The organism is Shewanella sp. AC91-MNA-CIBAN-0169, assembly GCF_040310165.1.
In the GTDB taxonomy this organism is placed as follows: Bacteria; Pseudomonadota; Gammaproteobacteria; order Enterobacterales; family Shewanellaceae; genus Shewanella.
Map to the genome: position 1 here is coordinate 1 of NZ_JBEOPM010000007.1, position 57671 is coordinate 57671.

At 40.1% G+C, this 57671-nt stretch carries 53 protein-coding genes and 2 pseudogenes (1 of these 55 running past the window's edge); 36 read left to right on the top strand and 19 right to left on the bottom strand.

The window, feature by feature from the left end; genetic code table 11:
• Positions 1–62: 62 nt before the first annotated feature.
• Positions 63–1140: pseudogene (locus tag AAEY98_RS08045) on the top strand (ISAs1 family transposase).
• Between the two features lie 146 nt (positions 1141–1286).
• Here AAEY98_RS08045 and AAEY98_RS08050 read toward each other — a convergent pair.
• A pseudogene (locus AAEY98_RS08050) lies at positions 1287–2259 on the bottom strand (IS3 family transposase).
• 397 nt (positions 2260–2656) lie between these two features.
• On the opposite strand from AAEY98_RS08050, the gene AAEY98_RS08055 reads away from it, so the two are divergent.
• From AAEY98_RS08055 to AAEY98_RS08090, 8 genes are all read left to right on the top strand, one after another.
• Entirely contained in the window at positions 2657–3142 is a 486-nt protein-coding gene (locus tag AAEY98_RS08055) for a hypothetical protein (RefSeq protein WP_350999115.1), read from the top strand.
• A 34-nt stretch (positions 3143–3176) separates the two neighbouring features.
• Positions 3177–3944, top strand: a complete 768-nt coding sequence (locus AAEY98_RS08060; RefSeq protein WP_350999118.1) for a hypothetical protein — start codon at positions 3177–3179, stop codon at positions 3942–3944.
• A gap of 23 nt (positions 3945–3967) precedes the next feature.
• Positions 3968–4627: a hypothetical protein gene (locus tag AAEY98_RS08065; protein WP_350999120.1), complete on the top strand. Its 660-nt coding sequence runs from the start codon at positions 3968–3970 to the stop codon at positions 4625–4627.
• Between the two features lie 36 nt (positions 4628–4663).
• Positions 4664–5074: a hypothetical protein gene (locus AAEY98_RS08070; protein WP_342859085.1), complete on the top strand. Its 411-nt coding sequence runs from the start codon at positions 4664–4666 to the stop codon at positions 5072–5074.
• A 472-nt stretch (positions 5075–5546) separates the two neighbouring features.
• Positions 5547–7640, top strand: coding sequence for a glycoside hydrolase family 97 protein (locus AAEY98_RS08075; RefSeq protein ID WP_351016228.1), 2094 nt, complete (start codon positions 5547–5549; stop codon positions 7638–7640).
• A gap of 397 nt (positions 7641–8037) precedes the next feature.
• Positions 8038–9597: an MFS transporter gene (locus tag AAEY98_RS08080; protein WP_182750789.1), complete on the top strand. Its 1560-nt coding sequence runs from the start codon at positions 8038–8040 to the stop codon at positions 9595–9597.
• 337 nt (positions 9598–9934) lie between these two features.
• Positions 9935–12397: a glucan 1,4-alpha-glucosidase gene (locus AAEY98_RS08085; protein WP_351016232.1), complete on the top strand. Its 2463-nt coding sequence runs from the start codon at positions 9935–9937 to the stop codon at positions 12395–12397.
• Positions 12398–12569: 172 nt separating this feature from the next.
• A complete protein-coding gene (locus AAEY98_RS08090; RefSeq protein WP_101087613.1) occupies positions 12570–12965 on the top strand; it encodes a DUF805 domain-containing protein in 396 nt (131 codons plus the stop codon).
• 122 nt (positions 12966–13087) lie between these two features.
• Here AAEY98_RS08090 and AAEY98_RS08095 read toward each other — a convergent pair whose 3' ends face one another.
• The 3 genes from AAEY98_RS08095 to AAEY98_RS08105 form a co-directional block, all read right to left on the bottom strand.
• Positions 13088–14020, bottom strand: a complete 933-nt coding sequence (locus AAEY98_RS08095) for a DUF808 domain-containing protein (protein ID WP_101087612.1) — start codon at positions 14018–14020, stop codon at positions 13088–13090.
• A gap of 190 nt (positions 14021–14210) precedes the next feature.
• A complete protein-coding gene (locus AAEY98_RS08100) occupies positions 14211–15248 on the bottom strand; it encodes a LacI family DNA-binding transcriptional regulator (protein WP_351016235.1) in 1038 nt (345 codons plus the stop codon).
• Between the two features lie 88 nt (positions 15249–15336).
• Positions 15337–16047, bottom strand: coding sequence for a DUF3334 family protein (locus AAEY98_RS08105; RefSeq protein WP_101087609.1), 711 nt, complete (start codon positions 16045–16047; stop codon positions 15337–15339).
• A 275-nt stretch (positions 16048–16322) separates the two neighbouring features.
• Between AAEY98_RS08105 and AAEY98_RS08110 the strand changes: the two genes are divergently transcribed.
• From AAEY98_RS08110 to AAEY98_RS08170, 13 genes are all read left to right on the top strand, one after another.
• Positions 16323–17939 carry a methyl-accepting chemotaxis protein gene (locus AAEY98_RS08110; protein ID WP_351016374.1) on the top strand — a complete coding sequence of 539 codons (1617 nt, stop codon included), beginning with the start codon at positions 16323–16325 and terminating at the stop codon, positions 17937–17939.
• Between the two features lie 334 nt (positions 17940–18273).
• Positions 18274–18531, top strand: coding sequence for an HPr family phosphocarrier protein (locus tag AAEY98_RS08115; protein WP_041413537.1), 258 nt, complete (start codon positions 18274–18276; stop codon positions 18529–18531).
• Positions 18532–18543: 12 nt separating this feature from the next.
• Positions 18544–20265 carry a phosphoenolpyruvate--protein phosphotransferase gene (ptsP, locus tag AAEY98_RS08120; protein WP_101087607.1) on the top strand — a complete coding sequence of 574 codons (1722 nt, stop codon included), beginning with the start codon at positions 18544–18546 and terminating at the stop codon, positions 20263–20265.
• Positions 20266–20346: 81 nt separating this feature from the next.
• Positions 20347–20856 carry a PTS glucose transporter subunit IIA gene (crr, locus tag AAEY98_RS08125; protein ID WP_101087606.1) on the top strand — a complete coding sequence of 170 codons (510 nt, stop codon included), beginning with the start codon at positions 20347–20349 and terminating at the stop codon, positions 20854–20856.
• A 275-nt stretch (positions 20857–21131) separates the two neighbouring features.
• Positions 21132–21473, top strand: coding sequence for an ArsC family reductase (locus AAEY98_RS08130; RefSeq protein ID WP_101087605.1), 342 nt, complete (start codon positions 21132–21134; stop codon positions 21471–21473).
• Positions 21473–22606, top strand: a complete 1134-nt coding sequence (gene dapE / locus AAEY98_RS08135; RefSeq protein ID WP_194956173.1) for a succinyl-diaminopimelate desuccinylase — start codon at positions 21473–21475, stop codon at positions 22604–22606. Before AAEY98_RS08130 ends, dapE begins: the two co-directional genes overlap by 1 nt.
• Entirely contained in the window at positions 22597–23307 is a 711-nt protein-coding gene (locus tag AAEY98_RS08140) for a D-alanyl-D-alanine carboxypeptidase family protein (protein ID WP_192116076.1), read from the top strand. The genes dapE and AAEY98_RS08140 overlap by 10 nt, the downstream gene beginning before the upstream one ends.
• A gap of 35 nt (positions 23308–23342) precedes the next feature.
• Complete coding sequence (locus AAEY98_RS08145) at positions 23343–24191, top strand: alpha/beta fold hydrolase (RefSeq protein ID WP_182743663.1); 849 nt, start codon at positions 23343–23345, stop codon at positions 24189–24191.
• A 109-nt stretch (positions 24192–24300) separates the two neighbouring features.
• Positions 24301–24915, top strand: a complete 615-nt coding sequence (gene can / locus AAEY98_RS08150) for a carbonate dehydratase (RefSeq protein ID WP_101087601.1) — start codon at positions 24301–24303, stop codon at positions 24913–24915.
• Between the two features lie 169 nt (positions 24916–25084).
• Complete coding sequence (kdnA, locus tag AAEY98_RS08155; RefSeq protein ID WP_011637227.1) at positions 25085–26269, top strand: 8-amino-3,8-dideoxy-alpha-D-manno-octulosonate transaminase KdnA; 1185 nt, start codon at positions 25085–25087, stop codon at positions 26267–26269.
• A gap of 71 nt (positions 26270–26340) precedes the next feature.
• Positions 26341–27411 (top strand): 3-deoxy-alpha-D-manno-octulosonate 8-oxidase KdnB, encoded by a 1071-nt coding sequence (kdnB, locus tag AAEY98_RS08160; RefSeq protein WP_101087600.1) that lies wholly within the window; start codon positions 26341–26343, stop codon positions 27409–27411.
• A gap of 88 nt (positions 27412–27499) precedes the next feature.
• The gene (gene kdsB, locus AAEY98_RS08165) at positions 27500–28237 is read left to right on the top strand and encodes an 8-amino-3,8-dideoxy-manno-octulosonate cytidylyltransferase KdsB (RefSeq protein WP_101087599.1); all 738 of its coding nucleotides are present in this window, start codon (positions 27500–27502) and stop codon (positions 28235–28237) included.
• A gap of 75 nt (positions 28238–28312) precedes the next feature.
• The gene (locus AAEY98_RS08170) at positions 28313–28555 is read left to right on the top strand and encodes a DUF2897 family protein (RefSeq protein WP_182743665.1); all 243 of its coding nucleotides are present in this window, start codon (positions 28313–28315) and stop codon (positions 28553–28555) included.
• Positions 28556–28814: 259 nt separating this feature from the next.
• Here the strand turns inward: AAEY98_RS08170 and AAEY98_RS08175 are convergent, their stop codons facing one another.
• Together AAEY98_RS08175 and AAEY98_RS08180 are read right to left on the bottom strand one after the other, a co-directional pair.
• On the bottom strand, positions 28815–29897 hold the full coding sequence (locus tag AAEY98_RS08175) for an AI-2E family transporter (protein WP_101087597.1): 1083 nt from the start codon (positions 29895–29897) through the stop codon (positions 28815–28817).
• A 25-nt stretch (positions 29898–29922) separates the two neighbouring features.
• On the bottom strand, positions 29923–30144 hold the full coding sequence (locus tag AAEY98_RS08180; protein ID WP_162022940.1) for a sulfurtransferase TusA family protein: 222 nt from the start codon (positions 30142–30144) through the stop codon (positions 29923–29925).
• Between the two features lie 163 nt (positions 30145–30307).
• Between AAEY98_RS08180 and bepA the strand changes: the two genes are divergently transcribed.
• From bepA to AAEY98_RS08200, 4 genes are all read left to right on the top strand, one after another.
• Positions 30308–31741 carry a beta-barrel assembly-enhancing protease gene (bepA, locus tag AAEY98_RS08185; protein ID WP_242445180.1) on the top strand — a complete coding sequence of 478 codons (1434 nt, stop codon included), beginning with the start codon at positions 30308–30310 and terminating at the stop codon, positions 31739–31741.
• Between the two features lie 97 nt (positions 31742–31838).
• A complete protein-coding gene (gene arsC, locus AAEY98_RS08190; protein ID WP_351016238.1) occupies positions 31839–32195 on the top strand; it encodes an arsenate reductase (glutaredoxin) in 357 nt (118 codons plus the stop codon).
• A gap of 11 nt (positions 32196–32206) precedes the next feature.
• The gene (locus AAEY98_RS08195; RefSeq protein WP_011637219.1) at positions 32207–32584 is read left to right on the top strand and encodes a DUF2069 domain-containing protein; all 378 of its coding nucleotides are present in this window, start codon (positions 32207–32209) and stop codon (positions 32582–32584) included.
• Positions 32585–32734: 150 nt separating this feature from the next.
• A complete protein-coding gene (locus tag AAEY98_RS08200; RefSeq protein WP_351016241.1) occupies positions 32735–34684 on the top strand; it encodes a hypothetical protein in 1950 nt (649 codons plus the stop codon).
• A 113-nt stretch (positions 34685–34797) separates the two neighbouring features.
• Here the strand turns inward: AAEY98_RS08200 and hda are convergent, their stop codons facing one another.
• Positions 34798–35508, bottom strand: coding sequence for a DnaA inactivator Hda (hda, locus tag AAEY98_RS08205; protein ID WP_059745344.1), 711 nt, complete (start codon positions 35506–35508; stop codon positions 34798–34800).
• Between the two features lie 154 nt (positions 35509–35662).
• Positions 35663–36760, bottom strand: coding sequence for a DUF2066 domain-containing protein (locus AAEY98_RS08210; RefSeq protein ID WP_335692172.1), 1098 nt, complete (start codon positions 36758–36760; stop codon positions 35663–35665).
• A 238-nt stretch (positions 36761–36998) separates the two neighbouring features.
• Between AAEY98_RS08210 and AAEY98_RS08215 the strand changes: the two genes are divergently transcribed.
• Complete coding sequence (locus tag AAEY98_RS08215; protein WP_351016245.1) at positions 36999–38228, top strand: uracil-xanthine permease family protein; 1230 nt, start codon at positions 36999–37001, stop codon at positions 38226–38228.
• Between the two features lie 123 nt (positions 38229–38351).
• Here AAEY98_RS08215 and grxD read toward each other — a convergent pair whose 3' ends face one another.
• Positions 38352–38693 (bottom strand): Grx4 family monothiol glutaredoxin, encoded by a 342-nt coding sequence (gene grxD / locus AAEY98_RS08220; protein WP_101087590.1) that lies wholly within the window; start codon positions 38691–38693, stop codon positions 38352–38354.
• Between the two features lie 234 nt (positions 38694–38927).
• Between grxD and sodB the strand changes: the two genes are divergently transcribed.
• From sodB to AAEY98_RS08240, 4 genes are all read left to right on the top strand, one after another.
• On the top strand, positions 38928–39512 hold the full coding sequence (sodB, locus tag AAEY98_RS08225) for a superoxide dismutase [Fe] (RefSeq protein ID WP_011637213.1): 585 nt from the start codon (positions 38928–38930) through the stop codon (positions 39510–39512).
• Positions 39513–39808: 296 nt separating this feature from the next.
• A complete protein-coding gene (locus tag AAEY98_RS08230) occupies positions 39809–41743 on the top strand; it encodes a PrkA family serine protein kinase (RefSeq protein WP_182743669.1) in 1935 nt (644 codons plus the stop codon).
• Positions 41744–41807: 64 nt separating this feature from the next.
• The gene (locus AAEY98_RS08235) at positions 41808–43073 is read left to right on the top strand and encodes a YeaH/YhbH family protein (protein WP_182743670.1); all 1266 of its coding nucleotides are present in this window, start codon (positions 41808–41810) and stop codon (positions 43071–43073) included.
• Positions 43074–43082: 9 nt separating this feature from the next.
• Positions 43083–44594 carry a SpoVR family protein gene (locus tag AAEY98_RS08240; RefSeq protein ID WP_351016248.1) on the top strand — a complete coding sequence of 504 codons (1512 nt, stop codon included), beginning with the start codon at positions 43083–43085 and terminating at the stop codon, positions 44592–44594.
• A gap of 117 nt (positions 44595–44711) precedes the next feature.
• Here the strand turns inward: AAEY98_RS08240 and fadR are convergent, their stop codons facing one another.
• Positions 44712–45431 carry a fatty acid metabolism transcriptional regulator FadR gene (gene fadR / locus AAEY98_RS08245; protein ID WP_101087586.1) on the bottom strand — a complete coding sequence of 240 codons (720 nt, stop codon included), beginning with the start codon at positions 45429–45431 and terminating at the stop codon, positions 44712–44714.
• A 588-nt stretch (positions 45432–46019) separates the two neighbouring features.
• On the opposite strand from fadR, the gene nhaB reads away from it, so the two are divergent.
• Positions 46020–47606 (top strand): sodium/proton antiporter NhaB, encoded by a 1587-nt coding sequence (gene nhaB, locus AAEY98_RS08250; protein ID WP_101087585.1) that lies wholly within the window; start codon positions 46020–46022, stop codon positions 47604–47606.
• Positions 47607–47722: 116 nt separating this feature from the next.
• A complete protein-coding gene (gene dsbB, locus AAEY98_RS08255) occupies positions 47723–48232 on the top strand; it encodes a disulfide bond formation protein DsbB (protein WP_350978815.1) in 510 nt (169 codons plus the stop codon).
• A 70-nt stretch (positions 48233–48302) separates the two neighbouring features.
• Here dsbB and AAEY98_RS08260 read toward each other — a convergent pair whose 3' ends face one another.
• The 3 genes from AAEY98_RS08260 to AAEY98_RS08270 all read right to left on the bottom strand — a co-directional run bounded on the left by AAEY98_RS08260 (position 48303) and on the right by AAEY98_RS08270 (position 50090).
• Positions 48303–48749 carry a YcgN family cysteine cluster protein gene (locus tag AAEY98_RS08260; RefSeq protein ID WP_162022933.1) on the bottom strand — a complete coding sequence of 149 codons (447 nt, stop codon included), beginning with the start codon at positions 48747–48749 and terminating at the stop codon, positions 48303–48305.
• A gap of 62 nt (positions 48750–48811) precedes the next feature.
• Positions 48812–49780 carry a lytic murein transglycosylase gene (locus AAEY98_RS08265; RefSeq protein WP_351016251.1) on the bottom strand — a complete coding sequence of 323 codons (969 nt, stop codon included), beginning with the start codon at positions 49778–49780 and terminating at the stop codon, positions 48812–48814.
• 31 nt (positions 49781–49811) lie between these two features.
• Positions 49812–50090: a YcgL domain-containing protein gene (locus AAEY98_RS08270; RefSeq protein ID WP_101087581.1), complete on the bottom strand. Its 279-nt coding sequence runs from the start codon at positions 50088–50090 to the stop codon at positions 49812–49814.
• 119 nt (positions 50091–50209) lie between these two features.
• On the opposite strand from AAEY98_RS08270, the gene minC reads away from it, so the two are divergent.
• The 3 genes from minC to minE are packed head-to-tail and all read left to right on the top strand — an operon-like array spanning position 50210 to position 51975.
• A complete protein-coding gene (gene minC, locus AAEY98_RS08275) occupies positions 50210–50875 on the top strand; it encodes a septum site-determining protein MinC (protein ID WP_101087580.1) in 666 nt (221 codons plus the stop codon).
• Between the two features lie 27 nt (positions 50876–50902).
• Positions 50903–51712, top strand: coding sequence for a septum site-determining protein MinD (minD, locus tag AAEY98_RS08280; RefSeq protein WP_011637202.1), 810 nt, complete (start codon positions 50903–50905; stop codon positions 51710–51712).
• 2 nt (positions 51713–51714) lie between these two features.
• Positions 51715–51975, top strand: coding sequence for a cell division topological specificity factor MinE (gene minE, locus AAEY98_RS08285; protein ID WP_011637201.1), 261 nt, complete (start codon positions 51715–51717; stop codon positions 51973–51975).
• A gap of 102 nt (positions 51976–52077) precedes the next feature.
• Here minE and rnd read toward each other — a convergent pair whose 3' ends face one another.
• The 6 genes from rnd to AAEY98_RS08315 all read right to left on the bottom strand — a co-directional run.
• A complete protein-coding gene (rnd, locus tag AAEY98_RS08290; protein WP_101087579.1) occupies positions 52078–53190 on the bottom strand; it encodes a ribonuclease D in 1113 nt (370 codons plus the stop codon).
• 89 nt (positions 53191–53279) lie between these two features.
• Positions 53280–54953, bottom strand: coding sequence for a long-chain-fatty-acid--CoA ligase FadD (gene fadD / locus AAEY98_RS08295; protein WP_101087578.1), 1674 nt, complete (start codon positions 54951–54953; stop codon positions 53280–53282).
• Between the two features lie 198 nt (positions 54954–55151).
• Positions 55152–56045, bottom strand: coding sequence for an alpha/beta hydrolase (locus AAEY98_RS08300; protein WP_162022931.1), 894 nt, complete (start codon positions 56043–56045; stop codon positions 55152–55154).
• A 21-nt stretch (positions 56046–56066) separates the two neighbouring features.
• A complete protein-coding gene (locus AAEY98_RS08305) occupies positions 56067–56849 on the bottom strand; it encodes a class I SAM-dependent methyltransferase (protein ID WP_242445179.1) in 783 nt (260 codons plus the stop codon).
• A 77-nt stretch (positions 56850–56926) separates the two neighbouring features.
• Entirely contained in the window at positions 56927–57604 is a 678-nt protein-coding gene (locus tag AAEY98_RS08310) for a M50 family metallopeptidase (RefSeq protein ID WP_101087575.1), read from the bottom strand.
• Positions 57597–57671, bottom strand: partial view of a hypothetical protein gene (locus AAEY98_RS08315; RefSeq protein WP_059745362.1) — the end only. Its footprint extends 255 nt past the window's final position; the window shows 75 of its 330 coding nt (coding positions 256–330); the start codon falls outside the window, past its right edge; it ends in the stop codon at positions 57597–57599. The genes AAEY98_RS08310 and AAEY98_RS08315 overlap by 8 nt, the downstream gene beginning before the upstream one ends.

Genomic DNA, 57671 nt, shown 5'->3' on the forward strand with positions numbered 1-57671 from the left:
GTCCCACCAAAGCAAAAACTGGCACTAGTGGCCTAAGTCTCTACTTTTGATCTCAGCTAAAAATGGGGAGATTACCCCAGAGCGCCAAGGTAGACTACCCCATGTTTGATATTATTTAGGTTCATTCTGCGCCGTTGTTGCGGGAACTAGGGCTGGACTGATATACGAGGGTATGTTATTGGTTATCACAACAGGTTCATTCAACAAAATTTGTTCGAAAATGGTGTTCCTGTCGATGAAACTTTCGCTTACCTAATTGCCACTACACATCGATCCACATGCTTTCGGGAGTATTTTCTGAATTGGATGTGTGCAGTGCATCAGCCCACTCACGGCGAAGTCGTCGCTATTGATGGTAAAACGCTAAGGTGCTCATACAACCTAGAAGATAGGTACAATACTATTCATATGATAAGCGTGTATGCATCAGGTAGAAAACCGGTACTGATACGTATAAAACATCTACAGAAACGATAAGATAACAGTAATCGCGAATTAATTAAGATGCTCGGGCTACGTGGAGTACTTGTGACCATCGATGCTATGGCATGTCACAAAAATATCATCAATCAAGGTGGAGACTTTCTTTTAGCGGAAAAAGGCAACCAAGGAAAGTGAGCCAAAGCTACCCAAAATGCTTTTTCTTGTTATCGTCAGTCGTCGACTGACAATCAAAAAAGGAATACAGAAAAACATCGTGAACGGATAGAGTCACAAACTTGCCACGTGGCTAATGCCTGATTGTTAGAAGGTAATTTCTCTGGCTCGACAGGGCTTAATACTATAGTAATGGTTTAGAACTTCCGAAAAGAAAAAAGTAAAGCAGCAAAGCTGGAATATCGCTATTACATCAGCTCAAAAGATTAACGGCAGAACAAGCAAATATTACGATACGAGCACATTGGAGTGTTTGAATCGATGCATTGGATTTCAGATGTCAGTATTCAATAGAATGCCTGTCAGATTTATCGAGAAAATGCTACTGAAGACCTAGCGGGCCTGAGACACATGTCTTTAAATATGATTCAAAGCGACCCGACCAAGGTAAGCGTTCCGATGAAGCAAAAGCGTTGCATGATGAAACATAAGTTTTTAGAGAGTGCGTTACTGGCTGGATTTGCATCTATGCTTAAAAATTAAACACTCATGCGGAGGCCCTGGGTATTTCTGCGTACGGTATTATCGAACGTCTTACTGATCTCACCAATAACGGTGACCTAGTCAACTGGATTCGGTCACCCTAATCAAGTTCGTTAAGCTACTTCTTTTAACGGCTAACCCATACACTAAAATTCATTGGGACTTTGGTAATCAAGGTATGAATGCATTCGCTGGCTGTAGTACCACATTGTGAAGTAATTCATGACATTTTATTGTGCTACATATCGCGTCCGATAATTGCTCCAGTGGACTTGATCCTGTTTCAAGCTACCAAACAAGCTTTCTGCTACTGCATTATTCCAACAACATCCTTTTTACTCATACAGCTTAAAATCCATGTGTTCTCAGTATCCGTCGAAATTGATGACTCGCATATTGAACGCCTTGATCTGAATGTACTATCAACCGGCTTTAGGTTTTCGTTGCCAGATAGCCATTATGAGTGCATCGCAAACAAGTTGCGCTTTCATTCTACTTTCCATGCTCCATCCAGCCACTTTACGGGAAAGAAGGTCAATTACGACGGCTAAATAAAACATCCCTTTGACGTCCATATGTACGTAATATCTTGCACTCACGCTTGATTAGCGCGCTTCCCGTTTGAGTTCATTATCGTATACAGGCTTATTGTGTTCACTATTGGTCGTTGCTTTATATTTCTTATTGTAGCGGACCCAAACGTTTACCTCTTTTATCAATTTTCCTGTTTTCCTGCGGCCAACAGGAAAATCAGGCCCATTTAACGCTTTTTGAATACGCCTTTATCAATAGGTATTATCGTTAAACGCGGCAATAAACATGTATTTTACTTCTTTTCTTTGGCAAAGGAGACCGTCGTTTTTTTAATATTTCACGGTCCATTTCTAAACGTTTCACTTGCGATTTTAGTTGACGGATTTCTTCCTACTCAGGCGTAAGCTTACCGTTTACTCTAAACGCATGACCGTCATCATTTTCAGATTAATTTATCCAGCGGCCAAAGAGTTAAGCACTAACTTCTAGATTTCTTGAGGCATCCATAATGCTGTAATTTTGTTCTCTTACAAGCGAGATGGCATAAAGTTTGAATTCTTTTGAATTGGCTTTACGTTTTTTCATTTAAATCTTCAGTTAAATCAATTATATCTTAACTGGGTTAGTCGGATTAATTAAACCACGTCATCATTATTAGCTGCGAATATTTTAAATAAGCTATACGTATTTAAGGAAAAAGTTCATTTTTGAATTTTAATTCCCTCATAGACACTACCCAATGTAATGCTTTAAGGAAAATTAAACATTACATACTACTACTTATAATGATTTAATCGATATTTTTTAATTTATATTTAAATTTACTCTTGAAACGATGTTTCCTACACAGTATATTATTCAAAATTTCTTATGGAAGAGATATCTTTGGTATTAATTATAAAATCAAAGTCATTATCATGATAGATAAGCATTTGCTACTCTGAAAACTTCCTATTATTTATCTACACACAAGGTAGGCAGTATGTTAAAAAAAACCATTATCACAACTTCATTACTCATAGCCGCAACATTTAGCGTTAACGCTGCAGATATGAAGACCAAAATTGAAATAAAAAAAGCCGAAGAAAATATTGAAGTAGCAAAAGCTAAATTGATATCTGCATGTGGAAATAAAAGTATTGATTTCAATATAGATTGGACAAACTACGACAGCTATGACTATAAAAAATTAAGAAGAACCCCTGAACAAATCGTTCGTTTTAGCGGTGCCTTAATTAACAAGTTAATCGAAGATCTTTCTGAAATATGTTCTCAAGGCGAATATGCCGACATGTACAAGAGTGAATTAACTAAAATTTCCAAGGTCGAAATAACAGGTCATAAAGATCAAGAAACAAGAGATGCTTCATTTAAACTTGACAATGAAGGTACTACACTTGTTATTGCGTTAAATGCTTCATCATCATACGACTCAAAATATTCGAAATTGCTTAAGGCTCTTTGGTAAATAATTTTTATAAATTTCATTTTGAAGGAATAAAATGATAAAAAAACTAATTACAATGATATTTTTTTCAAGTCTAATGGCAAATGCGCATGAAAGTGTATTTGATGTTGACGAAAAAGAAATAAGCACATTGCTAGAACAAGGAGGATATCAGGAAGTAATAAACCTTTTACCCAAAGTCCTTCCTTCTTTACGCTCTTCAGAATGGCAAGCTTCAGCAAAGGCATCATTTACAGAGGTACTGAAACAAAATTTAGCTAGTGGTAATTTTAACGGTAATTTGGAACAAGGAAATGTTATTAAAACTAAGTTTCCTTTATTATTAAACGATGTCGAATTAATGGAAAAAGTACTTCAAAGTGGTTTAGTTGTACATCCTAGTTGTAGAAGTCGTTTTGATAATCAATGTATGTCTATTTTTGGCTATTCTTTAGCATTTAACACCCAAGGACCGAATCAAGCAGCTAGATTATTTGAGGACAATAAAAATCAGATCGCCAGTGAGCAGATAGAACTCATTCAATTCTATGAAATAGCTTCTAGAACACAACGCGACGATATTTGTACAGATCCAAAGCTACAAAATACCATTATTATAGCAGCATCAAGAACCGAGGTCATTTATCAGAAGGCTGCTATTAATATCGTAGTTAAATCTTGCTCAAAATTTAAATTTCCTATTCTAGAGGACAATTTACATCGTGATGATAAAATACAAAATCTGATGTGTGCTCCAATGAGTAAATCTGGACAGCTTGGAAAAATAAGCTCAATGGTTTGTAAAGAAAGAGATTTAATTTAGTAATTAGTGTTATTAGGGGTTTTATGCTGCCACAGTCATATGAATTCTATATTTCTTCATTTTTGAAGATATTGGAAAGAATAAATTCACACAAAAATACTACTCCTCCACAATTAATACTCAAAGATAAGTGTGGAAATAGTTACAGTGGTTCATTAGTCAGCTTAGATATTGATACAAAGATCATTGTATTGTACTCAAGCGATGAAATAATCAGCTATATAATGATAGATAACTTAGCATCTATTAGCTTGAAAAGTGTTAAAGAAAACTTAGAATTATTGTCGAGAAACAATAAAAAAATAAGTAACAACACTTTAGAAGATAACGCTACATTATCACTGGATGAAAGAGTTCAGATGATTGAAGCAGCTATAATAAACAATCTCGGTATTGCAGTAAAGTTTAGATTCTCTAATGTCAATACGCTTGACAATATCGAAACTGAAAATGCTATATCTTTAATCGACAGCACTTTTGAAATACTTTTAGAAATTGCTACTGATGAGTTTGGTAAAGATTTGGTAGGGAAAGTAGAGGAATTTGAATTCACTAATATTGATAGTAACAATTTCTTTATGTTAAAGGACTCTAACCGAATTGTCTTAAAACATTGTTTCGCTCAGAAACTACCTAACGATTATCATTCTTTGATAAAAAGAAAGTTAGAAAAACTTTTATAACGTGTTCAACACTTATTATTTATATGGAGATTACCCATGGGTTTAGCAGAAAGACGTGCAACAAAAGAGTTTGAAAGTAACAGATTAGGATCTTTGAAGGAAAAAATATTTAAAGACTCAGGCTTTGAGTTTGAAATTGAAGTAAACTGGTCAACATTAGAAGTTGATGGTTACAGCCACCTATATGATGAATGTTGGCCTAAAGTTTACTTTCATCCTCTAGCAAAAGCATTTAAAGAAATGTGTTCAGAAGATTTTGCTAGAGACATTATTAAAGAGTCTTTGAAAAAAGTCGTGATTCAAAACTATAGTGATAATCACAGAAGTGATAAATTTGCAGAGTTTAAAAATGGTGTTCTAACTTTAAACCACTCTCCAGTTACCAATGTTGAACAAATAGATGATCGCGCATCTAACATTCAAAAAATTGTAGAAAAAGAATTATAGAAATCAAGGCTCTTAGTTATTACTAAGAGCCTTTTCCCATCATAACCATACGCACTAAAAATAACGCTAATAAATTTAATATCCCCAAGAGATAAACCAACTAAAATGTGAAAATTAATACTTTTCGCCATTCATTAAACACACTTATGCGCTATTTTTAATTTCATTGAAAATGTCCAAATACGTAATGTTGTAGTTCGAGTAGAGCGGATCATGCCAATAGTCACAATTTCTAGCTACGAATTGGTTATAAGGTTCATACTTAAATTTTAGCTCACCGCTGAATTAATGTCTGAGTCAAGTAATCAACCCTGAGCCAATCATTGTTCGTGGGGTAATAAAATTGTTGCGTAATTTCACTTCAAGCACTTGCTTGGCACACTGAATACGTATGCAAATCTTTGCTGTATAAACGAAAAGCGTCATATATTACTTGTTCTAAAGATAAAATAATAATCAACAAGGACATGCTATGGCGCGCGTTTTATTTAACGGAGCAAATCCGCTATCCACACAGTCACACTTTGCACTTAATGTTATCGCAGTAGCTTGTGCTGTCGCGTTATCAACCATTCCCAGTCTCGCTCAAGCTAAAACCATTAATGTCGCCTCGCCTGACAAGCACATCAACATCAGCTTGACCGATGATAATGGCCGTCCTGAATACCAAGTAAAATTTAATGACAATATTGTTATCAACCCAAGTAAATTAGGGTTGGTATTTCAACAGGTAGGTGAATTAGGTACTGATTTTAACATTAAACATGTGACTAACAGCAGCGTAGACCAAACATGGCAGCAACCTTGGGGTGAACGTGAAAATATCCGCGATCATTACAACCGCGTGGTCGCCACTCTGAGTAACGGCAAAATTGACTTCGATATCGAATTTAAAGCATTTAATGACGGTATTGGCTTTCGTTACCTAGTGCCAAAACAAACCGGGTTGGCTAACACACCAAAACTCGATATTACCGATGAATTGACTGAATTTGCCATCCCAGATCCACAACACACAACCGCATGGTGGATCCCCGGGCGCGGCTGGAACCGCTACGAATATTTATACCGTACAACCTCACTTGATAAAATCGACAGAGCCCACACACCTATGACTTTTAGAACGGCTGATGGCGTGCATTTAAGCATCCATGAAGCCGCCCTCACCGATTATGCCGCTATGGTGCTTAATCAAGGGCGTGACGGTATTTTACGTGCTGATTTAACCCCCTGGTCAGATGGTATTCGAGTGAAGACTCAACCTGGCTTTTCAACACCTTGGCGTACGATTCAAATTGCTAAAGATGCCCCAGGTTTACTTAACTCAGATCTTATCCTTAATCTTAATGAACCCAATAAACTAGGTGATGTGTCTTGGGTGCAACCGGGTAAATACGTCGGCATTTGGTGGGGAATGCACCTCAATGAAAACACCTGGGGAAGCGGCCCTAAGCATGGTGCGACCACCAGCGAAACTAAGCGTTATATGGACTTTGCCGCCCAATATGGGTTTGATGGGGTATTGGTAGAAGGTTGGAATGAAGGCTGGGATGGTAGTTGGTTCGATAACGGCGATGTATTCAGCTTTACGAAGGCTTACCCTGATTTTAATATCGATGAGATTACACAATACGGTCACAATAAAAATGTCCGTTTAATTGGTCATCATGAAACCTCAGGTTCAGTGACTAATTACCGAAATCAAATGAGTGATGCTTATGATTTATATCAAAAACATGGCGTGACTCAAGTTAAAACCGGTTACGTAGCAGACGGTGGTGACATTAAGCGCGTTGATGAAAATGGTATAGTGCGCCATGAATGGCACGACGGCCAATTTATGGTTAACGAATATCTACATAGCGTTACCGAAGCCGCAAAACGTGGCATTAGCATTAATACTCACGAGCCGATTAAAGATACCGGTCTACGTCGTACTTATCCAAATTGGATAGCACGCGAAGGCGCTCGAGGCCAAGAGTTTAATGCATGGGGAAGCCCACCTAATACTCCAGAACATACAGCAATTCTACCTTATACCCGTATGCTAGCTGGGCCGATGGACTTCACACCTGGGATTTTTAATTTAGCGCCTGAAGGTCTAGATGCGGTAAACCGCGTAAAAACCACACTTACTAAGCAATTAGCCTTATATGTTGTGTTGTACAGCCCTATTCAAATGGCTGCAGACTTACCGCGCAACTATGTGCAACGTCTCGATGCTTTCCAGTTTATTCAAGATGTACCGACAGATTGGAGCGACAGTTTTGCCCTTGCGGGTGAAATTGGTGACTATGTTGCCTTTGCAAGAAAACAGCGCGGTGCTGAAGACTGGTATCTAGGCGCATTAACAGATGAAGATTCACGAAAATTGACATTAAAATTAGACTTCCTCACCCAGGGGAAACGCTACCAAGCCGAAATTTATCGTGACGGTGATAAAGCTGATTGGTTAACTAATCCATATGATTACGTGATTGAAACCAAAATCGTTACTGCAAATGACGCGATGACACTGAACTTAGCAGCCAGTGGGGGTACCGCGATTCGTTTTAAAGCCTTGTAACACTGGAATGTTACATAAGTGTTCGCATTAGGTTACTCACAAAGCATGAATACGTATGTAGTCAGTTGTACCAAGAACAAGCTCGAGGATACTATAAAACATGCTGTTTCGTTTCTAATTTCAGGATGGAATGGTTAGGTCGTTTCTGGTGTGTCTTCGACCATGGAGACCATCAGCTTTAGAGTACCTTCATTTATTTTATCCATTGATTATTTGACGAAAGTCGCTAATGGATAAAGCGTAGGTCTTGGCGAATACCCGTCTTAGGGAGATGCGTATTTGCCATTTTTTTAACTATTAATATGTAACGTAGCCATCTCAATGGTTATCTACGAATTCGCCATAAGAAGTAAAATTACAAGAAGTAAGCACAATGACTTACCAAAAAGGATGTCACATGTCTGGCAATAATCATAAAAACGTCACCCAACAACCGCAGCTTAATTTTTGGCAAATTTTCAATATGTGTTTTGGCTTTTTGGGGATCCAATTTGGTTTCGCACTGCAAAATGCCAATGTCAGCCGTATCTTTCAAACCTTAGGTGCATCTATTGATGATATTCCCATTTTATGGATTGCCGCACCGCTCACGGGCCTCATCGTACAACCTATTATTGGTTACTTAAGTGACAATACTTGGAATAGCCTTGGCCGTCGTCGCCCCTATTTTTTAATTGGTGCAGTATTAACCACATTGTCACTCTTTATCATGCCGCACTCGCCTACTTTATGGATTGCAGCGGGTATGTTGTGGATTATGGATGCCTCAATCAATATCGCCATGGAACCGTTTCGTGCTTTTGTCGGCGATAATCTACCCAAAAACCAACGGACCCAAGGCTATGCAATGCAGAGCTTTTTCATTGGTATTGGCGCGGTGGTGGCATCTGCCTTGCCATATATTTTAACCAATGTCTTTGATGTGGAAAATACCGCCCCAGCGGGCGAAATTGCCGACTCTGTACGCTATGCATTTTACTTTGGTGGCGCGGTACTAATGTTGGCCGTAGGTTGGACCATTATTTCAACCAAAGAATACTCTCCAGAGCAATTAGCTGAATTTCATCAACAAGACACCACTGACGCACAAGACACTAACGTCAATACGCGTACAGCCAAACAATATCAAAATGGTGCGATTATATGGATTGCGATTGGCGCCATTTTCACTCTCGCAATTGTTAGCCTGGATCTAGATAAGCAACTTTATATTTTAAGTTTGGGTATTTTTACCTTCGGCCCACTGCAACTTTACTGTTCGCGTAAGTTAGCCAAACTGTCAAACAACAACACTGAATCGTCAGTAACGCGCGACGGATTAGGCATGACGTTTAATGTTGTCGATGATTTGTTTCATATGCCCAAAGCCATGCGTCAGCTAGCACTGGTGCAGTTTTTTGCTTGGTTTGCCCTTTTTGCAATGTGGATTTACACCACAGCGGCCGTTACCTCGTTCCATTACGGCACCACTGATGTGGTATCACAAGCCTACAATGACGGTGCTGATTGGGTCGGTATGTTGTTCGCGTCGTATAACGGCTTTGCTGCAATTGCTGCGATTATTATTCCGTTTCTGGCTAAAGCAGTCGGCATTAAACTCACCCATACCATCAACATGTTTATTGGCGGTGCGGGTCTCATTAGCTTTATGTTTATTGAAAACCCTAACCTGTTATGGATACCGATGATTGGGGTTGGTTTTGCCTGGGCATCTATTCTATCGGTACCTTACGCCATGTTATCAGGTGTGTTACCCCCGAAAAAAATGGGCGTTTACATGGGGATTTTTAACTTCTTCATTGTGATCCCACAGCTGTTAGCGGCCAGTATTCTTGGCTTATTGCTTAAGGTATTTTTTGATGGACAACCTATTTACGCGTTAGTACTAGGCGGGATATTTATGATGTTGTCGGGCATTGCGGTGTTATTTGTCGATCAAGACAAGCAAACACAATAAGAATTACCAGTCTTTGTCACTGGTAACTAGGGTCTGTTGATCTTTGCAGGTTAAATTTTGTTCGAGATAAAAACGTTTTAATCGAGGCGAGCGGATTGCTGCCTAGCAATCTAAGCTACTTTTACTTAACGAAGAGTAACTCAACAAAGAGTAAAACGTTTTTAGCCGAACCCTTCGGGCAGCGTTTGTTGGTCATTTTTACTGCGTTATCGACTTTTTATGTAGAATAACTACACCACAAAGTCTCTGCCTTGTACAAATGACCAACAATTTGCTGCAAAAACAACCTTGAAAGATCAACAGGCCCTAAATTAAGATCATTATTTTGGGGAATTCCATGTTAAAACCACATTTACTCACGCATCGCAGCATCATAGCGAAAGCTGTTACAACCAGCATGATGGCACTAGCCTTAAGTGCGTGCTCACCAGCAGATACTCAAGTTAACACTTCAGCTCAAGTTGTTAACGTCGCCCCCGGTGCGCCAGGCACAGAACCTACTTGGGCATTCTCAGGAAAAACGGGCATAGGCACATCTTACGAGCCCTATGTTAACGGCAATTATCAAGACACAGCTGCAAACCCGGTCAGTAAAGTATGGTTTTCGATTGCTCAAGGCGTATTAACCGAAACCATGTTTGGCCTTATTCACAATGCCCAGCTTAAAGAACTGCAATTTATTATCTCTGGCAAAGGCTTTGTCGATACTGAAAAAGACAATACTATCAGCACTATTGAGTATTTAGATACCGATGATATGGGGCGGCCATTATCGCTGGCTTATAAAGTCATCAATAAAGATGTTGAAGGTAAATACCAAATAGAAAAACATATCTTTACCGATCCCGATAGAAGTAGCTTGATGATGAAAGTCACCTTTACTGCTTTTGAGGCTGGCATTACACCACACCTTTATGTCAATCCGCACATTGATAACAGTGGCGCCAATGACATTGCTAGAGTTGAAGGCCAATCGCTAGTGGCTTACACCAGTGACACTAACTCAACGGTAATGACGGTTAAAACAGATGTCGATTTTGTCGCCGCTAGCGCTGGGTTCGTCGGCACATCAGATGGTATTGTCGATTTACAAGATAACGGTAAACTTGATTATCATTACCAAACCACTAGCGACACCAATCAAGGCGGTAACGTCGCCCTAACGGCACAATACCCCACCCTTACCAATGTTAATGACAGCCTAAGCTTTAATTTGGTTATTGGTTTTGGCCAAGACAAAGCAAGCAGCTTAGCCAACACTCAAGCGACATTAGATGCGGGTTATGACGCTGTTAAACAAGCGTATTTAGGCGACGATAAACATCTTGGCTGGAAAGATTACTTAGCCTCGCTGAAGCCATTAAATGACATGAGCCGCAACACTACAGATAACGGTAAATTACTCTATGCCAGCGCCTTAGTGTTAAAAGCTCAAGAAGATAAAACCCATGCTGGTGCGTTAATCGCATCACTTTCAAATCCTTGGGGCGACACGGTTTCAGCAAAAGTAGGCAGCACAGGCTATAAAGCCGTATGGCCACGTGATTTTTACCAATGTGCAATGGCATTTTTAGCCATGGGCGATATTCAAACACCAAAAGTGGCTTTTGAATATTTAAAGCAGGTTCAAGTTCAACAACAAACACCTGGTTTTGCAGGTACTCCTGGATGGTTTTTACAGAAAACCCATGTCGATGGTGAAATTGAATGGGTTGGCGTGCAGTTAGATCAAACCGCTATGCCAATCATGCTCGGCTGGAAACTGTGGCAAGCAGGTGTGCTTAGCGATGCAGAAATAATCCAATGGTATAACGACATGCTTAAACCAGCCGCTGACTTTTTAGTTAAAGGCGGCAAAGTAAAACTGGATTGGAATGACACTGAAATTAACCCTCCTAGTACTCAACAAGAACGCTGGGAAGAGCAAGCAGGATTCTCTCCATCCACAACTGCAGCCGTAATTGCCGGTTTAGTGGCTGCCAGTGATATTGGAGCGCTAGCGAAAGATGAACAAGCGTCTGAGTATGCTGATTTAGCACGTAAGCTGCAACGTCAGCTCGAAACAACGATGGTCACCACCTCAGGCTTATTAGGTCAAACAGATTCCAAAGGTAAAGCTGCACCTTACTATGTGCGCATTAGCCCAAATGGTAACCCTAATAACACCGACAAGCTCATTGATAACAATGGTAAACCTGGTTTAGATCAGCGCGTGATCCTCGACGGTGGTTTTTTAGAATTAGTCCGTTATGGTGTGGTTAACGCCCAAGACCCTGTTATTAAAAACAGCGTCATGCTAATAGACAACCAAAATCTTGAAGATAACTTACGAGTTAAATACCAATTTACCGCCAAAGATGGCAGTAAAGTCCCAGGATACCGTCGTTATGGTAATGATGGATACGGTGAAGACACTGTCACAGGCCTTAGCTACGCTGAAAAAGGCGACACCGAAAATCAACGAGGCCGAGTATGGCCCTTCTTTACCGGTGAACGCGGTCATTACGAATTAGCCTTAGCAAAAGCGAACGACACGTTAACCCCAGACACGAAGAAAGTATTAATCAATACCTATGTTCAAGGCATGGAAACCTTTGCTAACCAAGGGTTAATGTTGCCAGAACAAGCTTGGGACGGCGTAGGCAATGAGACTCGTTATAATTACAAAATGGGCCAAGGTACCAATTCAGCTACACCGCTAGCGTGGACTCATGCTGAATACGTTAAATTGGTGCGTTCGATGACCGATGAAAAAGTATGGGACTTTTACCCTGTTGTACAACAAACACTCGCTAAATAGCACTGTATTAATCGCAGTATATTGATAGCACTGTTATTAACTTGTTCAATAAGCCGTTGTGACTCACAACGGCTTTATTTTTGTGTGTATCCTGAAACAAAACCTTGTTAATTCAACACTATCTTGTTATTAATACACCAGATTAAAAAAAGTTAACGTTAAGGAACAACAAATGGATTGGTATGTAAAAGTATTGAAGCAGTATTTTGATTTTAGCGGCCGTGCACGTCGTAAAGAATACTGGATGTTTGGATTAATCAGCGCGGTGATCAGTATCGTACTGACGCTATTGGACATGGGTGTCGGTTTTTATAGCGACGTTTACGGTGCTGGGGTATTAAGCTCAATTTATTCACTCGCCATCATGATCCCAAGTATCGCAGTGAGTGTGCGTCGTTTACACGACACAGACCATTCTGGTTGGTGGTTATTATTGATATTTATTCCATTGCTTGGCATATTAATTTTACTGGTTGTGATGTGCTTTAACAGTAAAGATGACAACGAATATGGGCCAAATCCAAAAACAGTACCAAATCCAGACAGTCCCGATAATTTAACGGTTTAGTCCTAAGAGACTGATTAACATCGTCGTTATCGTCAATACTACGAAAAAAGCATAGTCATGGACTATGCTTTTTTTGTATGTTTTTACCCATCATTGCTTACCACAACAAATACTTGGATTAACTAATCTTTTGCAGGCAGTAACTTGGTCACACCGTTCATCAATAATACCGCCAAACCACCAGCAACAACACCAAATAGTGCATTCAACACGCTTGGGGTTAATAGCCCTAAAACGTCACCAACAACACTCACTTGGCTTACCAGCGTTTCTGCATGCACAATCCATTCAGACACCACATGAATTCCGTGAGTTAAAATACCGCCACCGACCATAAACATGGCAATAGTGCCGACAAATGTCAGGACCTTCATTAAGTAAGGGGCAGCAGATACTAATCCTAAACCCAATTTATGCCCTATTCCACTTGGCTTACGCTGAGCCAGAAACAAACCAAGATCATCGATTTTAACAATCCCTGCTACTAAACCGTATACCCCTACCGTAATCACAATGGCAATCACACATAAGGTTAAAAATTGCCCCATTAGATCCATGTGTGCAGCCACACCTAAACTAATAGCGATGATCTCAGCCGATAAGACAAAATCGGTACGAATAGCCCCTTTTATTTTTTCTTTTTCGAATGCGGCTAAATCTTCGATATCCGCTTTTGCTTTGGCGACTACCGCATCGTCATCGATCACAGGAGCGCGTTTATGAGTTAGTGAATGATAGACTTTTTCAAAGCCCTCATAACATAAAAACAAACCACCAAACATCAATAAAGGCGTTATAGCCCATGGAATAAACGCGCTGATCAGCATAGCCATCGGCACTAAAATCACTTTATTTTTAAATGATCCCATCGCCACCGCAAATACCACAGGCAGTTCACGATCAGAAGCAACACCCGACACTTGTTGTGCATTTAAGGCTAAATCATCACCCAGAACGCCCGCAGTTTTGCGTGCAGCCACTTTACTCATTGCTGCCACATCATCCAGAATAGTCGCAATATCATCTAATAGGGTTAATAAACTGGCACCGGCCATAAAAAACTTATCCTTTAAAAACAATTTAATAGCAGGAATTACACACATGTTTGAAAGCGATTTAATGATATAAGCATGTAAGTTGTTACTGTAAAATAAGTGATCTTAACTCAGAGCATTAGTTTGCCAAGCTTCTGTAAATAAAAAAATAGCACTACATAAAGTATTCAATGCACTTAATATCAATTATCTAATTATCTTCTACATTTGCACCACATGAACTACGCACCACTAAATGGGTCTTGATTAATCGCTGGCTAACTTCTTGACCACGGATTAACTTCAACACACTTTCGACAAGTATTTCACCTGCGAACTGAGTATCTTGCTTTATGGTTGTTAACGCCGGATTGGCAAAACTGGCCACTGGAATATCATCGTATCCCACTACAGCAACTTGATCTGGCACTACAACACCGCGCTTTTTCAATGCACGAATCGCCCCTATCGCAATAAGATCACTCGCAGTAAAAATAGCATCAAATGACACGCCGCTATCTAATAATACGTTGGCGGCATGATAGCCAGAGGCTTCGGTATTAATAGCGTCATGCTGTAACTGTTTGTCGGCTTCGATACCGGTAGATTTTAAAGCATCAACATGACCTAAATACCTGTCGCGAAATTCAGGGCTGCGACTTGACGAGTCACCTAAAAACGCAATGTGTTTATGCCCTAACCCGAGCAAATGCTCCGTGGCCACAAAACCACCTTGATGATTATCGCAACCAATAGACAACACCGCTTTATTGTTATGCTCAGCTCCCCAGATAACAAAGTGAGTATTTTTTTCGATAAGCTTATCAAGTTTATGGGCATAATCCATATAATCGCCATAACCTAATAAAATAATACCATCGGCTTTATTGCTGTCTTCATAATCTGCATGCCAATCCGTTGAAAGCTGCTGAAATGACACCAATAAATCATAACCTTGACGGGCGGTTGCTCGAGTAATCGAACCCAGCATAGAGAGAAAAAATGGGTTGATCATCGACTCATCGTTAGTAGGATCTTCACAAATTAGCAATGCTAACGTATGGCTATTTTGCATGCGTAAGTTACTGGCATTTTTATCGACTTTATAATTGAGTTCTTTTGCAATGGCTTGAATACGCTGTCGCGTTTCTAAATTTACCAACGGACTGTTTCTTAACGCGCGAGACACTGTCGATTGCGACACGCCTGCACGGTAAGCTATATCAATAGAAGTCGCTTTAGATGCCATTTTTATGGTTAACCTTTTATTTTTATTGTCATCGCCACTACAAAAAAACCATCAAGTTGATAAACCAACCTGGTGTTATAAAGCGAACTTATAATCCAAGTTCACTAAGCAAGTCATCTGCGTCATCGACAACAATGCCCTTAATATTGGGATCATTTAATACATCTTTTGATTTTACAGTGCTGACTTGCGCTGTTTTACCATGAGTTTCAATTAACGAATCTAAATCAAACTCTTCGTCCATTTCAAAGTCTGCTGATCGTATAAACTCAGTTTTATCCATGGCGAATTCAAGATAAAAAATATGATTATTTTCAGTCTTAAATGACACTCGTCTGGCAACTGCATTATCGAGGTTTGTATCGATAGAAATAGTTAACTCTTTATTGATAACCAACATTTTAGGTTGGCTTTGGCTAATTGATGTTTGCAATTCTTTCGATATTTTACCAATAAAATCACCCAAAATTTGGTTCATTAATTCGCCCATAACATTACTGACATCATCAGAAGTATGTGAAAACGCGAGTTCTGTTTCAGGCATGCCCATGTTGATCATATAGCGGCGATAAATTTCAATAGCCGCGGCAGCTGAAAAATTGATAACAACTAGACCTGAAAAGCCGCCGTCGAAAATGGAAAAACACGCCAAATCAGGCTTTAAACGGGTACGAGAAATACTTTGAACCATCCCAGCATGACTAATATGGCTCGCACTAGTGCTAGACAGAACATGAGAAACAGAATGACAAAGTTTAAGTAAAATGTCGTCATTTTTGACTGTAGAAGATGAATTCATAACGTAGGTACCTTATCCATTAATTAAGCTAATCTTGCGGGTAAATCAAAAAAAAATCAAAATTAAAACAATCGATTAGCATGTTAATTAACCAATCAAACTTAATGGTACACTAATCATTTGATAATCAATAATTTTTTACAAATAAACACATTCAATTAACAAATGTAAAAATCAGCTGTTTGCTCACAAAAACAATCTTTCAAGCTTATGTTTTTTCATATTTTCATTATAATCGCACAACTTTGTATGGATTGTTTGAATTAGGACTGATGATGATTGGATTATTAAGACGCTTAACCATTTTAAAGCGCTTATTCATTATGTTAGCTTTAGCTGCTGTAGGCACTGTGGTTTTCGGTTCTTTTTCAATTAAAGAACAATATAATCATTTAATTGAGGAAAAATATAAGCAGATAAGTGGACAAGTCAGCCAATTAAGTAGCACTCTTGATGCGTTTAAATTGGCTAAGCCGGACGCTACGGTTGAAATATTAAGCCAATTTGCCAGTCAAATTGAGGTTAATGATCATCAAGCTTTTATCATTGTTGATAACCAAGACCGCATTATTGTTAATCCGCTTAATCAAAACTCTATCGGTAAACCACTTGCCAATTTAGCAACATTCAACGGTTCTAATTCATATCAACAATTGATCGCTAACGCCAAAAAAAACAACATCGCACAAAATGAACTTGCTATTGTCGACCAACAAAATCAGCCTCAAACAGTATTAGTCGCAGCGCAGTATTATTCAGCCCTTGATTGGACCTTAATCACTCAAGTTAACGTCAACGATGTTAATGAAAGCATGACGGGTATCATTATTGATTATTTTATTATCATGATGATTATTTCAGTGCCTATTTTTGCATTCTTTTTATTGTTGAATCATTCCATTACCCAACCTCTCAACGTCACGATCGATGCGATGGAACAGATAGCCAAAGGTGAAGGTGACTTGACCCAGCGTTTGTCGACTGAAGGTAACGACGAAGTGGCTAAATTGGCTGATGCATTCAATCAATTTGTGATTAAAATTGCCAATATGGTGGCTAATTTGCAACCGCTCGGGCATACCTTAAATGATGAAGCCATACATTTATTAGACACCGTAAAGTCATCTAATCAAAGCGCGAATCAAGTGCATAGTGAAACCCAAAGTGTCGCTGCGGCTATCAACCAGATGTTATCGACTAGCCAAGAAATGGCACGAAATACACAAGATGCAGCTGACGGTGCCGCTAATGTAAAACATCAAGCGGAACAGAATCAAAAATTGATGCAACAAACCGTTGAACAAACACAAAGTTTAGTCCATGAATTACATCAAGCTGAAACAGTGTCACTAACACTGAGTCATTCATCCGCTGAGATTGGCAGTATTCTTGATGTTATTGGCAGTATTGCAGATCAAACTAACCTGCTTGCGCTCAATGCCGCCATTGAAGCAGCACGAGCCGGTGAACATGGTCGAGGCTTTGCTGTAGTGGCAGATGAAGTACGAGCACTCGCGAATAGAACTCAGTCATCGACTAATGAAATCAATAAAATTATTAGTCAGATCCAAACGGGTATTCAATCGGTTATCGACAGCATTACTCATACCCAACGGGAGTCTGCTCAGTTACAGTCAAAAGCCGTACAGTCAAGCGATGCAATTATCGAAATTCTAGCACTCATCGATAATATTAGTGGCATGACAGCACAACTTGCTAGTGCCACTGAAGAACAAGCATTGGTTACCGAAGACATCAATGTCAACGTCAATACCATTTCTGAACTCACCGAACAGTCGTTAACCGCTAACGAAACCCACAGCCAGGCAGCGCAATCGTTGCAAGCCATTAGTGTTGATATGAGCAAAACACTAGGGCAATTTAAAATATAATTAATAAAACGATTTATTGACTAAGGCTTGTCAGGCGGAGCATTGCAAATGTCAGCCCCAAAAGCCTTAGTTTTTTACCTGCTAAACCCTCTCATTCTTAGCACTACCAATATTGGCTTATATCCTTGATGATTACATCGCAGATCATTTCGAGTCGAACATCACTTTTAGCCCTTCTGACTTTAGGGTATATTGTCTCCATCAGATTAAAAACTTGGGTTCTACAAGCATTTTTCAACCAAATGGCTAGTGAGTACTTTCGACTAGCTTATTGAAATATTGATACTTAATCCGATGAGTATTTAGTTGTCATTCATTACAGAGTATGTTGTTTATGTATCAAAAAACGGTCACCATTGTTGCTCCTCACGGTATTCACACCCGTCCAGCGGCATTACTGGTAAAAGAGGCAAAAGAGTTTGATTGCGACATTATGGTCGAATGTAATGGAAAACAAGCCAGTGCGAAAAGTTTATTTAAGTTGCAAACATTAGGCCTTTACCAAGGCATGTCTGTGACGGTGTTAGCGTCAGGTGAACACGGCCAAGCAGCCGTTGACAAAATAGCCTCAATGCTGATTACGCTTAGTTAATAGGACAACGTTATGTCAATCAATGGAATCGTTGTATCTGCAGGTATCGCTTTTGGTAAAGCATTAACTATTACCACCCAACTGCCACCACTCGATTTTAAACTGCTTTCTATTGAACAAATTGACCAGCAACAGCAACAGTTAACCCAGGCAATTCATCACTTGATTGCACATTTACAACACTGCCAACATCACCTGTGCCCAGATTGTGATAATTTCCAACTGATTGATAGCGATATTATGTTACTTGAAGATGAGGAGCTGCAGCAGCAACTACATCAACATATTGAGCAATTTAGAGTCTGCGCAGCTGTCGCAGTTGATCGTATTTTTAATCAACATGCTGCAGAAATGTTGTCATTAGACGACCCTTATTTGGCCAATCGTAGCGGTGATATAATTTGTTTAGCTAAACGCCTCACCAGTGCTTTGCATGGCCATTTGCAATGGGATTTATCAACACTCACTGAAGACACTATTTTACTCGCTGATGACTTAACCCCTGCTGAATTTGCCATATTGCCATTAACCCACATTACTGGACTTATTCTCGAATCAGGAGGCTTAACAAGCCATACTGCCATTTTGGCTCGGGCAGCAGGAATTCCTGCATTACTCAATTATCAGTTTTCACAATCTGAAGATCCTATTACAGATGGTTCGCAGCTTATTTTAGATGGAATGTCTGGTGAGTTACATATCGCTCCATCACCTGAACTTTTCGACCAATTAAAGCAAAAACAACAACAAGAGTTACTGCGTCGCCAAGCGTTAATGATTTATAAAGATAAGCCCAGTCAAACCAATGATGGTCATCTGGTCACTTTGCTGGCCAATGTGGGTAATCTGAGTGAAATATCTCATACAGCCGAAGTCGGAGCACAAGGCATTGGCTTGTTTCGTACTGAATTTTTATTGATGAATGCCAAAGCGCTACCTAATGAGCAGCAACAATATAAACTCTATTGTGACGCCCTTCATAGCTTACAAGGTGACGTACTGACCATTCGAACATTTGATATCGGCGCAGATAAAGAGATCCCTTGTTTGCCGCAAAGTAACGAAGATAATCCAGCTCTTGGCATTCGTGGTATTCGCTATAGTTTGGCGCACCCAGAGACCTTTATCACCCAGGTAAAAGCAATACTTCGGGCGGCGAATCATGGCCAGGTTCGATTAATGTTTCCGATGGTAAGCCAGGTTGAAGAACTTGACGCCGCATTTTTATTAATTGAACGTGCCAAAGCAGAATTAATTGAACAAGAAAAAGGTTTTGGTACCCTGAGTTACGGCATTGTGGTTGAAACCCCAGCAGCGGTACTGAACCTACCCAGCATGCTGCCACTGCTCGATTTTGTCAGTATCGGCACCAATGATTTAACTCAATATACTTTAGCGGCCGATAGAACTAATCCACATTTAGCCAAACAATATCCACCTTTATCACCTGCTGTTATTCAATTAATTTCCATCACCATAAACCACTGTAAACAGGCAAATGTTAAAGTCTCTTTATGTGGTGAACTTGGCAGCGATCCATACGTCTTACCTTTGTTAGTCGGACTTGGGCTTGATGAGTTGAGTATCAACCCGGCTAATTTATTAGACGTAAAAGTGGCATTGATTAAAGGTAATTACACAAAATTTGTCCGCCATGCACAACACATTGCTTTGTTAACTCGAATTACTGAAATTCGTAAAGCCATTAACGCTTTTGCACATGATTGCGATTAATCACACGAATAAAGTTGGTAAAGTTGACAGAGCCGTTTACAATTAAGCGCATAAAAATATTAATAAAAGGGGCTTGTTCTTATGGGATTTTTAAGCCGCATTAGACGACTTATTTCCGGCCAACCACCATTAACGGGTGGTATTGCCATTTATGCACCTGTATCGGGTGATATTGTTGCAATTGAAAAAGTACCCGACGTGGTATTTGCTGAAAAAATTGTTGGCGATGGGATTGCTATCGACCCTAAGGGCGAATTTATTGTTGCCCCAATTGATGGCACTATAGGTAAAATTTTTGAAACCAACCACGCATTTAGTATTGAGTCTCCACAAGGGCTTGAGCTGTTTGTGCATTTTGGGGTTGGTACCGTTGAACTTAGAGGCAATGGTTTTAAGCGTTTAGCCGAGGAAGGTCAGCAAGTTAAAGCCGGTGAACCGATTTTGTCTTTCGATTTAGCTTACTTACGCGGAAAAGTTGATAGTTTACTCACTCCGGTAGTGCTGGCCAATATGGAAGACGTTAAACAATTAGATAAGGCCCAAGGCAGCGTTATTGCGGGTAAAGATATTATTTTTACGGTGCAAATGTAACATCAAATTGGTTCGATTTATTTAATACCTCTACTCAATCGTGTCGTAAACTATTACGCCACGATAATATGCAACCTTCAGCTTAAGTGAGCGTAGGTTGCATATTATGAAATCTTTTCAAAACACCGTCTTCGGCTTGTCCAAGCCGCTTCACAATGCCACAATGTTGTTAAATGCATTCAATGATATCAATGTTACATAAGGCACTTTTTCAGGCTTATCTATAGAGCCAAGCCTCTACATGACACCCCTATCGACATTAATGGAGTATTCTTTTGACTTTATACGGCATAAAAAATTGCGATACCGTTCGTAAAGCGCGCAAATGGCTTGAAGCCGAAAAAATTGATTACACGTTTCACGACTTCCGTGAAGATGGCCTAAATGAAGCCATGGTTACGCAGTGGGCTGATGTTGTAGGTTGGGAAACCTTGTTTAACAAACGTAGCACCAGTTTTCGTGGTTTATCTGATGCAGATAAAACGGATATCACTCAAGACAAAGCCATTGCCTTAATGGTGCAACATCCAACATTAATTAAGCGCCCTGTTCTCGTCAATAACGATAAATTACTGGTTGGTTTTAACCTAGCTCAATACCAAGCGTGGTTCGCATAATGAATAATGATGTAGTTGAATTAGCAAAAGATCTGATTTCACGTCCATCGGTAACACCATTGGATGAAGGTTGCCAAACCTTAATGGCCAATCGCCTTGCCGCAATTGGTTTTAACATTGAACCAATGGTTTTTGAAGACACCACCAATATGTGGGCAAGAAGAGGGAACAGTGATCCGGTTTTCTGCTTTGCAGGTCATACCGATGTGGTGCCTACTGGTGATCTTAACCGTTGGCATACTCCTCCGTTTGAACCGACCATTATTGATAACTATTTACATGGTCGTGGTGCAGCAGACATGAAAGGATCGTTAGCCGCGATGATTATCGCGACTGAACGTTTTGTTGCTAAGCATCCAGACCACAACGGCTCTATTGCTTATTTAATTACCAGTGACGAAGAAGGTCCTTTTATTAACGGTACCACTCGGGTTATTGATACGCTCGAAGCTCGTAATGAAAAAATGACATGGGCGCTAGTTGGCGAACCTTCATCAACGCATAAATTGGGTGATGTCGTCAAAAATGGTCGTCGTGGCAGCTTAACGGGCAACTTAACCGTTAACGGAATTCAAGGCCATGTTGCCTATCCACATTTAGCCGACAACCCTATTCATAACGCGGTTCCAGCACTAACTGAACTCGCACAAATGCATTGGGATAACGGTAATGAGTTTTTCCCACCAACCAGTTTCCAAATTGCTAATATAAATGGCGGTACAGGGGCATCTAATGTTATCCCCGGTGAATTAACCGTGATGTTTAACTTCCGTTACTCAACCGAAGTGACCGCTGAAGAGTTAATCCAACGGGTGGTAAGTATTCTTGATGCTCATGGCTTAGATTATGATATCAACTGGATATTTAATGGTTTACCGTTTCTAACGGGTGACGGTCCACTGCTTGATGCAACACGGGAAGCGATTCGCGAAGTCACAGGTTATGAAACCGACCCCCAAACCTCAGGTGGTACCTCAGATGGTCGCTTTATCGCACCAACTGGCGCACAAGTGTTGGAGTTAGGCCCAGTCAACGCGACAATTCATAAAGTGAATGAATGTGTCAACGTGGCCGACTTAGAAATATTAGCTAATTGCTATGAACGCATTTTGGAAAAGCTATTGTGCAAATAAGCTCACTGCTTTGTTCGATTGATATCCCTAACGAGCAAGCTAAACTATACGGTTTAGACGATCGTCATTTAGTTTCAGTAGGACAGTTTTTGCTTGAACAACGCACTGCAACTGCATTTCAGCAGTTGCAGAACGCGGCATCTGCTGCGGGGTTTAATGTACAAATATGTTCGGCATATAGACCATTCGATCGTCAATTGAGTATTTGGAACGCCAAAGCCACAGGTCAGCGACCATTACTCGACCAAGACTCAAATCCAGTTGAGTTTACGTCACTCACGCCCCAACAGCTGATTGATACCATTTTGATATGGTCTGCCCTCCCTGGCGCATCTCGGCATCATTGGGGCACCGATTTCGATATATATGATGCGAATAACATTAGCAAACAAGCACTGCAGTTAATCACTGCAGAATATACCGCCGATGGCCCTTGTGCTTCTCTACATCAATGGCTTATCTCGCATGCTGCTGAGTTTGGATTTTATTTCCCCTATCAACCTGATTTAAGTGGCGTTAGTCCTGAGCCATGGCACATGAGCTATTTTCCTGTCGCTAATGAGTTGTTGGAGCAATTTAGCGCAGATGAATTTGCAAAAGTGTTGTCTGCGGCAGAAATATCGTTAAAATCACCCTTAATTGAACGGCTAACAGAGTTAGTTAATCATTATGTTTTCTTTGTTGCGCCCTCTCCGGCTTAATGTTTGCGCGCATTTCCTCTTTGAATGAGTTTGTTATGTCCACTTTAATGCATCACATAGAAATTGATAATCAACCACTGTATTACTTAGATGAAGGACATGGACCTGTTGTTATTTTTTGTCATGGCTTACTCACCAATAGCACTATGTGGCGATCGCAAATTGACCAACTGTCATCACAGTATCGATGTATTGCCATCGACTTTTGGGGCCATGGTCAAACAACCACTATCCCAGAATCTGTTGAAAATTTACAAGATGTGGCCCAAAACGTATTAACGTTAATGGATAAGCTTGAAATCAACTCTGCCGCCATCGTAGGTCATGGTAGTGGCGGTGCAATTGCGGCAGAGCTTATATTACATGCACCGGCTCGCATTAATGGCTTGGTGATGTTAAACAGTTTTGTGGGATTTGAACCGCAAGTTAATTGCGTTAAATACCAAGGGTTAATGGCTCAAGTTGCCAACGACCAAGCTATATCAGCAGACCTTGCACAAACCATTAGCACATTATATTTTAGTAAAGAGATTGAGCAATTGGTCAACCAAGACCCCAATCTAGCTAATATTGTTGCACAATTTAGCGCTGAATTAACGTCTTACTCTGGCGCCCAACTTACTGCGTTACTTAAATTTGCCAATATGGCCATATTCAAACGTGACACACTCGAATCGGTTGAGTTATTAACATTACCGACTTTGGTGGCCGTAGGATTAAGTGGTTATTTGCGTACCGCACTGGAAAGTTATTTAATGCATGACTGTATTGATGGCAGTCAATTATTGCACATTGAACAAGCTGGTCACTTAGCTAACATCGAAAAACCAGCCATTTTTAATCAGCATCTTGTTGATTTTTTGAGTAAAGTTAATTTTAATTAATCACCTCAATGGATAGACCAGATCCGTCGGCATTGCTGATATACTCATTACAAAATGACATATTACCTGTAATACCTTACCGGTAAAAAACGACCTAATTCGAGCGCTCATGAAACTTCTTAAACCATTATTTGATAATAATCGCCGTTGGGCTGAACGGATCAATAAAGAAGATCCTACCTTTTTTGCGCAACTGGCAAAACAACAAAACCCAGAATACTTATGGATTGGTTGCTCAGATAGCCGAGTGCCTTCTAATCAGATTATCGACTTATTACCCGGTGAAGTGTTTGTTCACCGTAACATCGCTAATATGGTCATTCACACAGATTTAAATTGTTTATCAGTGCTGCAATATGCTGTCGATGTACTAAAAGTAAAGCACATCATGGTCGTTGGGCATTATGGCTGTGGTGGTGTTCGTGCGGCAATGAATAAAGAGCGACTGGGCCTGATTGACAATTGGCTCGGACATTTACGTGACATTTATCGTATTCACGAGGATGCTCTTGAATCGATGAGTGAACAAGGGCGTTTTGATCGCCTGTGTGAGCTTAATGTGATGGAACAAGTGTCAAATGTTGTGTCGACCAACATCGTTCAAGAAGCATGGGATCGTGGCCAAGATGTTGCAATACATGGTTGGATTTACGGAATTAATAACGGATTACTCACAGATTTAGACGTGACAATCGACCGTCTTCATGGGCGCAATTTAGCTTAACCTTGCCTTCTATCTCCATTTACACTTTTAATAGGCCTGTTATTTAGCAGGCCTTTGTTTATTGTTATTAAAAATATGCAATAAAAGTCGCGAACCACCACTGAAGAACGTTATAATCATCCAGTTTATTTAGCGCTACTATGCGCAGAATTTTTAGGAGATGATTTCCATGCCTGGTTTTGAATTATTTGGTCCTGAAGAAAAGCAGGAAGTTGCTGACGTAATGGAGAACGGTTTTACCTTCCGTTATAACTTCGACCATATGCGTAATGATCGCTGGAAAACCCGCGACATGGAGCAACTACTTTGCGAAAAAATGAACGTGAAACACGCTCATTTAGTATCAAGCGGTACTGCTGCATTACAAACTGCAATGGCAGCAGCGGGCATTGGTGCTGGCGATGAAGTTATTGTGCCTCCATTTACCTTCGTAGCCTCTGTTGAAGCCGTGTTTATGGCCGGTGCTGTACCTATTTTTGCTGAAATTGACGAAACATTATGTTTATCTCCAGAAGGTATTGAAGCTGTCATCACACCACGTACCAAGGCTATTAACCTTGTTCATATGTGTGGTTCTATGGCGAAGATGGACGAAATCAAAGCGGTGTGTAAAAAGCATAACTTGGTGATTTTAGAAGATGCATGTCAAGCCATCGGTGGCAGTTATAAAGGCCAAGCATTGGGCACCATCGGTGATGTAGGTTGTTATTCATTTGACTCAGTTAAAACCATCACCTGTGGTGAGGGTGGCGCGATTGTCACTAACAATAGCGAAATTTATAACCACTCACACATGTTTTCAGATCACGGTCATGACCATGTTGGTAATGATCGTGGTGCAGAATCACACCCAATTATGGGTTTGAATTTCCGAATTTCAGAAATGAATGCAGCAATGGGTTTAGCACAATTACGTAAGCTTGATAAAATCATTGCTATTCAGCGTAAAAATAAGAAAACCATTAAAGATGCTATGGCATCTATTGCTGAAATCACCTTCCGTGAAATTCCAGATCCAGACGGCGATTCTGCAGGCTTCTTAACATTTATGATGCCAACAGAAGAACGCACTCAAGAAATTAATAAAAAGCTGGCTGCCAACAAAGTTGATGGTTGTTTTTACTGGTATGTTAACAACTGGCATTACCTTAAAAATTGGAAACACATCCAAGAACTTAAAGCACCTGCCGCATTACCTATTATGCTAATCGCTGATCGCCCTGACTACACTAAAGTGCTGACACCTAAATCTGACGCTATCATGAGCCGAACGATTTCGATGTTGATCAAGTTGTCTTGGACTGATGAGCAAATAGCTGAACGTATTGAAAATATCAAACGCGCTTTTGCCTAGCATTGATGCCTCTCGGTCAGTGATGGCTCAGAGCACTTTTTACAGTACTTATCTCAATGGAGACTGTTGTAATGAGTTTTAAAAATTTTAAATGTGTACCAAAAATGATCTTTGGCCGTGGTTCATTTGTACAACTTGATGTTGTATTAGGTCAAGAACGCCAAGATGCTAACGATTTTGTCGTTTTCCTTGTCGATGATGTACATCAAGGTAAACCGCTAGCTGACCGCGTGCCAACTCAAGCGCACGACCTACTGATTTACGTAAACGTAGATGATGAGCCAACAACTGAACAAGTTGATGCGTTAACGGCGCAAGTTAACGCATTTAACACTAAGTTACCAGTGAGCGTAGTTGGTTTAGGCGGCGGTTCAACGATGGACTTAGCCAAAGCCGTATCACTAATGCTCACTAACCCTGGTAGTTCTTCTGAATACCAAGGTTGGGATTTAATTAAAAATCCTGCAATACATCATATTGGTATTCCAACAGTGTCTGGCACGGGTGCTGAAGCATCACGTACTGCAGTATTGTGCGGACCCGTTCGTAAGCTAGGTTTAAACTCAGATTACACCGTGTTTGATCAAATCATCATGGACTCTGAATTAATTGCAGGGGTTCCGACTGATCAGTGGTTCTATACTGGTATGGATTGTTTTATCCATTGTGTAGAATCATTACAAGGCACATACCTCAACGAGTTTGCTAAAGCATTTGCCGAAAAATCAATGGATTTATGTCGTCAAGTGTTCTTAGACGACCACGCAGAAAAAGACGACAAGTTAATGATGGCGTCATACATGGGCGGTATGAGCATTGCTTATAGCCAAGTCGGTGCATGTCATGCGGTATCTTACGGTTTAGGTTATGTACTGGGTTATCACCACGGTATTGGTAACTGTTTAGCCTTTGACGTGCTGGAAGAATTCTATCCAGAAGGTGTGACTGAATTCCGTAAAATGATGAAAATTCATAACATCACTCTGCCTAAAAACATCTGTAAAGATTTGCCAGATGAAACTATCGCTAAGATGGTTGCCGTGACTAAGAGCATGGGTCCACTTTGGGACAACGTGTACGGTAAAGGCTGGGAAGAGAAAGTTACCGATGAAATGCTGACTAAGTTATTCCGTCGTATATAATAAACGACAGATTAAGTCATAAAGGGCTCTTATGAGCCCTTTTATTTATTGTCTATATTATTGTCACAACCACAAGTAGGTCATATTAATGAAAGTTACTCTATTAATCCCGGCACGTTATGGTTCAAGCCGTTTCCCGGGCAAGCCGCTAGCCCCGATTAATGGTAAACCCATGATCCAACACGTTTATGAACGTGCATCATTAGCAAAAGGCCTCGATAGCATCTATGTTGCTACAGATGACGACCGCATTAAAGATGCCGTTGAATCCTTTGGTGGTAAAGTCGTAATGACCAGCCCTGATGCCGCCTCTGGTACCGACCGTATTAATGATGCCATTGCATTGCTTGGTCTTAACGATGACGATTTAGTGATTAATTTACAAGGCGATCAACCGCTGATTGATCCTATCTCAATCGAACAAATCATAAGTCTATTTGAACGTCACCCTGGTGAATTCGAAATGGCGACATTAGGATTTGAAATCGTCGATAAAAGAGAATTAGACGACCCTATGCACGTTAAAATGGTATTTGATAATGACCATAATGCATTGTATTTCTCTCGCTCTCGTATCCCCTTTGGTCGCGATACCAATGACTATCCGGTTTACAAGCATTTAGGTGTTTATGGCTACACTAAGCGTTTTGTGAATGCCTTTGCTAAGTTACCTTTAGGTAGACTTGAAGATCTCGAAAAATTAGAACAGCTACGCGCACTCGAATACGGCCACAAAATTAAAATTGCTATCAGCGCATTTGACTCTCCAGAAGTCGATACCCCTGAAGATATTCGCAAATGTGAACTACGTTTAGCCGTCGACTAACCAAACATATATGCTTATAGCTGGTGTTGTCTTAACAACATCAGCTATAAAATTGCAGGTTAAAAGGAGTTTCCAATGAGTCTAGAAGGTTATGAAGTTTGGCTAATTATCATTTTAGTCATCGGCGTTATTGCAAGTAACATTGCGGTGTTGAAATATTCTGCCAAATTTAAAATGCCTCAATTTGGTGAACATAAAGACCGAGAGCAAAATCCTGAAAAAGAAACCAGTTCACCAGAATCTGAACAAAAACTGACTGAAGAACCTTCAGACGAGAAAGACAACGGCAGCAAAGACAGCAAAGACAAAACGTTATAATGCTCAATGTACCTATCTATAAAATGAGCCTATCTATAATTTAGTGGGTTGCAAATAGCAAAACGCCCATGTTGGCCTATCTTCTCGTTCTTAATCGTTGTTATTTGCCTAGCAGTTATTTTATATCTGTATTTCCATTAGTCATAACCTCTATATGGCGCAACTTAAGCTAATAATAAAGCTAACCTCATAATGGGGTTAGCTTAAAGTATCCAACGGCTCTGTTTCTGTACTGATGTTTTAATACCACAGGCAAGTGTTATTCACTGTCAAGTGTGACTCGTTGTTGCTCTTGGTTATTAGGCCAAGCATTAATGACTGCTTTTACTAGCGATGCTAGTGGTATGGCAAAAAAGACTCCCCAAACGCCCCATAAGCCCCCAAAGACTAACACGGCGGCAATAATCACAACCGGGTGTAAATCAACCGCATCAGAAAACAATAGCGGTACCAATACATTGCCATCTAGCGCCTGAATAATCCCATAACCTAACATTAAGTAACCAAACTCAGCACTAAAACCCCATTGAAAAAATGCGACTAATGCAATCGGCAATGTAACCAAAGTAGCGCCAACATATGGGATCAATACCGACAAGCCTGTCAATACACCTAGTAGTGCTGAGTAACGCAGCCCCATGATAGCAAAAAAGATATAACTGGCTACGCCAACAATAACAATTTCAATCACTTTACCACGAATATAATTAAAGATTTGTTGGTCCATTTCAAACCAAACTTTTCTCGCTAGACCACGGTTAGACGGGAAAAATCGTTTGCTGCCGTTTAATAAAAAGTCTTTGTCTTTTAAAAAGAAAAATACCAACAATGGCACTAAAATGGCGTACACCATTAATACTAATAATGACGCAGAATAACCTAAAATTTGTTTCCCTAAATCAATAAGGTGCTGTGTATCAAGCATCTTATTAATTTCTTCCATCATCGAATCAAGTTGTGATGCACTCACAAACTGCGGGTAATCAGCGCTAAACTCGCGCACAATTAGCATGCCCTTATCGATCATTGAGGGTAAATCAGTAACCAATGACACCCCTTGACGCCAAATACTCGGCACCAAACCAAACATCAAAATAATCATCACCCCTAAAAATACCACCAACACGATTGTTGCCGCAGCGGTTCGGCTTATACCCAGTCGCGACATTTGTGCTACCGGCCACTCCAGTAAAAACGCTAACACCAAAGCAACCAGCAAAGGCGCAAGCAATCCAGAACCGAAGTACAATGCAAGACCAATCCCAATAATGATAAACATTAACGTTATGGCTTGTGGATCACTAAAACGGGTTTTGTACCAATCAGTTAAAATTTCCAGCATTGAAAAACCTTTTATATAAACAATATCAATTTGTTTTGGTGATGATAAATGACAAACAATGCGGTTGATCAGCAATGATTTCAATACCAAAACCCATTTTTTTTATCAACAAGGGAACATCTCGGCGTGAACCAGGGTCAGATAAGAGTACATGTAATTTTTCATCCACATCCATCTGCTTTAGTAAAAGTTTCACTTTTACTAAAGGATAAGGACAAACATAGGGTGTTAAATCAATTAAAATCATTATCAACTTGCTTTAAACAATCTAGGGCTATTATCCTAGCTTGGACAATAAACCACAAGCAATGTAACTTAAGCAAACTTGCTGGTTAAGCTTAATTTTTCGATTCAATCATCATTAAAGGTTCCGCTTGAGTAAATTATCATTATCGACCTTTTCAAAATCACTGGCTGCTAGCGCTATTAGTGTGCTTTTTGCTGCCAGTATTGGCCACAGTTTTGCCAATAATGATCTTCCTGATCTTGGTACCGCAGCAGTCAATACTTTTAGTTTAGAAAAAGAAACTGTCTACGGAGACGCTTATATGCGCGTTATTCGTTCATCGGCACCGGTACTCAGTGATCCAGTGTTAACCCAATATTTATCTGAACTGGGTAACAAGCTTGTTGCTAATGCCACGGGGGTAAAGACACCATTTTATTTCTTTTTACTCCGCAATGATGAAATCAACGCGTTTGCGTTTTTTGGTGGTCATGTTGGCGTACATACGGGGTTATTTTTAAATGCCGACAACGAAAGTGAACTTGCATCGGTATTAGCCCACGAAATTACCCACGTCACTCAACGCCATTTAGCACGATCTCTTGAGGCACAACAAAAAAGCTCAACTGCCACAATTGTGGGAATGTTAGGGGCTATTTTATTAACGATTGCTGCACCACAAGCCGGTATGGCAGCCTTAGCAACCACTCAGGCCTTAGCAACACAATCTAAAATTAACTATACCCGCTTACATGAAAAAGAAGCTGATCGTATTGGAATGCAAATTCTTGTCGATGCCGGATTTGATCCTAATGCTGCCGCTACATTTTTTGGTCAACTGGCAATTCGTTATCGTTTTACCACAACACCACCACAAATGTTGCTGACGCATCCATTGCCAGAATCACGTATTACCGAGGCACGTAACCGCGCGGCTCAGTACCCTAAAAGTAATGTCCCTAACAGCCTTAACTTTCAGCTAGCTAAAGCGCGTATCCAAGTACGCTTTTCAAGTTTTAGTGATGATGCCGCGTTATCTTTGTTTGATCAACAACTCAAAAAGAACGAGTATTCGTTTAAACAGGCCGCGCTCTATGGCAAAGCGTTAGCACTTTTCCGTTTAGAAAAATTTGCACAAGCTGAAGTGATCATTGATGATTTACTAAAACAAGATGACAATAATCTGTTCTACATCGACACCAAAACAGATTTATTAGATCAGAAAAAAGATTTTGCAGGTGCAATAGCATTATTAGAAGCTCAACGGAAATTAAAACCGACCTCACAAGTGGTCAACGCTAACTTAGCCAATATTTATGTTCAGGCAGATCAGCCTAAAAAAGCTATCCCGCTGTTAGAAGAACTGATATTTTTCGATAAGCAAAGTATGCTGCCGTATCAAATTATGGCTGATGCATATCGTAAGCTAGACAATAAAGCGCTTGAGTATTATAGCAATGCTGAACTCATGGCCTTATCGGCTAACTACAAAGGTGCAATTGACCAACTCAATTATGCATATCGCTATTCTGATGGCCAAAACCTACAAATGGCACGAATTGAAGCAAGAATAAGACAATTCAGACAAGCAGATAGGGCAATGGAAGAATTAAAATAGCCGCGATAATCTAACCTTACAAGCTATTCTTTGATAGAATAATGGCAAACAATAAATCTACTTATTGTTTGCCATTTTTTAATGACGGACTATGACAATGACAACCACCAAAACAACGATATACCATAACCCTCGCTGTTCAAAAAGCCGTGAGACGCTCGCATTGTTGCAAGCTAATGCAGTAGATGTCACTGTCGTTGAATACTTAAAGACGCCACCTTCAGCCGCTGAAATTCAGATTATTTTGCAACAACTTGGTTTAACAGCTCGCCAGCTTATGCGCACTAAAGAAGACGAATATAAAGCTCAAAATTTGGCTGACGCATCGTTATCGGAAGATCAGCTCATCGCTGCAATGATAGCTACACCTAAATTAATTGAACGTCCTATCGTGCTAGCCAACAACAAAGCTGCCATTGGTCGTCCACCAGAAAATGTTTTGTCTATTCTTTAACGAGTAAAATAATGACTTCACAAACCTTGTTTCAACTAAGTCGAATTGGTTACCTTGCATTACTCCTGCTGCTCAGCGGCTGGTTTATTCAACAAGGCATGAATGGCACCTACTCGCTAGGATTCAGCTTAATATGGATAGTACCTTTATTGTTTCCGCTTAAAGGCATCTTAACCGGTAACCCATATACATATGCATGGGCCAGTTTTATTCTGTGTGTATACTTATTACATGGCTTAACCCTTGCTTATGTCACCACTGATGCGCTGGTATTTGCACTGATTGAATCGGTATTGATTTGTGTCTTGTTGGTGAGTTTTCCATTCTATGCTCGTAAACGCGGCCGAGAACTGGGATTAGGGTTGAAGAAAAAGTCTGAACAACAATAAACAAACTTCATTTTTGTTGCCTCACTAAGCGCCTTCGGGCGCTTTTTTGTTAGTTGCATTTAACCAAAACAGCGTGCTACATTATTTTGCAAACAAGATGTTATAAAAATGTATTGTTAAATAATAATAAAATAGACATGGAGTCGCTTAATGAAGTTATCGCAAAATTTAGGGATCTATAGCCTTTTAGCCAGTGCCATATTCGTTAGCGCCTGCGGAGGAGATTCAGACAATAACGATCAAGGTGTGCCTACCTCATCCACTTTCGAAATCTGCAGTGAAAGTTTAACTTATTCAATTACCGACACAAACTCTCAATTGACTTTTACCCTTGAACAGCATTATGCCAAAGACAAGCCTGGCAGCATTATTGCCAACCTTAATGAACAAGACACTATTGGCAAATCATTTTTGTGGCAGCAGATATCAGGACCCAGTCTTGAACTAGCTGCAGTTAATAGCCAAGTGTTAGCATTCACACCCACAAGTAACCAAGATTACGCTTTTAAGGTGACTGTCTCTGGCGGTAATATCAACATTGAAGAAACGATATCAATTACTGCCGATTCTAATGACAATATTTTACGCATTAAAAGCGATCATCAAATGGTGAATAGAACTGATGCGAGTTTACGTATACAGAATATAAACGGCCAAGTACCTGAAAATATTAGTTGGTGCATGTATCCGAGTGCTAATAATAAAGCCTTTACCAACGTGGATTTGAGTGACATAAATAGGCCACTTTTTGTTGCGCCAAACGTCGATACCGATCAATTATTCAGTCTTAAAGCCACTGCCACATTTGATGGCCAAACCATTAGTGATGACGTCAATTTACTCGTAACCAAAGAAAAAAACGCCCCATCGGACGCCTACTTCAGCTACCCCATTGCACGAATGCACCCTTACAAGCCTAACTCACCTTATGCTAATAATCTGGCCTATTGTGTTTACTCGAACCAACTAGTCAATCAATGTAATATTCTTAACGAGCTGCCCTTTATTAGCCAAGATACTAAGCCAGATCCGATTGATACTATTATGGACAGAGTACTTGTGTCGCACGACTGGATGGGGGCAAACTTTGAAGCCTATTTACGCGCACAAACACATAATGACTTTGTAGAATTGTTGCAATCAGTGACGGCTGTGGTCATCAGTTACGATATCAGACCAGCCTTTTATGCTGGTTTTATTGGAGCAATATATCTTGACCCTGAATACCTGTGGTTGACTACTGCTCAGCGAGATACAATTAATGAAACCCCTGATTATCGCAGCAACTTTGGTGAAGACCTGAATTATTTATCTCCCTATCGTTATGTTAAAGATAATGCTTATGCAAGTGAATACATAGAAAAAGGTAATCGCATCAACCGCACGATTGACAGCATGTCTTATGATTTAGCTGATTTGCTCTATCATGAGCTGGCTCATGCAAATGATTTTTATCCACAAAGCATGCATGCCAATATTCAAGGACCTACCTTAATAGACGAATATCAGCGTCGTGATGAATCGAATGCCATGACATCAGCTCAACTCAATATACGCTATCCATTAACCAGTAATGAGATGTATGGTCTTGCAAAAGTAAATTATGCCGGTGAATCTGCAAATAACACCCAAAAAGCCTATACTCCAAGTGATGTAGCGCTATTTTTCTCAAGTGACCTCGCCAACGATGATTATGCCTATTCATCAACACGAGAAGATGTTGCCATGTTGTTTGAAGAAGTGATGATGAGCCATCGATATGGTATTTTGCGTGATATCGCCATTACTGACAAACCAGAAATTGAGACGAGCTCGACGATTGTGGTTGAATGGGGCCAACGCGGCCGAGTCGGTCAACCTGAGTTATACGATCGCGCTAGCTACGTCTTGAGCCAAATACTGCCTGAAGTTGATGTTAGCCAAGTGATGGACGGTTTACCTGCACCAGTAGCGTTAGTTAAAGGCCAAACCTGGGCACAAAACTTGGTGCTAACAACTGATCCATCAAAATCACCACAGAAAATCTCATCACAAACTGAAAAAAACACTGCTGAGACTAGACCATTGCAATTTAGTGGCAGTGATCACGTGAAGCAATAAACCATTGACTCACACAATAAAAAACGCCAAATGAATTCATTTGGCGTTTTTTATTATATAATTGCGTAGACTGATGACGATAATTTTTGCCTAAAGAATTAAAACCTAAGGTATTAAAGTCTCAACATCTCTTTTATAAACGGAATAGTCAGTTTACGCTGATGTACCATAGAAGCTTTATCGAGTTTATCGAGTACATCAAACAAGGTGCGTAAATCACGCGCCATTCGCGTCAGTAAAAAGCGCCCTACTTCATCAGACAACTGCAAACCACGCATTGCCGCTCGGCGCTGCAAGGCCACGAGCTTTTCATCGTCTGCCATTGGTTGTAATTGATAGATTAATCCCCATTGCATACGAGAAACCAAATCTGGCAATAAAAACCCCGTTTCAGAAGGTGATGCCTTTCCGCTAACTATTAAACGGCAATCTTGTTGCTCAGCTATACGATTATATAGATGAAAAATAGCTTCTTCCCATACAGGATGACCCGCTATGGCTTCTATATCATCAATACAAATCAATTCCAGAGATTCTAGGCCCTCAAATAATGCCGGTGAAATACTCGCATGAATGCCTAATGGGATATAGAGAGTACGGCGTTCTAGGTCATTGGCAAGGGCACAAGCTGCATGCATTAAATGCGTGCGGCCTGATTTTTCTGGGCCATATACATACAAAGAAGACGCTAGATTGCCTTCAGCGCTAGCTTGAAGTTTCTGGATCAACTCATCATTACCCGAAGCAGGATAATAACTCTGAAAGGTTTCATCGTCAGGTAGATAAACGGGTAAAGATAATTGTCTTGGTGAGTTTTGTGTCACTCAGATAGGTCTCAAAATCATAAACTAACTAACGTTATTATACCTAAATCCGTCAATTATGCGAGTATCAGCAAGAATCCTGCACATAAAGATCACCTCGGTATAGCATTTCACGCTGTACAATTAAAGTGTACAGCGCACCTTTTGATAATACTTATTGGCCCAACCATTGATAAAGTAATTTAGGCGTAGAATTGTCGGCCTTAGACTCATAAAATGACTCCACACTGCCAACGGTATCTAATTTTGATAACCGACTATCAATATTAAGCAATCGTTGCAAGTCATCTACACTGCTAAACAATTCTATCGTATAAGTGGCTGCTTCACCCTTAAAGTGACTAAGTTTCAGGGATTTCACCGCACTAAGCTGACGAAGATAGGTTTCAATATGTACCACTTGAGTCATGTTGTTTAACCCAGTAAAGCTGACCTGGGTAGCTACATCACTGCCTGTCGAGGCTATGGCAAACTGGCTAATATAATAATCGGCCAGAATGTTCATCATTCGCTTCGTGGCTTGTTGATAATCCGTCGCTTCACCCTGTTGTGAAATTAACGGCTGTAGTACACCATTAGTTCTATTTTTATCAAATAATTTGATGGTGAAATGAACGTTACTGCTTTGAGTATCCAAATTGGCAATAGCGAAGTAATCAGCTTGATAACGGGTAGATGCATTAGCTAACACATCAGTAAACATTCCACGTACATCAGTGATACTCACTTGCATCACATCATCCAAATCCATAATCGGCAGCAATAACGGAATGCCTTTATTATTAGACTCTTGAGCCAACTCTGATCGAATATCGGCTGAAGAAGCATCAGCTAAAATAGACGGTTCATTATTTTCATCAACCGACATCCATAACAGGGTTAATGGTCGTTGACTGCCCCAAACAGGTAAACCGGCTTGACGTAACGTTGAAATAACCCGTTGATGGTCAAAGCTGGCTTTGAGCATGAGTTCGCCATTTTTCTCATAATAACCATATTGAGTCAAAATGACTTCTGGGTTATTAATTTGGTCTTTTACCAATGGGTTTAATACTACACTCGGCAGACCAGAGTTTTTTAAGAAAACGGCAGCTAATGCCTCTTTAAGGGCGTTATTTTTCACATCGTTTGCGCGTGAAGCTACCGTAATATCGGCTTCATCAAGCTTGCTCACTTCAGCAGCATGTACAAGCGTAATCGAGGTTAACGCAATTAGTGGTAACGTAATGAGATTAATTAGTTTTTTCAGCATCTGATAACATAAACGCAGCAAATATAAGTGAACAAATTATATCATAATAAAATTCTATCGAGTAATGGATAACGAAAACTCTTTTTTACTGCCGCCAAATTGACCCAGTATTGTAGCCATATCAAATAACAATAATCGCTACAGCGTCCTCAAAGTTGTTATGCATATTATCGCTTTTATGTGACAATTCGCGCCGTTTAATCACACGCTAACTTTCTAAATAATGATGGAGAACAATATGAAACGCGTGTTAATTCCGCTTCAAGGCGCACAAATGCTATTTGTCGCTTTTGGGGCACTCGTGCTAATGCCGTTATTAACGGGTTTAGACACCAGTGTCGCATTATTTACAGCCGGTTTCGGTACCCTACTGTTTCAATTAGTCACTAAACGTCAAGTACCTGTATTCCTCGCTTCTTCCTTTGCCTTTATTGCGCCCATTTTATATGGCGTACAAACATGGGGTATTCCTGCCACCATGGGCGGTTTAATGGCTGCTGGCGTGGTGTATATGCTACTTGGATTAACAGTAAAACTTCGTGGCACTGGATTTATACATACTTTATTACCTCCGGTTGTTGTCGGCCCAGTCATTATGATCATTGGCTTAGGCTTAGCGCCTGTAGCCGTCAATATGGCATTAGGTAAAAGTGGTGATGGAAGCTTCATCATCGTAGAGCAAAATGTCGCGCTAACGATTTCACTTTCGGCATTAATGACCACCATAATCGTAGCGATTTTTGCTAAAGGATTGGTCCGACTAATGCCTATTCTGGCGGGTATATTGGTTGGCTATGGTGTGAGCTTAGCCTTTGGTGTTGTCGATTTCACCCCAGTTACTCAAGCGGATTGGTTAGCCATGCCAAACTTTGTCGCCCCAGAATTTAACTGGCATGCGATTCTATTTATGATCCCAGTTGCCATTGCACCAGCGGTTGAACATATCGGCGATATTTTGGCCATTTCTAACGTGACGGGTAAAGACTATTTTAAAAAGCCTGGTTTACATCGTACCCTTACTGGCGATGGTATTGCTACGATAGCAGCGTCGGCATTGGGCGGTCCGCCTAATACCACTTACAGTGAAGTAACCGGTGCGGTTACACTGACCAAAAGTTTTGATCCACGGATCATGACCTGGACAGCCATCACTGCGATAACCCTAGCTTTTGTCGGTAAATTGGGTGCCATGATGCAAACCATACCTGTACCGGTAATGGGCGGTATTATGTGCTTATTATTTGGCTCGATTGCAGCTGTTGGATTAAATACCTTAATTCGTCATCAAGTCGATTTATCTGAACCTCGTAATCTGAGTATTGTCGGGGTAACGTTGGTGTTTGGTATTGGCGGAATGGCGTTTGGTATTGGCTCGTTTAGCTTAACGGGGATAAGTTTGTGCGGTATTGTTGCTATTTTGATGAACTTGATTTTACCTGCCGTGAAAAAGCCACAGGTTGAAAAGTAACTTTCTGTAACCGCATGCAGAAGCACTGCTTTGTAAGTACATGTTTTGAAAAATAATAAAAAGCCCCAACAGCCTTTCGCTTTGGGGCTTTTTTTGAGTGCGTAAACACTCAATCATCTGCAATTACTCTGCTGCGTCTTCTGTACGGAATTTATCAGCAGTTGCTTTAATAATTGGTTGAAGTTCACCTTTTTGGAACATTTCAGTGATAATGTCACAGCCACCAATTAACTCGCCTTCTACCCATAATTGTGGGAATGTTGGCCAGTTAGCAAATTTTGGTAATTCAGCACGAATATCTGGATGCTGTAAAATATCTACGAACGCAAATTGTTCACCACAGTTGATCATCACTTGAGCAACTTGAGATGAAAATCCACAGCTTGGTAATTTAGGTGAACCTTTCATGTACACAATAATTGGGTTTTCGGTAATTTGCTGTTTAATCTTTTCTACAGTTTCCATTTGATTTCCTAAGTACGACGACTGAATACATAATGTCTATTGTACGACACCTAGACTAAGAACAAAATGCCACAGTTTGTAGGGTTTATCTAAAATCCATAAAATCGATTACTGCAATCCACATAATTCCCTAAACAATGATTCACATCACAAAAATAATCAGTACAATAGCAATAGAGCAATGTTACCTGATGGGTAAACAAAACGATAACCTGAATCCATGGAGAGATACTAATGGCCTTCGAATTACCAGCATTACCTTATGCAAAGAACGCACTTGAACCACACATTTCTCAAGAAACCATTGAGTTCCATTATGGTAAGCATCACAACACATATGTGGTTAAACTAAACGGTTTAGTTGAAGGAACTGAGTTTGCGGGCAAAACACTAGAAGAAGTTGTTAAAACTTCAACTGGCGGTATGTTCAACAACGCGGCTCAAGTTTGGAACCACACTTTTTACTGGAACTGCTTAGCACCTAATGCTGGCGGCGAAGCAACTGGCGATATCGCTGCTGCTATCAATGCTTCTTTTGGTTCTTTTGAAGAATTCAAAGCTAAATTTACTGATTCTGCAGTAAATAACTTTGGTAGCGCTTGGACATGGTTAGTGAAAAAAGCTGATGGTTCATTAGCGATTGTTAACACTAGCAATGCTGCTACACCGTTAACAGATGAGTCTGTTACGATTCTATTAACTGTAGATGTATGGGAACATGCTTACTACGTTGATTACCGTAACGCACGTCCAGAATATTTAGCTCACTTCTGGCAGCTTGTTAACTGGGAATTTGTTAATAAGAATTTTGCTGCTTAATTTCGATTAACTGCAAAAACTAAAGGAGCCTTCTGGCTCCTTTTTTTGTCATTTTATCCGCCTAAAGTACGCTGCCTATCATCAGACTATGTTTGCAACTATTGCAAATGCTACTGTTTGTTATTGTTTTTATTTGATTTATTTTTCATTAAAACTTCGCCAAGTTATTTACCCTGTCCTACACTTTAGTCGTAAAGCCTAATATTGCGCTAACAGATTTAACATTACATTCTTGACCATCGCATTCATCACTCAGGCTTTTTACGCCATACAACTGTACGTTTGAGGGGGTTACTATGGGCATTTTTGAGCATTATCAACAACGCTATGAAAAAAAACGTGACGAAGAATATACCTTAGAGCAATTTCTCGATATCTGTAAACAAGACAGAAGTGCCTATGTGTCTGCTGCCGAACGGTTACTCATGGCCATTGGTGAACCGCAGATTATTGACACAGCAAAAAATCCAATTTTAAGTCGGATTTTTTCTAATCGTGTTATTGCACAGTATCCCGCATTTAAAGATTTCTATGGCATGGAAGATGCGATTGAACAAATCGTGGCCTACTTGAAACATTCTGCTCAAGGCTTAGAAGAGTCAAAGCAAATATTATATCTCTTAGGCCCTGTCGGTGGCGGTAAATCATCGCTGGCCGAAAAACTCAAAGCATTAATGCAACAAGTGCCGATTTACATATTAACTGCCGATGGCGTTCGTAGTCCTGTCAACGACCACCCATTTTGTCTGTTTGATCCTGAAGAAGACAGTGAACTACTCAAAAACGAATACAACATACCAAGTCGTTATATCAAAACGATTATGTCACCATGGACAGTAAAACGTTTACACCAGTATGGTGGTGATATCTCAAAATTTAGAGTCGTAAAAGTGTATCCATCGGTGCTCGATCAAATCGGTATTGCTAAAACAGAACCCGGAGATGAAAATAACCAAGATATTTCTGCTTTGGTGGGTAAAGTTGATATTCGTCAGTTAGAACATTTTTCACAAGATGATGCCGATGCTTATGCTTACTCAGGTGCGTTATGTCGTGCAAACCAAGGGTTGATGGAGTTTGTTGAAATGTTTAAAGCCCCCATTAAGGTACTTCATCCATTATTGACTGCGACTCAGGAAGGCAATTACAACGGTACTGAAGGCTTATCGGCCTTGCCGTATAACGGTATTATTTTGGCCCATTCTAATGAGTCAGAATGGTCCGCGTTTAGGAATAATAAAAATAACGAAGCGTTTTTAGATCGCGTCTATATTGTCAAAGTGCCCTATTGTTTGCGGGTATCTGAAGAAATGGAAATTTATCAAAAATTATTGGCTAATTCTGAATTATCCACTGCATCTTGTGCTCCTGGGACCTTAGAAACCTTGGCACAATTTAGCGTGTTATCGCGTTTAAAAGTGCCCGAAAACTCGTCTATTTATTCTAAAATGCGCGTCTATAACGGTGAAAGCTTAAAAGACACCGATCCCAAAGCAAAATCCTACCAAGAATATCGTGACTATGCTGGCGTAGATGAAGGCATGCAAGGGCTATCGACCCGATTTGCATTTAAGATTTTGTCACGAGTATTCAATTTTGACAGTGCAGAAATCGCCGCAAACCCAGTCCACTTATTTTATGTACTGGAAAAGCAAATTGAACAAGAACAATTTCCTAACGATATAAGTGAGAAATATTTAGAGTTTCTTAAAGGTTATTTAATCCCTAAGTATGTTGAGTTTATCGGTAAAGAGATCCAAACCGCTTACCTTGAGTCGTATTCTGAATACGGACAAAATATTTTCGACCGTTATGTTACCTATGCTGATTTTTGGATCCAAGATCAAGAATATCGCGACCCAGAAACAGGACAACTTTTTGATCGTGGTGCCTTAAATGCTGAATTGGAGAAAATTGAAAAACCAGCGGGGATCAGTAATCCAAAAGATTTCCGCAATGAAATTGTTAACTTCGTCTTACGTGCTCGAGCCAATAATGAAGGTAATAATCCTCTGTGGACTAGCTATGAGAAATTACGCATCGTGATTGAGAAAAAAATGTTTTCCAACACAGAAGATTTGCTGCCCGTTATTTCGTTTAACGGCAAAACATCGAATGACGATCAGCGTAAGCATGATGATTTTGTTAATCGCATGATGGAAAAAGGCTACACCAAAAAACAAGTCAGACTATTGTCAGAATGGTATTTACGAGTGCGTAAATCATCGTAGACACCCAATAATTGGTAGCGCCGCTGACCAGGGCGCTACCAAAAATCAGACTTGGGAGCGACGTATGGCAAATTTTATTGATAGACGACTCAACGCAAAAGGAAAAAGCACTGTTAATCGGCAGCGTTTTATTGAACGCTATAAAAAACAAATCAAAAAAGCTGTCGGTGATGCGGTAACACGCCGAAGTGTTACGGATATTGATAAAGGTGAACAGATTAGTATTCCCAAACGGGATCTCAGTGAGCCCGTTTTTAGGCAAGGACAAGGTGGAATAAGGGACAGAGTTCATCCTGGCAATGATCAATTTAATCGTGGCGACCAAATTCAACGGCCTAAAGGTGGCCAAGGCGGTGCAGGTCAAGGCGATGCCTCAAATAGTGGCGAAGGTGACGACGATTTTGTATTTACTATTTCAAAAGATGAATATTTAGCATTGTTGTTTGAAGATCTCGAACTGCCAAACTTACAGAATAATCGCCTTAATAAATTGGTTGAATATCAAACCTATCGCGCAGGCTTCACCAATGATGGCGTACCCGCCAATATCAATATTGTCAGATCACTGCGTTCATCACTCGCTAGACGCATCGCCATGAGCGGCGGGAAAAAGAAAGCACTACAGGCATTGGAAGCCGAACTTGCGGTTTTAGAAGATACTCCTGGCGCTCAAGCCGAGCGGATTATAGCCATCAAAGAGCAAATAACAGTGCTCAAGCAGCAAATCGCTAAAGTACCATTTATCGATACCTTTGATTTACGCTATAACAACTATGCGAAACGCGAAGTCCCTTCTAGTCAAGCGGTGATGTTTTGTTTAATGGATGTGTCAGGTTCGATGGATCAAGCTACCAAAGATATGGCTAAACGTTTTTATATTCTATTGTATCTATTTCTGACCCGCAGTTATCAGAACCTCGAGGTAGTATATATTCGCCACCATACACAGGCAAAAGAAGTCGATGAACACGAATTTTTTTACTCACAAGAAACCGGCGGAACCATAGTATCAAGCGCATTAAAACTGATGCATGAAATACAACAAGCTCGTTACCCTGAAAATGAATGGAATATCTATGCAGCTCAAGCTTCTGATGGCGATAATTGGTCCGACGACTCCCCCACTTGCCATGAAATATTAGCAAAACATATTCTGCCCAAAGTACGCTATTTCAGTTACATCGAAATCAGTCATCGGGCTCATCAAACCTTGTGGCATCAATATGAACAGTTACAACAGCAGTTTGACAACATTGCGGTACAGCATATTCACCAAGTTGAAGATATCTATCCCGTTTTCCGTGAACTCTTTAAAAAACAAGCTATATAGGAGGCTATCATGGTTCAACATAAACGTAACCCGTTAGATGATGGTCCCGAGTGGACATTTGATTTACTGCAACAATATCAATATGAAATTGAACAGGCCGCGGCTTTCTTTAAACTTGATACTTATCCGAATCAAATTGAAATTATTACCGCGGAACAAATGATGGATGCCTATGCAGGGATAGGAATGCCCATTGGTTACACTCATTGGTCATTTGGTAAACGGTTTATCCAAACAGAACAAGGCTACAAGCGCGGCCAAATGGGGTTAGCTTATGAAATTGTGATAAATTCCGCCCCCTGCATCGCCTATTTAATGGAAGAAAATACCATCACGATGCAAGCATTGGTTATGGCTCACGCCTGTTATGGCCACAATAGTTTTTTTAAAAATAACTATTTATTTAACACCTGGACCGATGCGAGTTCGATTATTGATTATTTAGTTTTTGCTAAGAATTATATTCGTGAATGTGAATTACGTTATGGTGTAGAGCAAGTTGAACTGACCTTAGACTCTTGCCATGCATTAATGAATTACGGTGTAGACCGCTACAAACGTCCAGCTGAAGTGTCACTCAAAGAAGAACAAGCAAGACAACAAGAGCGTGAAGATTATTTGCAAAGCCAAGTGAATGACTTATGGCGAACGCTGCCTACATCGCCACAAACAGACACCCCTGAAACGACGGCTATTTTCCCCAGTGAACCTCAAGAAAACATTTTATATTTTATTGAAAAAAACGCACCATTATTAGCACCTTGGCAACGTGAATTGGTGCGCATAGTACGTAAGATGGCGCAATATTTTTACCCACAAAAGCAAACCCAAGTGATGAACGAAGGCTGGGCAACTTTTTGGCATTACACCATACTTAATCGCTTATATGATACCGATAAAGTTACCGACCGTTTCATGTTGGAATTCTTGCAAAATCACACCGCAGTGGTCGCTCAACCTGCCTATAATAGTCCACATTATAGTGGCATAAACCCCTATGCTTTAGGTTTTGCAATGTTTATCGATATCAGGCGCATCTGCGAAACCCCCACTGAAGAAGATCGAAAATGGTTTCCAGACATTGCAGACAGCGATTGGCTGACAACGGTTCACTTTGCCATGAAACACTTTAAAGATGAGAGTTTTATTAGCCAATATTTATCACCTAAAGTGATTCGTGACTTTAAGCTATTTGGTATTTTAGATAATGAAAAACGCAGTCAACTATCAATATCGGCCATTCATGATGATCAAGGTTACCAAGATATTCGCAACACCCTATCACAACAATATAATCTGTCGAATATTGAGCCCAATATACAAGTACAACAAGTGCAAGTGAACGGTGACAGATCAATTATCTTACGCTACATACCATTTGACGGCATCCCGCTGGCAGACAATCATCAAGAGGTATTAAAGCATTTACATCGATTATGGGGATTTAATGTCACCTTGGAGCAACTTGATGACTTAGGCATTGTTAGTACCTTATCAATGTGTCCAGAAACAGCAGCATAAAGTCTATCTAGTTTACAGTCTGTGGTTTGAACGAGATGATTTATGCTATAAAAAAGAGCCAATCGATTTGATTGGCTCTTTTTTAAGTGTAAATGAGAGGTTTTACTCACTAATTCACTAGGATTTATCATGACCCATTTCAGCAGGTAAATCATCACGTAATTTTTGCCACATTTTGCCACTTTCGATACCATTGATACGCATTAATGCTGGTACGTCAGAGTAATTTTTATCTTTAGCTAACTTTTCAAGTTTGACATAAAAACGCATGGTTAATTCACGAGCTTCTTGGCTCGAAAAATAATATCGACCAACACGATTATAAAGACCTTTGAAACCATTTAAAATCAATACATACAATGGATTACCTGATGCAAAAGCTAATGTATGATGCAATTGGTAATCAAATGTAGCATACGCTTCTGCATCATTTTCTAAGCTATGAATACCCGCTAATACATCAACTACTTTTTCAGGATTGTGGCGAATGGAGGCCCGAAAATAAATGTTGCTTACGTTACCACGAGCAGCCATTAATTGGTCGACAAGTAGCGGAAAACCATCCGGATTTAAATCAGCAATGGTTTCTAAAATATTTAACCCAGACGTTTCCCAAAAATTATTCACCTGGGTAGGTTTACCATGTTGAATTTTCAACCAACCATCTCGAGCAAGACGTTGTAACACTTCTCTTAACGTTGTTCGAGTAACACCGATAAGTTCAGAGAGCTCACGTTCAGCAGGTAAAATTGATCCCGGTGGAAATTTGTTTTCCCAAATGGAACGAACAATATATTTCTCGGCAAAACTCGCTGGCCCTTTGGCATTGATGATCATCAGCCTTCATATCCTATTGCTAAACAATGGCGAAACTATTGTGACTGATCATACCAGAGCGGTAGAAAATAAAAACCATTGTTTAATCACTACGCTCATTACGATTGATTTTCAAACAACTAAACTGAGCAAAAATCAATAATTGAATATTCATCACATTAAACCACTATAATCATCGACATATCATCAATTTATCTGATAGAACTCTTTAAGTTTAGTATATAATGATGTAGCTAGTTTGTTAACGCCACGTGTTAATTCTAACGACAATAACAGCGTTACAATTCGATTTTTTTTAAGCTACACTAGCGATGAAAATAAGAGCCATACGTAGTTAGTGAGTAAACTATTTTGCTAACACATTGTTTGCTATAACAAGATATCTTTATTCAACAGAGAGTAATTGGCCAAAATACTCAGTTCAATCGAATTGAATTTTAAACTCAATTAACGAAAAATTGATGCTTATCAAGTTTTCTAATCTGAGTTGCCTCTATTCTCCCAAATCTATTTGAAAATAATGATGTATTGTAAGCTATCAAAAAATGGTAACAATACTGCCACAATAACAATATCGGAGAGGCTGATATGCCTGTAACCAAAAGTCAGGCGCTATTTGTAAACTTTTTAGGCAATTCACCTAAATGGTACAAATACGCAATTTTGGCATTTTTAGTAATAAATCCCCTGCTGTTTTTTTATGTCAGTCCATTTATCGCTGGATGGGTGCTAGTCGTTGAATTTATTTTCACTCTAGCAATGGCACTTAAATGTTATCCACTTCAGCCCGGCGGTTTGCTCGCAATTCAAGCCGTATTTATTGGCATGACATCTCCCTCGCAAGTTCTACATGAAATTGAAGCAAACTTAGAAGTATTGTTACTTTTAGTCTTCATGGTCGCTGGTATTTACTTTATGAAGCAGTTGTTACTGTTTGTATTTACCAAGATGATTACCAAAGTACGTTCGAAAATCATCGTTTCATTGATGTTTTGTACTGCGTCGGCATTCTTATCTGCGTTCTTAGATGCGTTAACGGTCATCGCGGTTATTATTGCTGTTGCCGTTGGTTTTTACTCTATCTACCACAAAGTGGCTTCAGGAAAGAGTTTTAATGATGGTCACGACCATACATCTGAAACAACTGAACAGTTAAACAATGAAGAATTAGAATCGTTCCGAGCATTCTTACGTAATTTATTAATGCATTCAGGCATTGGTACCGCTCTTGGTGGTGTTTGCACCATGGTTGGCGAACCACAAAACTTAATCATTGCGGCCCAAGCCCATTGGCAGTTTGGTGAGTTTTTCTTACGGATGTCGCCAGTGACAATGCCAGTATTGGTTGCAGGTATATTCACTTGTTTTCTTGTCGAAAAATTCAAAGTCTTTGGTTATGGCGCACAATTACCTGATGCAGTACATAAGATTTTAACTGATTACGCCACTCATGAAGACTCGCACAGAACCAATCAAGATAAAATGAAATTGGTTATCCAAGCCCTTATTGGTATTTGGTTAATTGCTGGTTTAGCACTTCACCTAGCTTCTGTTGGCCTCATTGGTTTATCAGTCATCATCTTAGCCACTGCGTTTAATGGTATAACCGACGAACATTCTTTGGGTAAAGCATTTGAAGAAGCTTTACCTTTCACTGCACTATTGGCGGTATTTTTTGCCATCGTTGGTGTGATTATTGACCAGGAACTGTTTGCTCCAGTGATCCAATGGGCATTAGGTTATGAAGGCAATATGCAGTTAGTGATTTTTTACATCGCTAACGGCTTGTTATCTATGGTCAGTGATAACGTGTTTGTGGGAACTGTTTACATTAATGAAGTGAAAGCAGCATTGATGAGTGGCCAAATCACTCGAGATCAATTTGATTTACTTGCTGTGGCAATTAATACCGGTACTAACCTACCTTCTGTGGCTACGCCGAATGGACAAGCAGCGTTCTTATTCTTGTTAACCTCGGCCATAGCACCGCTTATTCGTTTATCGTACGGCCGTATGGTATGGATGGCGTTGCCTTATACGATTGTATTATCAATTGTGGGCGTGATGGCCATTGAGTCAGGTTTCTTAGTCGACATGACTGATTTACTTTATGAAACTCAATTAATTATCCACCACTCAGCCAAAGACATCAGTGGCGCGGCAATGGGGCATTAATTAAATCAGCTTATTGGACTTAGTAGATAAATTATCTTAAAGTCTCTATTGTTTGTGTAAACACCCTCATTTGAGGGTGTTTTTTTATCTGTTAACACATTTATTAGGAACTGAAATTGTCGCAACTACAGCAGTTTTGCCATAACCGTTTGTCTTGGGGTTTATTATTATTGTCCGCCATTGGATTGGAATTGGCAGCCCTTTTCTTTCAATATGGAATGGATCTAGCGCCGTGTGTCATGTGCATTTATATTCGGGTTGCTGTACTCGGTATTATCCTGGCAGCGCTGATAGGGATACTACAACCTAAAGTGTGGTTGTTACGATTAGTGGGTATGGCTGGATGGTCTGTATCGGCGGTTTGGGGCTTCAAATTAGCTTATGATCTAAACCAGATGCAAGTTAATCCTTCACCGTTTGCGACTTGTTCTTTTTACCCCGAATTCCCCAGTTTTATGCCATTAGACACCTGGTTACCTTCAGTATTCTCGCCAACAGGCATGTGTAGTGACTCACCATGGTCGTGGCTGTCTGTCAGCATGGCACAATGGATGATGCTTGGTTTTGCTGTTTATGGTGTTATTTGGTTGTTGATGTTGTTACCTGCACTTAAATCTGTAAAATAAATCAGCAAAAAGTTCGAAATCAAATATAAAAAAGACCTCATTGAGGTCTTTTTTATATTTAAAGAATTGATTATTCAACGTCTAGCATCGGCCACAGTACAATACAGTCTTCCAAATACTTCACTTTCATTTCGTTTACGGTTTTACCTTGTACCGAAATACCCGCCGCATGCATAGCCTGTTTATTTCCAGTCAATAACGGATGCCAGCTAGGTAAGCCTTTGCCAACATGCAAACGTCGGTAAGCACAGCTATCGGGTAACCAAGTCAGCTCAGCAATATTCTCAGGCGTAATGGCAGTACATTCAGGCACATAAGTAAAACGATCAGGATATCTTCGGCAACCACAAGTATCGTTGTCCAATAGATGGCAGGCGGCATTGGTATAATAAAGTTCATCCGTTTCATCATCGATGATTTTATTTAGACAGCACTTACCGCAGCCGTCACAAAGAGACTCCCATTGTTCGGGGGTCATGTTTTCTAGAGGTGTGGTTATCCAAAACTGAGTCATCATTTTATGTCTAAAGTGGCTTATTATCTAAATTTTCACGCATTTTACACCTAAAACGGTACAATTTACTGTTTAATTTTCTCAGAAAGGTAGGTTATTGCCAGTGTATCGTACAAAGAATTATTAAATTGATGTAATAATCGAAAATTATTATAGGTTAAATAAAAGCGGCCTTTGGGTCCATCCGGCGCAATTAATGATACTTCCATGTCATTACGTTGGGGTAAATTTGTACCATCAAAACGCCTGACACCATAGGCTTGCCAATCTGGAAATGTGTGATGTGATTGTAAACCAAGTAAGTTTGGATCTAACATCATTGTCGTTTTTACCTGTCTTCCCCACGTAGAATCATATTGCCAATCTTGTTGATGTAGCATATTAGCCGTAGATGCAAAGGCATCATCCATACTGCTCCAAACATCAATGATGCCATCTTTATCGGCATCTATACCGTATTGGAGTATCTGGCTAGGCATCATTTGCATCTGTCCCATCGCCCCTGATGAAGAACTTTGCAATAAATCTTCGGTAATATTTTTTTGTTCGATTAGCTTGAGCGCTGCAATAAATTCATTAATGTAAAAAGCTTCTTTATCGCCTTTATAAGCCAGTGAGGCTAAAACAGATAACCCAGAAAAACGTCCTGTTCGCTCTCCAAATCGAGAGTTCATCCCCCATAATGCCATCAGGAATCGGGACTGAACTTGATAAGTTCGGCTAATATTTTCTATTTGTGATTCATGTTGCTGAAACATTGCTCTGGCTGTACTCACGGTAATTTCAGGTACAGCTTGGGGAATAAAGTGTTCTAATGTTTGTGATTCATCTGAATGGGTATTGAGGCTGGCTTTTTTGAAGATTTTAATATTAGCAATATAGCGTTCTGCTGTCAGTTGATTAACGCCAGTGGCTATTGCCCTTTGTTGTAGTTCCAACAAATAGTCGGAAAATTCGCCACGGCGGTCTTCTGCCATGGCAATATTAGAACAAATGAAGTAACAAAATGCACATAAAATGATTTTTTGAATCATATTCGTCTTGATTACTCCTTTAAGAATGAGCTTATTTCTTAAAAGCTAATTCTTGTTTATGTTGTTCGAGTAAATTAATTTGCGGTGGTGGTATTTGCAAGTAATAGCCTTTTTCTACTAATGCTGACTTAACTTTATCAATATCAGCGATACCTAAATGATCTCGTTTAGATAAAGGTACAATCATCACTAATGTCTTTGAACCAAACATTTCCATTAACGGTTCAGGAACGTCATCAAATACATCACGTTTTTTGACAAAAAGGTAAGTATCTGCTCTTCGACCGCTTTTATATACTGCACATATCATTTTAGTGTAAATTTCCAAAGGTTCAAACTTGATAGTCAACTAAGCACACTATAACATGGTGGCACAAGAAAATAATTGTAAATCAGTTTATCGCTGAAGTATTGGAGAATCACGCCGGGATGGCTAAACAAAATCTCGAATTAAAGGCCACGTCTTTTACCTTATCAGTACTGCATATCAATCATAACGATCTCGATATCATTGCGGCTGAATTAGACAACAAATTGGCTCAAGCTCCCCAGTTTTTTTTGGGCGCCCCCTTGGTATTAAATTTATCAGCCATTCAGCATACTCACATTGATTTTAATGCACTAAAACAATTATTAATTGACCGAAATCTTATTATTGTAGGCATTACCGATGCCAGCCCAGAACAAATTGAACAAGCAAAAAGCATGGCAATTGCAGTGGTTAAATCGGGTAAACAAGCCCGCAAAGCTGAGTTGCCTGTACGAGCAACTAAAATTGTTAAACAAAATGTGCGTTCTGGACAACAAATATACGCACAAAATGCTGATTTAATCATTTTTGGTGCGGTTGGTAATGGCGCTGAAGTCATTGCTGATGGTAGCATCCATATATATGGTGCTCTTCGTGGGAAAGCCATGGCGGGTGCTGCGGGAGATAATCAAAGTGTGATTATCGCTAACTCGTTAGAAGCAGAATTAGTATCGATTGCTGGACAGTATTGGTTGACAGAACATTTGCAACAATACGATCTAAGTCAAAGAGGCTGTGTTCGCCTTGAAGGCGCATCTCTTACTGTTGAATCATTGCCCCAATAATCGGCAAATACAAGGATATAAATATAAATGGCGCAAATTATTGTTGTCACATCAGGTAAAGGCGGTGTGGGTAAAACAACATCCAGTGCAGCAATTGCCACCGGATTGGCCTTAAAAGGAAAGAAAACTGTCGTTATCGATTTTGATATTGGGTTACGTAATCTTGATTTGATTATGGGTTGTGAACGCAGAGTCGTATATGATTTTGTTAACGTCATTAATGGTGAAGCTAATTTGAACCAAGCGTTAATTAAAGATAAACGCTGCGACAAACTGTTTATCTTACCCGCGTCTCAAACACGCGATAAAGATGCGCTCACTAAAGAAGGCGTTGGCCGGGTACTTGAAAATTTAGCCAAAGATTTCGATTATATTGTTTGTGATTCACCAGCGGGTATTGAACAAGGTGCCATGATGGCGCTTTACTTTGCCGACATCGCGATTGTTACCACTAACCCTGAAGTGAGTTCTGTACGTGACTCAGATCGTATATTAGGCATGCTGCAGAGCCGTTCACGTCGTGCGGAATTGTCTTTAGAGCCCATAAAAGAATATTTATTGTTAACTCGTTACTCTCCTGCGCGGGTCAAAACGGGTGAAATGCTCAGTGTTGAGGATGTGAAGGAAATATTAGCCATTGAATTACTCGGTGTGATCCCTGAGTCTCAATCGGTACTGAAGGCGTCAAACTCTGGTGTACCGGTCATTATTGATCAAGAAAGTGATGCAGGTTTAGCTTATGGCGATACGGTTGCACGCTTATTAGGTGATGATGTACCTGTTCGATTTATTACAGAAGAAAAAAAGGGATTCCTTAAAAGGATATTTGGGAGCTAACTATGTCGATACTTGATTATTTTAGAAGCAGTAAAAAGCCCAATACCGCATCATTGGCAAAAGAACGATTACAAATTATTGTGGCTCACCAACGTGGTGAACGTGGTGCACCTGATTATTTCCCAAAGATGAAACAAGAAATCATCGAAGTGATCCGTAAATATGTGCAAATATCAGATGACCAAGTCTCTGTGCAACTTGACCAAAACGATGACAATTTATCGGTGTTAGAGTTAAACGTTACCTTACCTGATTCAAAGTAATCAGCCAAGGTCACCCTACTCTGCTTAACACAAAAAAGGATACTGGCATTATGCGAGTATCCTTTTTTGGTATGTTGATAAATTGCATTAACTAAAGCTGAATTAACTAAAGCGCACTGGCTCTAGTAAATCACCTACCAACTGCCCACGCCAACCGACCAAGAGTATCGGTGTTGGTGTTTGTTTGTTGTGATACAACCATAATAGAAATTCATGAATATGGCGCTTAGAACCAACAAATTCTAATGCGACATTTTCACGCTCACATAATTCAGTTAAGACTGTTTTAACTTCTTTAAAAGCTGATTTATAACCTGACTTAAGCGCAACAACATCAACTTCTTCAGGTAGATTAATTAAATCTGCCGTCGCCATAACTGTTAATAAATCTTTGCCGTGAATACGTTTCTCTTGATCTGTTAAGTCATTTAAACTATTCAATTCCGCCAGTGTGGTCGGTTGTTTTTTGGCTAATGCAATTAATGCATGGTCTTTTACCACAAAACCCAGCGCTAGATTGCGGCTTACCGCTTTGGCTAGACGCCATTTCGCCAATACTTTTAAATAGGCTAGCTGCTGACTCGATAATTGAAATGCATTTTTGACTTTAAGGTAAACGCTGTCGCCTTCTGGCAATGACATGCGCCCTTCAGTCATACGCTGACCTTCTTCAAACAACCATTCAAGACGATTGTCCGCAGCAAGCTTCTGTTGCAGCTGAGGGTATAATTGATATAAATAAAACACATCATTAGCCGCATACTGTAATTGCGCATCAGACAGTGGACGATTCATCCAATCCGTACGTGATTCGCCTTTATCTATTTCGACTTGCAAGCATGCGTCAACGAGCTTGGCATAACCTAATCCGTGGCCTAAACCAGCAAAGCTTGCCGCTATTTGGCTATCAAATAAAGGGCTTGGTTGGCATTCACCATAATGAGCAAACACCTCGAGATCTTCACTGCATGAATGCACTAATTTGACAATATTTTGGTCAGTTAATAACTGCCAAAATGGGCTTAAATCGGTAATTGCAACCGGATCAATTAAGGCTAAAGTTTTGCCATCATAGGCTTGAATAAGGCCTAATTTAGCATAATAGGTTCGAGTGCGGACAAACTCAGTATCTAGCACCAACAAGGTGCTTTGTTGGTATTGTTCAACTAATGACAACAGGCTGGCATCATCACTGATATATTCAAACGTTAACAAAATAGGCTCCGCTAAAAAAAGGTGTGAGCAATACGATAAGCTGATAACAACCAAACATAAAAAAGCCGGCTCAGTTGCCGGCTTTGATTTTACGCTTTGTTAACTTCATCTCGAAGTTGTCGGCGTAAAATTTTACCCACATTGGTTTTCGGTAATTCGTCTCTAAATTCTACCAGCTTAGGAACTTTATATCCCGTTAAATGATGACGGCAGTGCTTAATCAGTTCTTCTTCGGTTAATGATTTGTCTTTTGCTACCACAAAAATCTTCACTAACTCGCCACTGGCATCATTGGGAACGCCAACAGCAGCGACTTCGATAACTTTAGGGTGTAGGGCAACAACCTCTTCCACTTCATTCGGAAATACGTTAAAACCTGACACTAAAATCATGTCTTTTTTACGATCGACAATGAAAAAGAAACCTTTTTCATCCATATAACCAATATCACCAGTGGCTAACCAACCGTTTTTATCAATCACACTGGCCGTTTCTTCCGGACGCTGCCAATAGCCTTGCATCACTTGCGGGCCTTGAGCATACAACTCACCGGTTTCACCCTGGGCTAATACTTTACCATCATCATCACGTATCTGAATGAAGGTTGAAGGCGCAGGAAAACCAATAGAGCCATTGTACCCACTGAGATTATAGGGGCAGCATGTGACCAATGGTGATGCTTCAGTTAAACCATAGCCTTCGAGTAAACGTGTCTTAGTAAGGTTTTGCCATTTATCAGCAACGGCGCGCTGCACCGCCATCCCGCCGCCAATAGACAATTTTAAACCAGAAAAATCAAGTTGAGTAAATTCTTCATTATTAACCAAAGCATTGAATAAGGTATTAACACCCGTTAATACCGTAAACGGGTACTTTCTAAGTTCACCCACAAATGCTGGGATATCTCGAGGGTTAGTAATCAGAAGATTTTTACTGCCTTTGTGTAAAAACAATAAACAGTTAACTGTCAGTGCGAAGATATGGTAAAGAGGCAATGCTGTCACTACAAACTCAGCACCATCATCAAGCGTTGGAGAATAAGCGCCACTAGCTTGTAAAACGTTACTTACTACGTTTTTATGGCTTAACATGGCACCTTTAGATACCCCTGTAGTTCCACCGGTATACTGTAAAAAGGCCAAATCCTCGCCACTAATATCGGCTTTAATGTACTGCAGGCGTCGGCCTTTAGAGAGCGCATCGCGAAATGATAATGCATGCGGTAAATGATATTTTGGTACTAATCTTTTAATGTATTTAACAACAAAATTCACTAAGGTGCGTTTGGGTGCGCTGAGCTGATCACCAAGGTTAGTGATAATGACCGACTCTATTGGTGTTTGATCAACAACTTCTTCTAGAGTGTTAGCAAAGTTAGACACCACAATGATGGCTCTTGCACCCGAATCGACTAATTGATGTTTTAATTCCCGTGGCGTATACAGTGGGTTAACATTAACCACCACCATACCCGCACGTAAAATACCAAACAGAGCAATAGGATATTGCAGCAAATTGGGCATCATAATGGCAACACGGTCGCCTTTATTTAAGTGCAGTTCGTTTTGTAAATATGCAGCAAATGCTCGACTTCGCTCTTCGAGTTTACGGTACGTCATCGTCGCACCCATGTTAATAAATGCAGGTTGGTCAGCATATTTTGCTACTGCATCTTCGAACATGTGTACTAAAGAACTGAATTGAGATGGGTCGATTTCGGCCGGAACATGTTCAGGTAAATTATTAATCCAAGGCTGGTCCACAGGTGTCTCCTAATAATGCCCACTGTGCTAAGACGTGCATTCCCCGTCAGTGGTAAAATATTTTATTGTCTGCGTATCATTAATATTGTTTTCGCAGGCTTTATTATGTTGCTTGTCATGAACTAAATCATACAAGTGTTTTAATTTTCGATCATAATCACATAAATAAACTAAAAATAACAGCGTTTTCACCTATGGCTAACGGCTATTTAGAATAAATGCTCCAATCGATTTAGCAACCAGATCGGCATTCCCCATGTGAAGATGATGGTCTCCGGCTAAATGAACGATATCAATATTGGAAAACCATTTATTGGCTTGCTCTGTTGATACTGTTAATTGTTTATAGCCATCATGGCCAACAATGAGTAACGAAGGCGTGTCACTTATTGTCATCAAAGCGTCAACCTGTTCAAAGGTAAAACGGTTAAGTGAGTCTAATTTTAACCGAGGATCACTACGCCAAGAATAGTGGCCATCTGTGGCGGCCATATTACGTTTGGTGATCATTTCGCACCATGGTAATGCTAATCCAGTGAGTTGATGGCGAGCCTGAATCGCAGTATCCATTGAAGAATACGTTGGAGTGACTCTGGCTAGTTGACGATTAAAGCGTTGTTGTTGCTGTAAGCCTTTTCGTAAGCGATCTTTAGCTTGTGTGGCAGATTCAGATAACGGTGCTAGGGCTTCTATTAATATGAGTTTATGGATGTTGTCAGCAAGACATGCATTGTAAGCTGACGCCACAATGCCGCCGAGCGAATGGCCCAATAAGATAATGGGACCCGTTTCTTGTGACAGGGTATGGATCACGGCTTGCAGATCGTAAATATAATCAACCCAATGCAACGGATAACGCCCTGGGCGATGATCTGATAATCCATGCCCTGGCCAATCGATGCACATCAGTTGAAATTTATCGAATAACCCTTGCTGAGCAAAGGCCTGCGCTAAGGGGATAAAACTGTCGACATTATCAAGCCAACCATGCAAAGCCAAAATCACTGGCTTGTCGGCTTGACCATAACGTTTAGCTGCAAGAGTAATATGAGCCAACGGCAATTGAATTTCTTCTACATCAATGTTCAACATTGTTGGCTCACTTTACAAAAATTATTTAGCGGCTATTTTGGTAAATTTGATTGTCATACGATCACTTTCACCAATATCAAGATACTTCTGTTTATCTTGATCGCCCATAGCTAAACGCGGTGGTAATGTCCACACACCTTTTTGATAATCTTTAGTGTCTTTAGGATTGGCATTCACTTCAGAGCTGCCGGTTAATTCAAAACCGTATTTATTGGCTAACTCAACCATTTGATTTTGATCCATATAGCCACTTTCTGCAGCCATACCGATATTGGCACGATGTTCAACAATGCCTAATGAGCCTCCAACTTTTAACACGTCATGAGCGGCTTTAAACACACCTTCCAACTCTCCTTTCATTGCCCAATTGTGCAAGTTACGGAATGTTAATACGTGGTCTGCAGAATTATCTTTACCCAATGAAAACTTAGCCGGTGGATCAAGCGTTACAAACTGTACATTGCCTACACTGGCTTTGTTATCGTTAACCCATTTTTCAAACTTTAAACCAGCTGATTTGTAATAAGCACTTTGATTCGTGTCTGTTGCAGGATTAGTTTCAAAATTAGCAGCTACATATTGGCCTTTTTCAGCTAGGTATGGCGCTAAAATTTCAGCATACCAACCACCACCGGGCCATAGTTCAATCACAGTTTGTTCAGGCTTAATATCAAAAAACGCTAATGTTTCAGCAGGATGACGATATTGGTCACGTAGTTTATTATCTGCAGTACGAAACTCGCTGGCCACTGCTTTAGCAAGGGCAGAACTAACCTGCGGTGCCGTCACTTTTTTATCGGGCATACTATCGGCTGCGTATATTGCGGTCGACATACCTAAACTTGATAAGCCAATTAAGGCTCCTAACATCATGTTACGTTTCATTTTGACACTCCCTTTTTTCGATCAACTTTACGCCAACAGAGCAACAACATAAACCCGCTAAAGGCGAGCCATGTTATTACCCATAACCATGCAGGTAGCCAAGTCATTTTAGCTAACATAACCGCATCGCCTTGACCGCTTAACCCCAATAATACCATCGGACTTGCCATGGCATTTAAAATAATCATTAACCCTAATATACGCAGTAAGGTGTTTAACAGACTACTGTTTTTTAATTTAAGTGGTAACAAAAAAAGTATTATCAATACGCTGAGTATAACAATGGTTAACACATCGCGAGCCCAAAAAAGTAACGATGCAGCCACGGTAAACGCGAGTAAAGTCAGGGTAAATCTAATGGTCTGTTTTTGCGTTGCCATCAGAAATATCGAATAACCCCAGAGTGCGGCGCCAAAATAGCCCGCATAAGCGATTAAGATACTGCTGCCGCCTTGGCTAAAACAAAAGCCAGCGCCGTTTGGAAATAGCTGAATATGACTGACCGAGCCACCGGTCAATAATGTCGCGATGCCATGAGATAATTCGTGAAAATAACTTTCAAACCATTTAAAAGGTATAGAGATATAAGGGAATCGCGTCAGTAAAAAAGCCAACAGTAATTCAATCACAAAACGGCTACGACTGGGTGTTGCAGACAACGGCACATTAGGCATATAAATCAATACCAACCATTTGTTGAATTTCGTCTCTTTTAGCAGAATGCTGTGTCGATAAATACTG

Excerpts from the sequence above, each read along its gene's own strand:
- AAEY98_RS08100 (WP_351016235.1), bottom strand. The coding sequence starts at position 15,248 with ATGGCATCTAAAGCGACTTCTATTGATATAGCTTACCGTGCAGGCGTG.
- AAEY98_RS08270 (WP_101087581.1), bottom strand. The coding sequence starts at position 50,090 with ATGATATGTGCAGTATATAAAAGCGGTCGAAGAGCAGATACTTACCTT.
- AAEY98_RS08080 (WP_182750789.1), top strand. The coding sequence starts at position 8,038 with ATGTCTGGCAATAATCATAAAAACGTCACCCAACAACCGCAGCTTAAT.
- AAEY98_RS08090 (WP_101087613.1), top strand. The coding sequence starts at position 12,570 with ATGGATTGGTATGTAAAAGTATTGAAGCAGTATTTTGATTTTAGCGGC.
- ptsP (WP_101087607.1), top strand. The coding sequence starts at position 18,544 with ATGTCAATCAATGGAATCGTTGTATCTGCAGGTATCGCTTTTGGTAAA.
- AAEY98_RS08210 (WP_335692172.1), bottom strand. The coding sequence starts at position 36,760 with ATGCTGAAAAAACTAATTAATCTCATTACGTTACCACTAATTGCGTTA.
- AAEY98_RS08065 (WP_350999120.1), top strand. The coding sequence starts at position 3,968 with ATGCTGCCACAGTCATATGAATTCTATATTTCTTCATTTTTGAAGATA.
- AAEY98_RS08070 (WP_342859085.1), top strand. The coding sequence starts at position 4,664 with ATGGGTTTAGCAGAAAGACGTGCAACAAAAGAGTTTGAAAGTAACAGA.
- AAEY98_RS08240 (WP_351016248.1), top strand. The coding sequence starts at position 43,083 with ATGGTTCAACATAAACGTAACCCGTTAGATGATGGTCCCGAGTGGACA.
- arsC (WP_351016238.1), top strand. The coding sequence starts at position 31,839 with ATGACAACCACCAAAACAACGATATACCATAACCCTCGCTGTTCAAAA.
- AAEY98_RS08260 (WP_162022933.1), bottom strand. The coding sequence starts at position 48,749 with ATGATGACTCAGTTTTGGATAACCACACCTCTAGAAAACATGACCCCC.
- dapE (WP_194956173.1), top strand. The coding sequence starts at position 21,473 with ATGAATAATGATGTAGTTGAATTAGCAAAAGATCTGATTTCACGTCCA.
- nhaB (WP_101087585.1), top strand. The coding sequence starts at position 46,020 with ATGCCTGTAACCAAAAGTCAGGCGCTATTTGTAAACTTTTTAGGCAAT.
- kdnB (WP_101087600.1), top strand. The coding sequence starts at position 26,341 with ATGAGTTTTAAAAATTTTAAATGTGTACCAAAAATGATCTTTGGCCGT.
- AAEY98_RS08175 (WP_101087597.1), bottom strand. The coding sequence starts at position 29,897 with ATGCTGGAAATTTTAACTGATTGGTACAAAACCCGTTTTAGTGATCCA.
- can (WP_101087601.1), top strand. The coding sequence starts at position 24,301 with ATGAAACTTCTTAAACCATTATTTGATAATAATCGCCGTTGGGCTGAA.
- AAEY98_RS08200 (WP_351016241.1), top strand. The coding sequence starts at position 32,735 with ATGAAGTTATCGCAAAATTTAGGGATCTATAGCCTTTTAGCCAGTGCC.
- AAEY98_RS08305 (WP_242445179.1), bottom strand. The coding sequence starts at position 56,849 with ATGCCCGATAAAAAAGTGACGGCACCGCAGGTTAGTTCTGCCCTTGCT.
- AAEY98_RS08170 (WP_182743665.1), top strand. The coding sequence starts at position 28,313 with ATGAGTCTAGAAGGTTATGAAGTTTGGCTAATTATCATTTTAGTCATC.
- AAEY98_RS08055 (WP_350999115.1), top strand. The coding sequence starts at position 2,657 with ATGTTAAAAAAAACCATTATCACAACTTCATTACTCATAGCCGCAACA.
- AAEY98_RS08265 (WP_351016251.1), bottom strand. The coding sequence starts at position 49,780 with ATGATTCAAAAAATCATTTTATGTGCATTTTGTTACTTCATTTGTTCT.
- AAEY98_RS08300 (WP_162022931.1), bottom strand. The coding sequence starts at position 56,045 with ATGTTGAACATTGATGTAGAAGAAATTCAATTGCCGTTGGCTCATATT.
- fadR (WP_101087586.1), bottom strand. The coding sequence starts at position 45,431 with ATGATCATCAATGCCAAAGGGCCAGCGAGTTTTGCCGAGAAATATATT.
- crr (WP_101087606.1), top strand. The coding sequence starts at position 20,347 with ATGGGATTTTTAAGCCGCATTAGACGACTTATTTCCGGCCAACCACCA.
- AAEY98_RS08180 (WP_162022940.1), bottom strand. The coding sequence starts at position 30,144 with ATGATTTTAATTGATTTAACACCCTATGTTTGTCCTTATCCTTTAGTA.
- minE (WP_011637201.1), top strand. The coding sequence starts at position 51,715 with ATGTCGATACTTGATTATTTTAGAAGCAGTAAAAAGCCCAATACCGCA.
- minD (WP_011637202.1), top strand. The coding sequence starts at position 50,903 with ATGGCGCAAATTATTGTTGTCACATCAGGTAAAGGCGGTGTGGGTAAA.
- AAEY98_RS08085 (WP_351016232.1), top strand. The coding sequence starts at position 9,935 with ATGTTAAAACCACATTTACTCACGCATCGCAGCATCATAGCGAAAGCT.
- AAEY98_RS08215 (WP_351016245.1), top strand. The coding sequence starts at position 36,999 with ATGAAACGCGTGTTAATTCCGCTTCAAGGCGCACAAATGCTATTTGTC.
- AAEY98_RS08095 (WP_101087612.1), bottom strand. The coding sequence starts at position 14,020 with ATGGCCGGTGCCAGTTTATTAACCCTATTAGATGATATTGCGACTATT.
- grxD (WP_101087590.1), bottom strand. The coding sequence starts at position 38,693 with ATGGAAACTGTAGAAAAGATTAAACAGCAAATTACCGAAAACCCAATT.
- AAEY98_RS08230 (WP_182743669.1), top strand. The coding sequence starts at position 39,809 with ATGGGCATTTTTGAGCATTATCAACAACGCTATGAAAAAAAACGTGAC.
- AAEY98_RS08195 (WP_011637219.1), top strand. The coding sequence starts at position 32,207 with ATGACTTCACAAACCTTGTTTCAACTAAGTCGAATTGGTTACCTTGCA.
- minC (WP_101087580.1), top strand. The coding sequence starts at position 50,210 with ATGGCTAAACAAAATCTCGAATTAAAGGCCACGTCTTTTACCTTATCA.
- AAEY98_RS08235 (WP_182743670.1), top strand. The coding sequence starts at position 41,808 with ATGGCAAATTTTATTGATAGACGACTCAACGCAAAAGGAAAAAGCACT.
- sodB (WP_011637213.1), top strand. The coding sequence starts at position 38,928 with ATGGCCTTCGAATTACCAGCATTACCTTATGCAAAGAACGCACTTGAA.
- kdsB (WP_101087599.1), top strand. The coding sequence starts at position 27,500 with ATGAAAGTTACTCTATTAATCCCGGCACGTTATGGTTCAAGCCGTTTC.
- AAEY98_RS08105 (WP_101087609.1), bottom strand. The coding sequence starts at position 16,047 with ATGAATTCATCTTCTACAGTCAAAAATGACGACATTTTACTTAAACTT.
- kdnA (WP_011637227.1), top strand. The coding sequence starts at position 25,085 with ATGCCTGGTTTTGAATTATTTGGTCCTGAAGAAAAGCAGGAAGTTGCT.
- AAEY98_RS08060 (WP_350999118.1), top strand. The coding sequence starts at position 3,177 with ATGATAAAAAAACTAATTACAATGATATTTTTTTCAAGTCTAATGGCA.
- AAEY98_RS08145 (WP_182743663.1), top strand. The coding sequence starts at position 23,343 with ATGTCCACTTTAATGCATCACATAGAAATTGATAATCAACCACTGTAT.
- AAEY98_RS08110 (WP_351016374.1), top strand. The coding sequence starts at position 16,323 with ATGATTGGATTATTAAGACGCTTAACCATTTTAAAGCGCTTATTCATT.
- AAEY98_RS08115 (WP_041413537.1), top strand. The coding sequence starts at position 18,274 with ATGTATCAAAAAACGGTCACCATTGTTGCTCCTCACGGTATTCACACC.
- AAEY98_RS08075 (WP_351016228.1), top strand. The coding sequence starts at position 5,547 with ATGGCGCGCGTTTTATTTAACGGAGCAAATCCGCTATCCACACAGTCA.
- AAEY98_RS08310 (WP_101087575.1), bottom strand. The coding sequence starts at position 57,604 with ATGCCTAATGTGCCGTTGTCTGCAACACCCAGTCGTAGCCGTTTTGTG.